This window comes from Citrobacter sp. wls619 (assembly GCF_005281345.1).
GTDB lineage: Bacteria > Pseudomonadota > Gammaproteobacteria > Enterobacterales > Enterobacteriaceae > Citrobacter.
Window position 1 is genome coordinate 337 of the sequence record NZ_SZXJ01000044.1, and the last position, 57,671, is coordinate 58,007.

Sequence of the window (57,671 nt, forward strand, 5' to 3'; positions counted from 1 at the left end):
TGATTCGGTCAGTGCCGCAACAGTCTTTATACCTTCACCTACGCCACCAGGTCGAAACATTGCCCGTACAGCAAAACCTTTGATACTTCACAAGGTGAATCAAAAATCAGGAAATGTTCACCCTGAAAATTATTTAAAACACAGTTTTACTTTAAGTAAAAATAACTTCCTGCGTGTGGTTGTTATTTGTACAATGAATGTTGGGCACGGATAAACTCACAGCAAGTAGAGGGACTTATGAAGCAGTATACCAACGAACTTACTCCAGAGATTTTGGCTTCTTTTGATAAACCCGCTTTCAGTTATGAGCAACTTTCCGGAATGACTGAGGAATCGCAGGAGTTCCTTGCTAAACAGCAAGCTGACTTGAAACAGCATCCAGTTATTGAGATCTACCGCATCGCGGTTGAAGGAAGTCTGACTCGTGACGGCGGCATACTCAAAACCGCAACTGTTACTGCGGAAATAGAGATTAGCAACGGTCAAAAACTGCGAGTAGCTCAAACTCTGGATACTGTTGTTTATCCCGATGGCGCAAAAGCGGCAGTAATCAGTGGCGCAGGAGACGCTGGACATAATGGCACTGGTCAAAGCGTTGCACTTGTTGGCAGTTGCCTCAGTAATGGTGATGAAATAATAAGCACACCACAAGGTAGAGCAATACTGGTACTTCGCCGTGGTATCCCGGCAGCTAAAGGATTTCTTGTTAACCATTTCAAAGTAGAAAAAGTATCTGAAACAGAGCTTACTCATTGAGGGATCAAAGATGGTTACGCAAAGAACGCTTGCAAAGCTGGGGAATAAAACGAGGTACGGGCACATTATTTCCGCCTCATCAACTATTTTTGATGAAGACCACAATCCATTGGTGAGGGCTGGTGATAAAGCATGGTGTGATGTTTGCAAAGGTGCTTTTGAAATCAATGCAACCTATACCGGATTCCTTGAAGCGGGTTTCATCGCGGGTGATGGGGATCTGGTTTTATGCCACTGCAAAGATAACTTTGTGATCGCTATATCTGGTTTTACAGGCGAACGTCATCCGGGAATGATGAGCGCTAAACCAGCAGCCTTTGGTATAGCCCCGGAACAACAAACTCAGCAAGAGCCAGAACAACATGCCCAGACAGCCAAAAAGAAACGCATTGGTGTAGATGCTGGTTTTTGTGTAGTCCCTCGACAATCGACAACCGAATCTTTCGAAAGCATCCTGTTTGCTGGCGGTCAGCCAGAAGGAACCCGAGAACTTTACCGCTCATTGAATGGTGCTGGTAAGGAATACAAAGCGGGATCTATTCTGCTGGTGGTTGACCCTGATATGCAGGACAACGAACAGATCGCCCACATGCAAGCTGCGAAACAGCGTATTGACGCAGCATTAGCGCCGCTCTCAATCCAGCAAGCCAACTTCCTTTTCAAACACAAAGACACCATTGAGATGTTCGCCGCTGCTGCCAGTACGGCGAGCGATACTTATGGATACTCAGGACAAGCAACCGAAGCCGCGAAAGGGTATTTCGAACAGGTAGAAAAAATCCTTGTCGAGATCGAGAAGACCTACAAAAACCAGTACATCACCAGCGGCACACTGATTGGCGAACAATTCTTCGTTGAACGCCGCCGCTTGTTTGGTCAGCTTGATAGCGTTCTTAAGATGTTCATGAAACATCGCTTCATGTTCAACGAGTACGCAGATCTAAAAAGTGCCCTTGGCCTCTCAAGCCGTTCAATCACACACCGCTGGAACGAAACAGGCGTAAGCGATATTGAAGGTTACGCAACCCATATCGAGAAGCTGGCAAAGTACGTCAAGTGGATGGAAACCGCCGGGAAGATCGGCATTGGTCTGTCTGCCTTTGATACTGCCGCAAAAATCACCGAAGCCTGCACCGTGGGCAGGGACTGTGCGAAAACGTCGTTTACTTCCATTGGGGAGTTTTCCGGGAGCCTGATCGGCGGAGCGATAGCTGGAAAAATTGCGGGTACAGTCGCAGCAAATACCGTCTGTGCGATAGTGCTTGGCGCTGCAACCATAGAAGCCGCAGGTGCCGGAGCATTACTTTGTACGCTTGGCGTAAATGGAGCTATTGCATATGGGAGCGATAAAGCCACATCCGCGTTCGGTGGCTTCGTTGGTGAATCGCTATATGAGGTTACAAGCAATGACCATTGATGACCTACTTAGCGCCAAGGCAACAGTAATTATTGGTGCACTTGCTTTCGGCTTCGGTATAGCCAGTATCATAGCCTCAGTTCTGAACAGGGATAGATTTAAAGAGATCTGCATCCTGTACAAAGAAAGATACGGTAGTTTGCCTGATGCTGTATTGCTGTTCGAGAACGTCAACACGCTTTATGTCAAAGTGGCATACAGCACAAAAGTGAGTTTTATATACATGCCGCTGTTGTGGAATAAAAGCTCAATCCTGACCAAAAACGATGATAAGGACTTTATTCGTGGGCTACCAAAACGGCTTATTGGCCCATTCTACGCGGAGATATACCTAGCGGTTGTCAGTCTGTTGTTTTTTGTCGTTGGTGTGTTACAAATGTTAGCAATTAGGCATGGTTGGGTGTGAAAGGAGCTTCACTCGGTGGACTTTGCACTGTAACACAAACTGCGATACAGTCTGCGACACACGACAACCCCAGTGCTGTAGATGCCTGACGTATGGTTGAACGAAGCCGGCTTATCGGTCAGCTTCACTCTTTATAAAACCCCGCTTCGGCGGGGTTTTTGCTTTGTGAGGCGTAGCCCGCAGGAAGTCATCGTTCTATCTGTTGTAACATAAATTATGTTCCCTCTTTTGAATCACACCCTTCTACTTTATCCATATCAGAAATGCCCGTTTTTGGCGTGATAAATAGGTGTCTTTAAATTACTCATAATTGTTAACATTGAAACAACACCATCAACAAAAAAGTACATTATTAATAAACGATCGTCGTGGTTTTTTTCCTGATTATTTTAGTGTCGCCTTTGTTTTATTCAGGTCGAATAAAAGGGGACAGAGTCAATTACCGATAAAATGGTTAAAAAGTGAGCAAAAAAACCGCTCAAAAAAAATTGATCAATTATTATTTTTGATTGTTGTCACAATAATGGACATTTCTATTCATAACAATGGCCCACGAATTCAGTACGAATTTCCACTTATTGCAAAATTTTAAATTAATAGGAAACCATTATGGGAACAGTAAGCTCAGGCTCTGCTCATAAAATGGGAGTCATTGCCCTAACGTTAGTGACCGCATCAAATATGATGGGGTCTGGCGTATTTATGTTGCCAACTAATCTCGCAGGAATAGGCTCCATCTCAATATGGGGATGGGTATTTACCATCATCGGCGTTATTGCACTTGCATTAGTTTTCGCTAAAACCAGTTTAATTACACCTCGTACCGGCGGTATCGTGGCTTATGCCAGTGATGCCTTTGGCCCATTCATTGGGTTTCAGACAACAATGTGCTATTGGATCAGCGCATGGGTAGGTAACGTTGCACTATTGGTCGCAGGTGTCGGCTATCTCAGTTTCTTTTTCCCAGAGCTTAAAAATCCAACTTACGGTTGTATTGCCGCAATTATTATTCTGTGGGCATTTGTTTTCCTTGCTAGTTTTGGTGCCAAAGTTGCGGGGCGGGCACAATCCTTTACCGCAACCTGCGGGTTAATCGTAATATTAGGCGTAGGATTTATTGGGTGGTTCTGGTTTAACCCGTCGCTCTATACTGAAGTTTATAATGGAACGGGTCATAGTGATTCCTCAGCAATTATTTCTGCTGCGTCGATTGCGCTATGGGGCTTCCTTGGTATTGAATCTGCAGTCGTTTCTACCGGTCAGGTCGAAGATCCTGAACGTACGGTTCCTCGGGCTACCGTTATGGGGTTATTAATCGCCTCCGTATGCTATGTCGGTAGCTGCACCGTTATTATGGGGTTAGTACCACATAACGTTCTGGTCGATTCAGCAGCACCTTTTGCTGATGCCGCACGCTATATGTTCGGTAATACGGCAGGGAACATTGCTTCCGCACTGAGCATCATTGCCTGCTTTGGTTCCATTTCGGGTTGGCTGATACTTCAGTCAGAAGGCCCGCGCGCAGGTGCTCAACAAGGACTTTTCCCGAAATTCTTTGAAGAAACCAACAAGCAAGATGTCCCGATGAAAAGCCTCATTTTTACCGGTGTATTAATGAGTATTGTCTTGCTTCTGACGGCCTCTCCGAATCTGGCGAAACAATTCCAGGCTGTCATCTTAATGTCGGTATTTGCTTCACTTCTGCCATATATGTACGCCCTGATTTCGCTTCCAATTATCCTTGTTTCAAAGAAAGCCAATCGTGGAAGATCGTTTATGTTTTACTGCACGTTGGTTGTTATTGGCATGATTTACTGCATTTTTGCTTTGCTTGGTTCTGGCAGCGACTCCATATTCTGGGGCATCTTGATGATGATGGTAACCATTCCATTATTCTCTTTTGTTGCTGCCGGGCGCAGCAAGAAAGGTCAGGATATTCTTTATTTAGATAAACGTATCTAAACGTATCCAACTGTATTAGTTTCATCCACGGGAGTTTAAAATGACATTATCTATTGTCGATCAGAATAAGCTCGATGCTTTTTGGTCATATTGCGTAAAAAATCAGTATTTTAATATAGGTTACCCGGAGTCAGCCGACTTCGATTACACGATACTGGAACGGTTTATGCGTTTCTCTATAAACAATTGTGGCGACTGGGGAGAGTATTGTAATTATTTGCTGAACTCGTTTGATTTTGAAAAAGAGGTAATGGAGTATTTCGCCAGTATTTTTAAAATCCCATTTGAGGAAAGCTGGGGCTACGTTACCAATGGGGGAACTGAAGGTAATATGTTTGGCTGCTATCTGGGGCGTGAACTGTTTCCAGAGGGTACGCTTTATTACTCGAAAGATACTCATTATTCCGTTGCGAAAATTGTTAAGTTGTTGCGCATCAAATCAAGTCTGGTGGAATCACAGCCGAATGGCGAGATGGACTATGATGACTTGATTCGTAAAATTCAACGCGACAACGAAGAACATCCGATTATTTTTGCAAATATCGGCACAACCGTTCGTGGCGCTATTGATAATATTGCTGAGATCCAACAACGGATTGGTCAATTGGGTATCAAACGTGACGATTATTATCTACACGCTGATGCTGCGCTGAGCGGTATGATTTTGCCGTTTGTGAACGATCCGCAACCTTTTAACTTCGCTGATGGTATTGATTCTATTGGCGTTTCCGGCCACAAAATGATTGGCTCGCCTATTCCCTGCGGCATCGTGGTAGCGAAAAGGAAAAACGTTGACCGGATTTCTGTCGAAATTGATTACATCTCTGCACACGATAAAACCATTTCTGGTTCTCGTAACGGCCATACGCCGCTAATGATGTGGGAAGCGATTCGCAGCCACTCCTGGAGCGACTGGCAACGCCGCATTGAACATAGCCTGAATATGGCGCAATACGCAGTCGATCGCTTACAGGCTGCGGGTATTGATGCCTGGCGCAATAAAAACTCTATTACCGTGGTTTTCCCTTGCCCGTCAGAAGCCGTCTGGAAAAAGCACTGTCTGGCCACCTCCGGTGACATCGCTCACCTGATTACCACTGCCCACCACCTTGACTCCAGCAAGATTGATGAGCTGATTGACGATGTCATTGCCGACCTGAACCAACAGGCCGCATGAAGAAAGGGCAGTGATAATCATCACTGCCCTCAGGAGCGCCGCAACCGATGCCGAGACCAATCATTATCGGTTGCGTCTGTCAGGCTCTGTGCTTACAGAGCCTGCAACGAGATTACCGCTTTACCGATGGGTTGTAACGACAAACTTTGGCCCTGAACATGCGCGGGAGAAGTCCCGTTCATCTCACCATGATCTATTAAATGAGGACTGGCATGGATAAATGTTGCGCGAAGACAAACCAAATGGGCCTGCTTGCGCTGACCATGATGACAGCATCAAATATGATGGGTAGCGGTGTGTTTATGCTGCCTGCCACGCTTGCGAGAATAGGTTCAATCTCTGTCTGGGGATGGGGGCTCGCGTTTTTAGCGATTGCTGCCCTGGCACTCATTTTCTGCAAAATGAGTGAGTTATTTCCGCGCAATGGCGGCATCATAGCCAGTATTACTGCCAGCTTTGGCCCCTTTATCGGCCTACAAATGACATTGTTCTATTGGTTGTCAACGTGGATTGGCAACTGTGCGCTGCTGCTAGCCGGCGTGGGATATCTCTCTTTCTTCTTCCCGGTATTACACAACCCACTTTATGGCACGACGGCATGCATTGTGCTGCTTTGGTGCTCTGTTCTTTGGGGATTACGTGGCGCAAAACGGGTTGGCTATATGCAAATGTTCACGGGCAGTTGCATGGTGCTGGTGATCCTCAGCATCGGCGTCATGGGCTGGGGGCATTTTGACGTTGCTCGTTATCAGGCAGCCTGGAATCTGAGTGGCGTCAGTGATCATCAGGCAATCATTAATGCGGCAACCATTTCATTATGGGGTTTTCTGGGGATTGAGTCTGCATCTGTCTCGTTTAGCCAAGTGAAAAATCCACGCCGCACTATACCTCTGGCCACCTTGTTAGGGTTGGGGATCGCTGGGTTATGTTATGCCAGTTCAACCAATGTCATGATGGGGCTGCTCCCCCATGATGTGCTGATGAACTCTTCCTCACCTTTTGCCGACAGTGCAAAAGCAATGTGGGGCAGTACGGCTGGGGCGATTATTTCAGCCATGGTTGTTATCGCTTGCCTCGGTGCGATGCCTGGTTGGCAAATCCTGCAAACGGAAGTCCCCAGGGCTGCGGCGGAAGATAATTTGCTCCCTGCTTTTTTTGCCCGTACTAACCGCCATGGTGTTCCCTGGTGTGGGTTGGTTTTTACTGCAGCGCTGATGACTGCACTCCTGCTATTCACATTGTCGCCAAATCTGCAGAACCAGTTCCAGAGCGTGATTACATTGGCTATCTCTGCCAGCTTACTCCCCTATGCATTTGCTGCAGTCTCACTGCCGGTCATGATGGTTGTTCATCGCCGGGGAGGCGATGCCAGTTTCTGGACTTATTGCTGCCTCAGTCTGGTTGCGTTGAGCTTTATTGCGCTGGCGTTAATGACAGAGAGTGCCTCCACCGTGGTATGGGGAATTATTTTACAGATGATCACCATCCCTCTTTACCTTCTTTATGTTGCCCGGCGCCATCGTCTGAACAAGAGTGTCCCGCAGCACAATTTAACTGAACAATCTTTTTCTTTATTAAGCAAGGAGTTGTCATGAGCAAAATTCAGGCCATACGAGGTATGCGCGATGTGCTGCCTGACGAAACACCAATGTGGCAGTGGCTGGAGCGTAAATTTCATCAAATGGCGTTTCGTTATGGATACCAGGAAATGCGTCTGCCGCTCCTGGAACCCGTTGCGCTCTTTGAACGTGCGGTGGGTGAAGCGACCGATATCGTCTCAAAAGAAATGTACGACTTTACCGATAAAAGCGGTGAGCATATTACCTTGCGCCCGGAAGGGACCAGCGGATGTATGCGGGCGGTCCTGGAAAATAACATGTGTTACAACAAGTCACAGCGTTTGTGGTATCAGGGGCCGATGTTTCGTTACGAGCGTCCGCAAAAAGGGCGGCTACGCCAGTTCACGCAGTTTGGCGTCGAAGCCTTCGGAATGTCCGGTGCCGATGTTGATGCTGAACTGATCTTTATGGTGCGCGATCTATTTGAAGATTTAGGCATATCACAGAACGTCCGGCTGGAAATTAACTCATTAGGGACGCCGGAAGAACGCCAGGCACATCGCAGGGAACTGGTGAGTTGGTTTACTCAACATAGAGACATGTTGGACGAAGACAGCATCAAGCGCCTGGACGTAAACCCACTGCGTATCCTTGATAGTAAAAACCCTGAAATGCAAGAAATGATAGAGAACGCACCTCGCTTACTGGATTTTTTGGAGGATGATTCACAGCGGCATTTCAATACGTTGCGGACTCTGCTCGACAATGCCGATATAACCTATCACATTAACCCACGACTGGTGCGCGGGTTGGATTATTATTCACGCACTGTTTTTGAATGGATTACCGATGACTTAGGTTCTCAGGGGACAGTTTGCGGTGGTGGTCGTTACGATGGTCTGGCTGAGTTATTTAATGGTAAGAAATTGCCCGCCTGTGGGTTTGCCATAGGTATCGAACGATTGTTGCTTCTGCTGCAGACGGTTTATGACGGCCTGAATCCTCAGTGGCAATTCCATCCTGATGTTGTGATTACCAGTGAGCTGGAGGATGGGGGGATACAGGTGCAAGTGCTGGCTTGCGCGCTTCGTCGAGACCTGCCTGGTTTACGTGTCCTCACTGATTGTAGCGGTACCAAACTTAAACGACAGCATCAAAATGCCCTTAAGAGTGGTTGTCGTTTTATTCTGACCATTAATGCTGATCAACAAATTCGTCTTTGGGATTTACAAAATAACCAGCAAAATTTACTAGCGATTCAAGATATTGCATTACGACTTGATGAGCTTAACCAGAAATAAGTGAACTGGGCTATCAAAAGGGCATCTTGTTGTCTTTTGGTAGCTCCTGTAAGATTCTTTAGAAATCGTAATATATTAACAGACGTGGCTTATGCACTAATAAAAAACACTATTTAGCCCACTTAAATATTATTTACACATTATTCCTATGCCACGAAAAAACCGATTATTTATCGATGGAATTCCTCACCTCGTGCAATTGTGCGGGCATAATGATGAAACTATTTTTAAAGGTGAAGAAGATTACCAGTATTTTTATCAATGCGTCGATACCGCAATGAGTATCTATGCGATAAAATTACATGCGTATTCACTTTCATCAAAGAAAATATTTTTATTTCTCTCCGCTCCTGATAAAGAATGCCTCGGGCGTTTTATGCAATATATCGCCAAAGGTTACACCCACTACTTCAACCACCGTCACCAACGCCACGGTACGCTTTGGGATAGCCGGTACAATTGCTGCCCCGTCGAACCCAACGCCTATTTCTTACTGACAAAAAAATACGTTGAATGCCATTGTGTGGATGAAACACCGCATCATAGCTTTGCTGATTCCCCCGAAGTGCGGATTACTCCCCATGAAGAGTACCTGCGCCTCGGAGAAAATGCGGCGCAGCGTTCAGGTGCCTATCAGCGCTTTTGCCTGGGGATGATTGTTCCAGCCGTCATTACGCGTATTGAGTCATCACTGGTGCAAAACTGCCTGCTGGCAACGACGCCTTACTCTCAGTCGCTGGAAGAAAAATATCAGCGAAATCTGCGGCCACGAAAAAGTGGTCGTCCACGTAAGCATTACCAGAACCCCGCCGCGGACTGGGAGTGGCTGGAAAAAAAAGCGGAGTATTTATTGCAGCAGTATTGCTACAAGGAGATCCGCATGCCGCTTCTTGAAAGGCTGGAAGAAAACGCGACGAGGTCTTTTTCCGGTGAAAGTGATGAGCTAATGCTTAATCATCAGGCGTTATTTCGTGGTGATGGAACGATGGGCTGCCTACGGCTTTTATCGCAATATCAGAATTTACAAATCGGCACACGATTATGGTATCTGGGGGCAATGTTCCGCCGTCAGAACCAGCAGAACATCAGCCAATTTCACCAATTAGGCGTGGAAGCGTTTGGCTATCCAGATATTGGCATTGAGATTGAACTCATTTCCTTACAGTACGATTTTTTCAAATCACTACAGCTGTTGCCGTTTGTCGAACTCAAAATCAATGCATTAGGCAATGTCGAGGAGTTCACTCAATTTCGCCGTCACTTGCAGCAATACTATCAGCCGCTGGCATCACTGCTTAATGCCAGGCAGTTAGCTTGCCTGGAGCAACATCCAGAGCGTTTACTGAGTGATAAAGATAATTTGATGCTGCGGCTGGCAGAAAAAGCGCCGCAACTTGAAGCATGCCTGTCATTACAATCCCGTCAGCGTTTTACGCATCTTTGCGACTCACTGACTGCACTGAATATTCCTTTTACCCACGATAAAAATCTCTTCCCCGTAAATGACTATAACGACCAGCTTTTCGAATGGTATGCGGATTCGTTGCATCACAATAAATTACTGTGTCGGGGCGGGCGTTACGACAATAGCGCCAGTCGGCTAATTGGGCATCCTGTCTCTGCATGTGGCTTCGCTTTCATGCTGGAACCGATTATGCAGTTGCTCACCGCGACGAAAAAAAGCAGCGATTACGCTAAGCATGTCGATGTTGTCATCATACCCAGCCAGGAACGGGCACGGGATCAGGCAATACTGCTTGGCCGCCGGCTCAGGCGTAATTTCCCGCATTTGAGCATTGTCAATGATTGCTCCACGCTACGCTTATCGACCCGGCAGAAGAACGCGCAACGGCAGGGGGCGCGTTTTATTTTGCTGATAGACGGTAGCGACAATGAGGTCACTTTTTGTGATGAAGAAAGCCATTGCTGGGTGCAAATCCCCCTTCATGAAGCGACAGCGCATTTAAGTATGGCGTTAATGATGTAACCCGGTGGCTCGCAATGAAAAGTGGCTTTCCCTTTATTGAAGGGGATAACTTTCTTTTTCTGGCAAAAGGTACTGGTGGATATTTCCCGTTTTGTGACAAGCAACACAAAACGCTGTGCGATACGTTTTTCTCGAGAATAAATGAACGCAATCGATCGCCATCACAAAATTACTCGCTGATAAATCGTACAAAAACAGTGTTAATGTAATGTTGCATATGATAATTTTATGTGTTGTTTAATTTAAATATTAATAAATGCAATGTTTCTTTACAAACAAATAAGGCGAAAAAATGTGATGCATGGCGTTATTTATTCATGGTTACAATTAAAATATAATTAAATTTGATAAGTTGCTTATTAAATTTAAGCATCATTTTGCCGGATAATTGCTCTGTAATTGATTGAAATATAGCCTTTCACGATTTTTGGAAATAGCGAAAAAAACAGGTGTGTTATTGCCATAAAATTCCGTTATCCCCCCATCTTTTTTTGATTAAAGTCAGGTTAAAGTGAGATCATGTTTTTGTAATCTATTGATTACAAAGTATTTTATTGTTTCATAATAATCTTACAAAATGTAAGTGAAGGGGATTTGTGAGTGGTCGCACATATCCTCGATTGCCTAATTTGGTACACTTCCTGCCGTCAACAAAGTAATTAACGCAGGTCGATATGAATACTATTACTCTCCCTAAAACACAGCATTTAGTGGTCTTTCAGGAAGTCATTAGAAGTGGTTCTATCGGCTCGGCTGCAAAAGAATTAGGTTTAACTCAACCCGCTGTCAGCAAAATCATTAACGATGTTGAGGCTTATTTTGGCATTGAGTTAGTCGTACGTAAAAATACCGGAGTGACGCTGACCCAGGCAGGTCAGGTGATGCTTTCATGGTCTGAATCCATTACCCGCGAAATGAAAAACATGGTTGATGAGATGAACAGCATGACCAGCAACGCGGTCGTTGATGTGTCGTTTGGCTTTCCTTCACTGATTGCCTTTACCATCATGTCCGGCATGATTAAAAAATTCAAAGAAGTGTTCCCGAAAGCGCAGGTTTCTATGTATGAAGCTCAGCTCTCTTCCTTCTTACCGGCGATTCGTGACGGGCGTCTGGACTTCGCCATCGGTACGCTAAGTGATGAGATGAAACTGCACGATCTGCACGTCGAGCCGCTCTTTGAGTCAGACTTCATCCTGGTTGCCAGCAAGTCCCGAACATGCACCGGCATCACCTCGCTGAGCGCGTTGAAAAACGAACAGTGGGTGTTGCCACAAACGAATATGGGGTACTACAGCGAACTTCTCACCACGTTACAAAATAATGGCATCAGCAGTGAAAACATCGTTAAAACAGACTCTGTCGTTACGATTTATAATCTTGTTCTCAATGCTGATTTCTTAACAGTAATTCCCTGCGATATGACCACACCGTTTGGCTCAAACCAGTTTATTACTATCCCGGTAGAAGAAACCTTACCCGTCGCGCGTTATGCCGCCGTATGGTCGAAAAATTATCGAATTAAAAAAGCAGCATCTATTTTGGTGGAATTAGCCAAAGAATATTCATCATATAATTGTCGGAGACGAAGGCAATTAATTGAAATTGATTAAAGATTGAATTTGTTTTAACACAAAATAAACGCCATCTGTCTATATCTGACAATGGTCACGGCTATCTATTTACTTTAATACCCTAGTAAGAGGTTCTAATGCACATTACATACGATCTCCCAGTTGCAATTGAAGATATCCTCGAAGCGAAAAAAAGACTGGCGGGGAAAATTTATAAAACGGGAATGCCTCGCTCTAACTATTTTAGTGAACGTTGCAAAGGGGAAATTTTCCTCAAATTCGAAAACATGCAGCGTACGGGCTCATTTAAAATCCGTGGTGCTTTTAATAAGCTCAGTTCATTAACCGAAGCCGAAAGACGCAAAGGTGTGGTGGCGTGTTCTGCGGGTAACCATGCGCAGGGCGTTTCTCTCTCCTGCGCTATGCTCGGTATCGACGGCAAAGTGGTGATGCCAAAAGGCGCGCCGAAATCTAAAGTGGCGGCAACCTGCGATTACTCCGCAGAAGTTGTGCTGCACGGCGACAACTTCAACGACACCATCGCTAAGGTCAGCGAGATTGTGGAAACTGAAGGCCGTATCTTTATTCCGCCATATGATGACCCGAAAGTGATTGCTGGTCAGGGCACTATTGGTCTGGAAATTCTGGAAGATCTGTACGATGTCGATAACGTGATTGTGCCAATCGGCGGGGGCGGACTGATTGCGGGTATTGCCGTAGCAATTAAATCTATCAACCCAACAATTAGAATTATTGGTGTGCAGTCTGAAAACGTTCACGGCATGGCGGCATCTTTCCACGCTGGAGAAATAACCACGCACCGAACGACCGGCACCCTGGCGGATGGTTGTGACGTCTCTCGCCCGGGTACTTTAACGTATGAAATCGTTCGTGAGTTGGTAGATGACATTGTCCTGGTCAGCGAAGATGAAATTCGCAACAGCATGGTGGCATTAATTCAGCGAAATAAAGTTGTGACTGAAGGTGCCGGCGCGCTGGCATGCGCAGCATTATTAAGCGGGAAATTAGATAGCTATATCCAGAACAGAAAAACAGTCAGCATTATTTCTGGCGGTAATATCGATCTTTCTCGTGTATCCCAAATTACTGGTTTAGTTGACGCTTAATATACTTCGTTGAGGATAGGATATGAGTACTACTGATAGCATTGTATCCAGCCAGACAAAACAATCGTCCTGGCGCAAATCAGACACCACCTGGACACTGGGTTTATTTGGTACAGCCATCGGCGCCGGGGTGTTGTTCTTCCCTATCCGCGCAGGTTTTGGCGGCTTGATCCCCATTCTGTTGATGCTGGTGTTAGCATACCCCATCGCTTTCTACTGCCACCGTGCGCTGGCACGCCTGTGTCTTTCCGGTTCTAATCCTTCCGGCAACATCACAGAAACGGTTGAAGAGCACTTTGGTAAAACGGGCGGCGTGGTTATCACGTTCCTCTACTTCTTTGCGATTTGTCCGCTGCTGTGGATTTACGGCGTCACCATTACCAACACCTTTATGACCTTCTGGGAAAACCAGTTACAGATGCCTGCGCTGAACCGTGGCTTTGTCGCCCTGTTCCTGCTGCTGCTGATGGCATTCGTCATCTGGTTTGGTAAGGACCTGATGGTTAAAGTGATGAGCTACCTGGTATGGCCGTTTATTGCCAGCCTGGTGCTTATCTCTCTGTCATTGATTCCTTACTGGAACTCTGCGGTTATCCAGCAGGTTGATCTCAGCAATATCGCGCTGACGGGTCATGACGGTATTCTGGTCACTGTGTGGCTGGGTATTTCCATCATGGTGTTCTCTTTCAACTTCTCGCCGATTGTTTCTTCCTTCGTGGTCTCTAAACGTGAAGAGTATGAGAAAGATTTTGGTCGTGAATTTACCGAGCAGAAATGTTCTAAAATCATCTCCCGCGCCAGTATGCTGATGGTTGCGGTGGTAATGTTCTTCGCCTTTAGCTGCCTGTTCACACTCTCTCCGGCCAACATGGCTGAAGCGAAAGCGCAGAACATTCCAGTACTGTCTTACCTGGCGAACCACTTCGCGTCACTGTCCGGTACGAAGTCCACCTTCGCCACCGTTCTGGAATACGGTGCTTCTATCATCGCACTGGTTGCTATCTTCAAATCTTTCTTCGGCCACTATCTGGGCACGCTGGAAGGTCTGAACGGTCTGGTGCTGAAGTTTGGTTACAAAGGCGATAAAACCAAAGTTTCCGCCGGCAAACTCAACACTATCAGCATGATCTTCATCATGGGTTCCACCTGGGTTGTAGCTTACGCCAACCCGAACATCCTGGACCTGATTGAAGCAATGGGTGCGCCAATTATCGCCTCACTGCTCTGCTTGCTGCCGATGTATGCCATCCGTAAAGCGCCATCACTGGCGAAATACCGTGGCCGTCTGGATAACGTGTTTGTTACCGTGATTGGTCTGCTGACCATCCTGAACATCGTTTACAAACTGTTTTAATCCATAAGCTCAGGATGAGCGGAGTAGTGAAATGAATGAGTTTCCGGTAGTACTGGTTATTAACTGCGGTTCATCTTCCATTAAATTCTCAGTGCTGGATGCAGCAAACTGTGAAGTTTTAATGGCGGGAATTGCAGACGGTATTAACTCTGAAAATGCGTTCATAGCCATTAATGGAGGTGAGCCAGCTAAGCTGGCTCACCACAGCTACGAAGATGCATTAAAGGCTATTGCCGTTGAACTGGAGAACCGTAATTTAATGGACAGCGTGGCCTTAATTGGCCACCGTATTGCCCACGGCGGAAATATCTTTACCGAATCAGCAATTATTACTGACGAAGTTATCGAGAATATTCGCCGGGTCTCTCCTTTAGCACCGTTACATAATTATGCGAACCTGAGTGGGATCGAGTCCGCTCAGCACCTTTTCCCAGGCGTGCAGCAGGTCGCGGTATTTGATACCAGCTTCCACCAGACAATGGCGCCTGAAGCGTATATGTACGGTTTACCGTGGAAATATTTTGAGGAGCTGGGTGTTCGTCGTTATGGCTTCCACGGCACGTCGCACCGTTATGTTTCTCAACGTGCGCATGAGCTGCTTGAGCTACCGCATGACGATTCTGGCCTGGTTGTGGCTCACCTCGGGAACGGCGCGTCTATCTGTGCGGTTCGTAATGGACAGAGCGTGGATACCTCGATGGGGATGACGCCGCTGGAAGGCCTGATGATGGGGACTCGCAGCGGTGATGTGGACTTCGGTGCGATGGCGTGGATCGCCAGTGAAACCAACCAGACGCTAAGCGACCTTGAACGCGTAGTGAATAAGGAATCTGGCCTGTTGGGTATTTCCGGTTTGTCGTCCGACTTACGTACGCTGGAAAAAGCCTGGCACGAAGGACACGAACGCGCACAACTGGCGATTAAAACGTTTGTGCATCGTATTGCACGCCATATCGCCGGACATGCCGCATCACTGCATCGTCTTGATGGGATTATTTTCACCGGTGGAATAGGTGAGAACTCGGTATTAATTCGTCGTCTGGTGATTGAGCATCTTGCCGTTTTAGGTGTGAATATCGACAGCGAGATGAATAGTCTGCCAAATTCTCACGGCGAAAGAATTATCTCTAATAAAGATTCTCATGTTATTTGTGCGGTAATTCCCACAAATGAAGAGAAAATGATTGCTCGTGATGCCATTGCGTTAGGCAAAATTAATACACCAGTAGAATTTGCATAATTAATTTTCAGCAGAGAGATTATTTTTCATGAAGGTAAATATCGATACCAGCGATATGCTGTATGCCGAAGCCTGGAATGGCTTTAAAGGTACGGACTGGAAAGAAGAAATTAATGTCCGTGATTTTATTCAGCACAACTACACGCCTTATGAAGGGGATGAATCTTTCCTCGCCGAAGCAACGCCTGCGACCACTGCACTGTGGGAAAAGGTGATGGCGGGTATTCGTATTGAAAACTCGACGCACGCGCCGGTTGATTTCGATACCAATATTGCAACGACAATTACCGCACACGATGCGGGTTATATTGAACAAGAACTGGAAAAAATCGTCGGTCTGCAAACGGATAAGCCGCTCAAGCGCGCTCTGCATCCGTTTGGCGGCATCAACATGATCAAAAGCTCTTTTGATGCTTATGGTCGTGAGATGGACGCTGATTTTGAATATCAGTTTACAGAACTGCGTAAAACCCATAACCAGGGCGTATTCGACGCCTACTCTCCGGATATGCTGCGCTGCCGTAAATCCGGCGTACTGACGGGCCTGCCGGATGGCTATGGTCGTGGCCGCATTATCGGTGATTATCGCCGCGTGGCGCTGTACGGTATCCGCTACCTGGTGCGTGAGCGTGAACTGCAATTTGCCGATCTCCAGTCGAACCTGGAGTGGGGGCAGAATCTTGAAGCCACAATTCGCCTGCGTGAAGAACTGTCTGAACACCGTCGCGCCCTGCTGCAAATGCAGGAAATGGCGGCGAAGTATGGTTGCGATATCTCCCGCCCGGCGCGTAATGCGCAGGAAGCGGTACAGTGGGTGTACTTTGCTTACCTGGCTGCGGTGAAATCGCAAAACGGCGGCGCGATGTCGCTGGGTCGTACCGCATCGTTCCTCGACATCTACATTGAGCGCGATTTCAAAGCGGGTATCTTAAACGAGCAGCAGGCGCAGGAGCTGATCGACCACTTCATTATGAAGATCCGTATGGTGCGCTTCCTGCGTACGCCGGAATTCGACACGTTGTTCTCAGGCGACCCTATCTGGGCGACCGAAGTTATCGGCGGCATGGGGCTGGATGGCCGCACGCTGGTGACGAAAAACTCGTTCCGCTACCTGCATACGCTGCACACCATGGGCCCGGCGCCTGAGCCGAACCTGACGGTGCTGTGGTCTGAGCAGCTACCGATTGCTTTCAAAAAATATGCCGCCCAGGTGTCTATCGTCACGTCATCTTTACAGTATGAAAACGACGACCTGATGCGTGCAGACTTTGACAGCGATGACTATGCCATTGCCTGCTGCGTCAGCCCGATGGTTATCGGCAAACAAATGCAGTTCTTCGGCGCACGCGCCAACCTCGCCAAAACGTTGCTGTACGCAATCAACGGCGGTGTGGATGAGAAACTGAAAATCCAGGTCGGACCGAAAACCGCACCGTTGATGGATGACGTGCTGGATTACGACACGGTGATGGAGAGCCTGGACCACTTTATGGACTGGCTGGCCGTGCAGTACATCAGCGCGCTGAACATCATCCACTACATGCACGACAAGTACAGCTACGAAGCGTCGCTGATGGCGCTGCACGATCGTGACGTCTATCGCACGATGGCGTGTGGTATGGCGGGCCTCTCCGTAGCGGCGGATTCTCTGTCAGCGATTAAGTACGCCCGCGTGAAACCAATTCGTGATGAAAATGGCCTGGCTGTCGATTTCGAAATTGAAGGCGACTATCCGCAATACGGTAACAACGACGAGCGCGTAGACAGCATTGCCTGCGACCTGGTTGAACGCTTTATGAAGAAAATTAAAGTGTTGCCAACCTATCGTAACGCGGTGCCGACGCAGTCCATTCTGACCATCACCTCCAACGTGGTGTATGGACAGAAAACCGGTAATACGCCGGATGGACGTCGCGCGGGCACGCCATTCGCGCCAGGGGCGAACCCGATGCACGGCCGCGATCGTAAAGGGGCTGTCGCGTCATTAACGTCTGTTGCCAAACTGCCATTTACCTATGCCAAAGATGGTATCTCGTACACCTTCTCCATTGTGCCGGCTGCGCTGGGCAAAGAGGACAGCGTACGTAAAACCAACCTGGTCGGTCTGCTGGACGGATATTTCCATCACGAAGCGCATGTGGAAGGTGGGCAGCATCTGAACGTTAACGTCATGAACCGTGAAATGTTGATGGATGCCATTGAGCACCCGGAAAACTATCCGAACCTGACGATCCGCGTGTCTGGGTATGCGGTGCGCTTCAATGCGTTGACCCGTGAACAGCAGCAGGATGTTATTTCCCGTACTTTCACCCAGGCGCTTTAACGCCGGAGGGGCTATGAGAAAAGTTATTGCAACTGAATGTGCGCCAGGGGCCATTGGTCCTTACGTACAGGGCGTGGATCTGGGCAGCATGGTGTTCACGTCGGGTCAAATCCCGGTGTGCCCACAGACCGGTGATGTGGCTGACAACGTGGTCGATCAGGCACGTCAGAGTCTGGAAAACGTGAAAGCGATTGTCGAGTCCGCCGGTTTGAAAGTGAGCGACATCGTGAAAACCACCGTTTTCGTGGCCGACCTGAATGACTTCGCCACCATTAACCAGGTGTACCAGCAGTTCTTTGATGAGCACAAGGCTATCTACCCCACGCGCAGTTGCGTGCAGGTCGCCCGCTTACCGAAGGATGTAAAGCTGGAGATTGAAGCCATCGCCGTACGTGGCGACACGGTGTAATCCCCTGCGGGGCGATCGTGCGGATCGCCCCGATCCTTTAATGAGTGTGAAACCTGGTCTTCACTGAACGGCAATCCGAGGGTGTGGATATGATTAGCGCATTCGATATTTTTAAGATTGGCATTGGACCTTCCAGCTCCCATACCGTGGGGCCAATGAACGCAGGTAAAAGCTTTATCGATCTGTTGGTCAGCAGCGGGGAACTCTCCAAGGCTACGCATATTGTGGTCGATCTTTATGGATCACTTTCCTTAACCGGAAAAGGTCATGCGACAGATGTCGCCATCATGATGGGGCTGGCCGGTAACAGTCCGCAAAACGTTAATATAGATTCAATCGCTGGTTTTACTCAGGAAGTGGCCCGTACCGGACGTTTACCGGTTGCTGAGGGCACACATGTTGTCGATTTCTCTCCAGATGAAAATATTCTCTTCCATAGCGAAACGCTGCCGCGCCATGAAAATGGCATGCGTATCACCGCGTGGAATGGCACCGAAACGCTATTAAGCAAAACCTATTACTCTGTCGGCGGTGGTTTTATCGTTGAAGAGGAGCAATTTGGTCAGGCACATGACGTTGAAGCACACGTGCCCTACAACTTTCATTCCGCCAGCGAACTGCTGAAACTGTGTGAGCGCAACGGGCTGTCTGTTTCCGGCCTGATGATGCAAAACGAATTGGCGATGCGCAGCAAAGAAGAGATTGATGCTGGCTTTGCCGCCATCTGGGATGTCATGCACGCTGGTATTGAACGCGGCATGAACACCGAAGGCGTTCTGCCTGGTCCACTCAACGTTCCGCGTCGCGCCGTGGCACTGCGTCGGCTGCTGGTCTCCAGTGATAACTTGTCCAGCGATCCGATGAACGTCATTGACTGGATCAACATGTTCGCGCTGGCCGTGAGCGAAGAAAACGCCGCCGGGTGTCGGGTTGTGACCGCACCGACCAATGGCGCATGCGGGATTATTCCTGCCGTGCTGGCTTATTACGACAAGTTCCGCCGTCCGGTGAATGCCAACTCCATCGCCCGTTATTTGCTGGCTGCCGGGGCGATAGGCGCGCTGTATAAGATGAACGCCTCGATTTCTGGTGCCGAAGTCGGCTGCCAGGGCGAGATTGGCGTAGCCTGTTCCATGGCGGCAGCCGGGCTGACAGAATTGCTGGGTGGTAGCCCTGCGCAGGTCTGTATTGCAGCGGAAATCGCGATGGAGCATAACCTGGGGCTGACCTGCGATCCGGTCGCCGGACAGGTGCAGATACCGTGTATTGAGCGTAATGCGATCAACGCAGTAAAAGCCGTCAACGCCGCACGAATGGCGTTACGCCGGACGTCCGAGCCACGCGTGTCACTCGATAAAGTGATCGAGACCATGTACGAGACGGGCAAAGACATGAACGACAAATACCGTGAAACCTCACGTGGCGGCCTGGCAATTAAAGTGGTTTGTACCTGAGGTTAAAAGCCGAGCCTAATGGCGCCCAGCTTTCAGGCCTACGGTTTGTGCGCGTTTGTAGGCCGGATAAGGCGCAAGCGCCGCCATCCGGCAATGAATGAATTAATCAACATAGCAGAACAAAAAAGGTGCACTTTAGTGCACCTTTTTTGTTGTGATCGGCTTCAAAATTAGAAATTACATTCTTTATTTGAGTTTAAAAGAGAAAATATTTCTTAACTTTTAGAAATTACAGGGGTTTGTTTGTGAAGTTTTTCTCTGACCCTGCGCGTATGATTTCTTCATTACTCCAATAGCTCGCCTGCACCTAAGTACTGCGTATCGCCTTGAAGCAGTGCGATAAAATAAAAAAAACCTCTACCTACACATTAAGCGGGAAATTATGGAAACGGCAACGAATAGTAGCGTAATACTCGACGCATCAGCGCCTGCGCGTCGGGCGGGAATGACCGAAAGTGAATGGCGGGAAGCCATTAAGTTCGACAGCACGGACACGGGCTGGGTCATTATGAGTATTGGTATGGCAATTGGTGCGGGGATTGTTTTCCTTCCCGTCCAGGTAGGGCTGATGGGGCTGTGGGTTTTCTTGCTCTCCTCCATTATCGGCTATCCTGCGATGTATTTATTCCAGCGCCTGTTTATCAACACGCTGGCGGAATCCCCGGAATGCAAAGACTACCCGAGCGTAATCAGCGGCTATTTGGGTAAAAACTGGGGCATCCTGTTAGGCGCATTATATTTTGTGATGCTGGTTATCTGGATGTTCGTGTACTCCACGGCTATCACTAACGATAGCGCCTCTTATCTGCACACGTTTGGCGTCACTGAAGGGTTGCTGTCTGACAGCCCGTTCTATGGCCTGGTGCTGATTTGCATCCTCGTTGCCATCTCGTCACGCGGAGAAAAACTGCTGTTTAAAATCTCTACCGGTATGGTACTGACCAAGCTGCTGGTGGTCGCGGCGCTCGGTGTATCGATGGTCGGGATGTGGCATTTATATAACGCAGGTTCGCTGCCGCCGATGGCGCTGCTGATCAAAAATGCAATTATCACGCTGCCGTTTACCCTGACTTCAATTCTGTTTATTCAGACGCTAAGCCCGATGGTTATTTCGTACCGCTCTCGTGAGAAATCGATTGAAGTGGCACGCCATAAAGCTCTGCGTGCCATGAACATCGCGTTCGGTATTCTGTTTGTCACCGTCTTTTTCTACGCCGTTTCCTTCACGCTGGCGATGGGCCACGACGAAGCGGTTAAAGCCTATGAGCAGAACATCTCCGCTCTGGCGATTGCCGCGCAGTTTATCAGTGGTGATGGTGCAGGTTGGGTAAAAATCGTCAGCGTTATCCTGAACATTTTCGCCGTGATGACCGCCTTCTTCGGCGTTTACCTGGGCTTTCGTGAAGCCACTCAGGGGATCGTGATGAATGTGCTGCGCCGCAAAATGCCAGCCGAGAAGATCAACGAAACGCTGGTTCAACGCGGCATCATGGTCTTCGCTATCTTACTGGCCTGGAGTGCAATTGTGCTCAATGCGCCGGTACTGAGCTTCACCTCTATTTGTAGCCCAATCTTCGGCATGGTGGGTTGTCTGATCCCGGCCTGGCTGGTCTACAAAGTTCCTGCATTGCACAAATACAAAGGCGCCTCTCTGTACCTGATTATCGTCACCGGCCTGTTGTTGTGCGTTTCTCCGTTCCTGGCATTTTCCTGAGTTATCTGAGCAAGGGTTGTTGTTATGTTTGAGACTACATTGAATCCATTATGGGATAGTTTTATTCGCGCTGTGCAGGAAGAAGTGAAACCTGCGCTGGGTTGTACTGAACCTATCTCTCTGGCTCTGGCGGCGGCCGCCGCTTCTGCTGAGCTGGACGGCGCGGTGGAACGCATTGATGCGTGGGTCTCACCAAACCTGATGAAAAACGGCATGGGCGTTACCGTGCCGGGTACCGGAATGGTCGGGTTACCTGTCGCGGCGGCGCTGGGTGCGCTGGGGGGAAATGCCGGGGCTGGGTTAGAAGTATTGAAAGACGCGTCGCCACAAGCGATTGCCGATGCCAAAGCGATGCTGAGCGCCGGGAAGGTGGCGGTGATGCTGCAGGAGCCTTGCGAGGACATCCTCTTTTCCCGCGCGAAGGTTTACAGCGCTGAAGGATGGGCGTGCGTGACGATTGTCGGCGGGCATACCAACATTGTGCATATCGAGACCAATAACGGCGTGGTGTTTACTCAGCCTGAGCAGGTTCAGGCTGATGAGCAGGAATCCCCGCTGGCAGTGCTATCCCACACGTCGCTGGAAGAGATCGTGGCATTTGTGAATGCTGTGCCGTTTGACGCTATTCGCTTTATTCTTGATGCGGCAAAACTGAACGGCGCGTTGTCTCAGGAAGGACTAAGCGGTAGCTGGGGCTTGCATATCGGCACCACGCTTGAGAAACAGTGTGCACGTGGTCTGCTGGCTAACGATCTCTCCACCTCTATTCTGATCCGTACAAGTGCGGCATCGGATGCGCGAATGGGCGGGGCGACTCTGCCGGCCATGAGCAATTCCGGTTCCGGCAATCAGGGTATTACTGCCACTGTTCCGGTGATGGTGGTGGCTGAACACTTTGGGGCCGATGAAGAGAAACTGGCACGTGCGCTGATGTTATCTCACCTGAGTGCTATCTACATCCATCATCAGCTTCCGCGTTTGTCTGCGCTGTGTGCGGCAACGACCGCAGCAATGGGCGCCGCGGCAGGTATGGCATGGATCGTAGATGGTCACTACAACACCATCGCGATGGCGATCAGCAGCATGATTGGCGACGTGAGCGGAATGATATGTGATGGCGCTTCAAACAGCTGCGCGATGAAAGTCTCAACCAGCGCATCTGCGGCATGGAAAGCGGTACTCATGGCGCTGGATGATACTGCCGTAACCGGCAACGAAGGGATTGTGGCGCATAACGTGGAACAATCTATCGCTAACCTGTGTGCGCTGGCGTGTCGTTCAATGCAGGAAACCGACAAGCAGATCATTGAGATTATGGCCAGCAAGGCACATTAATCTGGCGACTGACTGCCTGATGGCGCGCAGATTTCCGGCCTGCGGGGGCGCATCGTTACAAAACCGTAGGCCGGATAAGACGCATTAGCGTCGCCATCCGGCATAACGCTAAGCCGCCTTTTCAGGCGGCTTCTTCTTCTTCCAGACGCAGCTCGGCATCTGCAACGATTGCTTCCAGTTCCGTTAGCATCTCCTCGTAGCCAAAGACGACGCTTTCCTGTTTTTTGGCCTCAACTCGTGGCTGGCGTTTTTTTGATGACTTCTTGCTCAATAGTCGTACTCCCTTGATTCCAATGACTATACGGGCAAATCTATCAGCAAAGCGCGCAATGGGGTATCGGCAACTAACGTTATGTTAGTTTCATCACGAATAAATGCGCCATCACCGCAGGTAAGCGCTTCTTTTTCGGCACCTGAAGTGACCGCGTGGAACGTGCCATGGATCGACTGCAAATATGCGCGAGGTCCATGCAATTGAAAACTCAGCGATTCACCTTGCTGCAGCTCAACGTGGTGCACCCATACCTGTTGGCGCAGATGCAGGCTGCCTTGTTCACCGTCAGGTGAAGCAAGCAGTTGATGCTTGCCGGCATTCAGCGTCGCTTTTTGCACGCAGGTGTTTTCTCGCTGCGGGCAGGCGTCCAGCCAGAGCTGCATTCTGGTCAGGGGCTTGTCTTTGCTGATATTGTGCTCGCTGTAGCTGATCCCAGGTTGCGTAGCGAGCAGTAACACCTCTCCGGCTTTGGCCTGAATATGGTTACCTTCGCTGTCGCGATACTCTGCTTCCCCTTCGAGGATCAGATTGACGATATCAACCTTTGGATAGGTACGTGGCTGGAAAGAGGCCCCCGGTGCCAGAACTTCCTGGTTCAGAACACGCAGCGAGGCATAACCCAGCAATTTAGGATCAAAATAGTGTCCAAAGGAGAAGGTATAACGGGCCTGCAGCCAGCCGTAGTCTGCTTGCCCGCATTGTTTGGCTGTACGGGTAGTAATCATAGTTCTTGACCTCTCTTTACTTCCTTTTATGTTAAATGGCTAGACGCTGCATTGTTAGCCAGATATTCTGCCCGGTATGTTCAAATTTCCTGAATGAGAACGAGATGGCCAAAGAACGGGCTTTAACGCTTGAAGCGTTACGCGTCATGGACGCAATAGACAGGCGCGGCAGCTTTGCCGCGGCGGCGGATGAACTGGGACGCGTACCTTCCGCCCTCAGCTACACCATGCAGAAACTGGAAGAAGAGCTGGATGTTGTGCTGTTTGACCGCTCAGGTCACCGCACAAAATTTACCAACGTCGGGCGTATGCTGCTTGAACGCGGCCGCGTGTTGCTGGAGGCTGCTGATAAGCTGACGACCGATGCTGAAGCGCTGGCCCGTGGTTGGGAAACGCATCTGACCATCGTCACCGAAGCGTTGGTGCCAACGGCGGCATTCTTCCCGCTTATTGACCGCCTCGCTGGAAAGGCAAACACGCAGCTTTCCGTTATCACTGAAGTGCTGGCCGGGGCGTGGGAGCGTCTGGAGCAGGGCAGAGCGGACATCGTGATCGCGCCGGATATGCATTTCCGCTCATCATCAGAAATTAACTCGCGCAAGCTGTACTCGCTGATGAACGTTTATGTGGCGGCACCGAATCACCCGATCCACCAGGAGCCGGAACCGTTGTCAGAAGTCACTCGTGTGAAATATCGGGGCATAGCGGTGGCGGATACGGCCCGTGAACGCCCGGTGCTGACCGTTCAGCTTCTCGATAAACAACCGCGTCTGACCGTCAGCACTATTGAAGATAAGCGTCAGGCGCTGTTAGCCGGGCTGGGTGTAGCGACCATGCCGTATCCGTTGGTCGAAGAGGATATTGCCGCAGGCCGGCTGCGTGTGGTTAGCCCGGAATCGACAAATGAAATAGATATCATCATGGCCTGGCGTCGGGACAGTATGGGCGAAGCGAAGTCCTGGTGTTTGCGGGAAATCCCGAAACTGTTTGCGGGTAAATAGCCTGACTGTTACGCCGGATGCGGTGCAATTGCACCTTATCCGGCCTACAAAAGGTGTATGACGTCAGGACAGCTGTTTAGGGTCAGCGCCGAAGCGGTTGCTACCCGGCGTGCCGTTTTGACAGTTGAAAAGGATGATGACCAACCAGCCAATGATGGGGATCAGCAATACTAACAGCCACCATGCTGAACGGTCGGTGTCATGCAAACGCCGAAACTGAACGGCCCACCACGGTATAAAAACCAGAATTGCATAAATCGTTGTTAATACGCCTTCTCCCCCGGCGCGTTGCCAGCCAAACATCCTGTCTAACACGCTCAGCACGAACGTAAAGATGATGTTGACCAAAATAAACATCCAGTACTCTTTGCGCCGTGCACGACCACCAAAACCAAAGTAGTTCTTTAATACGTTTAAATACCAATCCATTTTCGCCTCGTTCTGCGTTCAATTACTTGTTTTTAAAGCAATCAAAATAAGAATAGCTGCGAATATAATGATGGTAAATATTTATGGTGTGAATTATTTGGCCCCCAAAAGGGGACCCGTGTAAATTACGCGAAACGCTCGTCACGCCCGTGGGGTTCGCTGAGGTCCTGCCACGGCCCAACAGAAATAATGCCGGTCGGGTTAATGGTTTTGTGGCTACGGAAGTAGTGATTGCGGATGTGATCGAAATTGACGGTGTCCGCAATGCCTGGCATCTGGTAGATATCACGCAGAAAACCGTACAGATTCAGATAGTCACTGATCCGATGCTTGTCGCATTTGAAGTGGGTGACATACACCGGATCAAAACGTACCAGCGTAGTCCATAGGCGAATGTCAGCCTCTGTTAACTGGTCGCCAGTCAGGTAGCGATGCTGGCCGAGAATCTGCTCCAGTCGCGCCAGTGATTCAAAGACTTTTTCTACTGCGCTGTCATACGCTTCCTGGCTGGTAGCAAAACCGGCTTTATACACACCGTTATTGACGTTGTCATAAATCCAACTGTTCAGATCGTCAATTTTGCTTTGCAGGGCCGGTGGATAGTAATCCCCGGCTTTTGCGCCCAGCGCATCAAACGCGGTGTTAAACATGCGGATGATTTCAGCCGATTCGTTGCTGACGATGGTGTGATTTTTTTTATCCCACAGCACCGGAACCGTTACCCGGCCGCTGTAGTGCGGATCGGCGTGTAAATACAGTTGATAGAGAAACTCGTGCTGGTAAAGCGTATCGCCGGTTGCTGCCGGGAAGTTGTTATCAAACGTCCAGCCGTTTTCCAGCATCAGCGGATGCACTACGGAAACGGAAATGAAGGGTTCCAGACCTTTGAGTTTACGCATAATCAGCGTGCGATGTGCCCACGGGCAGGCCAGAGAAACGTACAGATGATAGCGGTCTTTTTCGGCGGCAAAACCACCTTCGCCAGTTGGGCCAGGCGTGCCATCCGCGGTGAGCCAGCTACGGAAAGCCGATGCAGAACGTTGAAATTTACCACCGGTTGATTTGGTATCGTACCAGGTGTCATGCCAGACGCCGTCAATCAGTTGTCCCATTATCTCTCTCCCGGAATGCAAAACGAGGAGTTAATCCCCTCGTCTTTTAATAAGTATATACCCTAAATAATTCGAGTTGCAGGAAGGCGGCAAGGGAAAGACAAATTCGTCTGGAACGAATTTGAACAGCCAAAGGTTGCCTTCGGTGAGGGACATGGATGTCCCTCATTAAACGCCCAGGAGCATAGATAACTATGTGACTGGGGTTTCTGAGTGAAGCCAACACACCTGCAACTTGAAGAATGACGGGTATAGTTTGATTACCACTTTTTATTCAGTACACGGTCGATACTGAATGCGCCCGGACCAGTGATAGCCAGCAGCAGGAAGCCGCCTGCGATGGTCAGGTTTTTCATGAACATCAGAGAGTTCATCCCTTCCGCAAAGTTGCTGTGGAAGATGAACGCGGTCAGCAGGGTGAAGCCTGCGGTGAACAGCGCGGTAGTACGGGTCAGGAAACCAAACAGGATTGCCAGACCGCCGCCGAACTCAAGCAGAATAACCAGCGGCAACATAAAACCAGGGACGCCCATGGCTTCCATATACTGTTGGGTACCCGCATATCCGGTGATCTTTCCCCAACCTGCAGTAATAAACAGGATTGGCATCAGAATGCGCGCTACCAGTACACCAACATCTTCTAATTTTTTCATCGTACTCTCCAGGAAACCACTCAGGCGGATTGTTTTGTTTTTTGTGCATTAACGCTGCAGAGCGCGTCGTTGCTGTCGATGGAGAGAATCATAGACGTACAGAATGACAATTGTTAGCAAGGAAAACTGTCAGTAATTTTCAAAAAATTTGAGGAACCCGCAAAATAGGGGATCGGCAGGGGTTAACCGCGCAATTGTTGCTGTCTGATTGTCGATTTAATCAAACGCCATGCGCTCCAGACGCTAAAGCCGCGTTTGGCCCAGCGGACCAGCAGATTAGGATTACGAATGGTCCGTACAGCCATAATACTGCTGCCGACCAGCACCCAGGCGCGCAGGTTCAGCAGCGTTTTCCAGCCACGATCGTATACGTCAGTCGCCTCCAGCCAGTCGCGGCGGGTGGCAGACAGATCCAGCCGTTGCTGCTGGATCTGACCAAGCAGTTGTGCCTTACGTTTTTGGCGCTCGACTTTACTGCTCATTAGACATCATCCTCCAGGGCCTGCCTGTCATTAGCGAGTTCGTGGCGTGTATGGCGTAACAGTGTTGATTTACGGGCTTTACGTAATGTCCATATCCCGCCAACGAGCGCCAAAAGCAACAGCACAACGGTGGTGGCAATCATCGCGTTCAGGCGGTACTGAGGGTCAATGGCCCAGATGATAAGCACCATCAGACTCATCAGCCCAAATGCCGCAAAGAGCATAGTCAGTCCCAGCATCAGTACGATCTGGACAAGGTTAGCTTTTTCCTCTTCCAGTTCAACGACGGCCAGCCGTAGTCGGGTCTCTACGATCTCAACGAGAATCGTGAGGACCCGTTGTCCAATCCCCAGGACGCTTTTGCCTGGACCTTGTGCGTGTTGAGAGTCAGCCATTGTTAGCGGCGCGACAGCAGTACACCAAGCACCACACCAACCGCAGCGCCAATACCAACGCCTGTCCATGGGTTTTCGCGCACATAGTTATCGGCTTTGGCGGCCGCTTCACGGGTTTGCTTAGCAATCACATCGCTGGTCTCGCTCAGACGATGGCGGCTCTCGCGCAGCGCATGTTCGGCTTTGCTGCGAATTTTACTCATCTCTTCCTTCGACTTATCGCCAGAGGAGCTCAGTACTTCTTCGAGCGTATCCGCAAGGGATTTCAGCTCAGCGCGCAGATTTTCCGTAGCGTTATCTTTCGACATAGTTTTCTCCAGGTGAGTGGGTAGTTACCGTACTTAGTAATCGCGGGTCTCAAGTTCCTTCAGCTCTTTCTGAGCCTCTGCAAGCTTACGTTCGCGTTTTGCGATTTTATCCGCATCGCCTTTTTGTTTCGCTTCGGCTAAATCACGCTGACGTTCGGCTATCTCATTTTTCTGCTCTGCGATTTTTTTCTGGTGATTCGCACGCAGTTTGCTGTCTGTACAGTTTGCCCGAACCTCACTAAGCGCTTTGTTTAACCCATTGATGCGGCTATGATTGTTGTGTTTTTCGGCATAGCTAATTTCCCGCTGAATATCTTGTTCTTTTTCCTGACAGAGGGAGTTAGCGTAGCTGCCGGCACTGAGAGCGAAAAGACTCATTGCCAAAGCGATGCGGTATTTCATTCTTGAACCTTCCATTGTGATGCGACCCGATGTTTTGTAGTCGATGCTCCAGAATAATAAAGCTGTAGGTCATAACTTCAGTTTATTAATCATAGGCACTAAACGGTGAAATCACCAAAGTGAGTGATCTAATTCAGATTCCTGGAGATTAACCAAAGCGGTGCGGCGTATCCCGTAAACGAGATAACCACTGCACTGCCTGATTGTCATCATCCTGTTGAGCAATAACGAAGCCGTGTGGCAACGTTCTGTCCAGTACAGCTTTTGCGGCTGCGCTCTGCGCGCTGGAATCAAAGGTGATCAGCAGCGCGTCATTTTGCGGAGTAATACTTTTAAAACGAATGCCGTTGGCATCCAGATGATGCCAGATAGAGAAGCCGTCTGGCATGCTGGCACCCTGGTTTATGGCGCGAATGGCAAGCGTCGATTCCTGCTGGCGAATGACCGACCAGGTCAGGATTAACGCGCCCAAAAACAGCATAAAGGAGGTGGTCCAGGCCAGTCGTCGGAGCGTTATGCGTGATTTCAGCATAATTTACCCTCGGTTCCCGTATTTCTTTTTCCAGAGTACAACCAGTGAGCCGGCCAGGCCAACCACCAGTAATACGACAGGAAGCAGCATCAGGCAGGACATGAGCTGATCTTCATACTTTAGAAAAACCGGTGTTTTGCCCAGTAGATAGCCCAGCGTGGTCAGAATCAGTACCCACAATAGCCCGCTCATCCAGTTGAAGAACTGAAAACGCGCATTATTCAGGCCTGACAGCCCGGCAATGGTCGGCAGTAATGTTCTGACAAACGCAATGAAGCGACCGACCAACAGCGCGGATAAGCCATGCTTGTGGAAAAGATGATGCGCGCGTTGGTGATAATGAGCCGGAAGATGTGAAAGCCAGTTCTGCACGGTGCGGGTATTACCCAACCATCGGCCCTGAATATAGCTGAGCCAACAACCGAGGCTGGCTGCGGTGGTGAGTAGCAGTACCGTTTGCGGAAAACCCATTGCGCCTTTGGCAATAAGTACGCCGACCAGTACCAGCAAACTGTCGCCAGGTAAAAAGGCCGCGGGTAGCAACCCATTTTCCAGAAACAAAATTGTAAACAGTACAAAATACAGCATACCAATCATGGAAGGATTGGCCAGAGTTTCAAAATCCTGAGCCCATAAAGCATTCAGTAATTGAGTCAGTAGTTCCATTCAGTATTCCTGGAGAATCGGTTATGGTCACGCCGTTGTTCTTGAGTTTGTAATGCCACGATTTTATTGGTGTTTTTTGCATGGATCGCGGTCTGCACAAATTCACGGCCTGAACTGTTCCCTGTTAAGTTGTGAAGTAAGCAAGCACTAACACATAAAAAATTCAAAACGCTTTTAATTGTAACAAAGGTCAACGTAGTCCGTTATATAAATTACGGTGGTTGAGCTCTGATTTTGCTTATCGCAAGGGAGTGAGGCGAGAGGATTTACACAGGCTGACACTTTATACCTAATGCTTACCGAGCGTCAGAAACAGGCGCTGTTATCACGCCTGTGAAAGTCAGAACGTTTATTTTGTGCTGTTTGCAGCGGTATCCAGATGAACGACCGGATTTTCCGTGAAAAGGTAACGGTCCGCGTTGAACTCGAAATCATCGCTGGTTTCGTTAAACAGCATCTGTTTCGTGTTCTCAAGGTGCTGCCACATCGCCAGTTTGGCTGCATGCGGATCTTTGCGAATTAATGCCCGCAGGATCTGGTCATGGTCATCACACCAGTTGTCTACCGTGCGCAGATCAATGTGATCGTGCAATTTCTTCCAGTAGGGGTTGTGAACACGCTGAGTCCACATTTTTTCAACAATGGCGGCCAGAGCTGAGTTTTGTGTCGCCAGTGCGACCTGAACATGGAACTGCAGGTCCCATTCGGAGTCACGAAAGCTTTTTTCGTTGCGCGACTTCTCCTGGATTTCCATCAGTTTCATGATGTCCTGCTTGGTCACCTGGGTGGCGGCAAACTCGGCGATGTTGCTCTCAATAAGCTGACGCGCTTGCAGCAATTCAAAAGGACCGTAGCTGGCGAATTCCAGACCTTCGTCGGGCGCAACATAATGTTTGGGTTGGTTAGAGATGACGTGGATACCTGATCCTTTACGCACCTCAACGTAGCCTTCAACCTCGAGCATGATAATCGCTTCACGAACCACGGTACGACTGACGTTCTTTTCATCGGCAATAAAGCGCTCGGCGGGAAGTTTATCGCCCACCAGATAGACGCCTTGCTCGATGCGTTCTTTTAGATCGGCAGCAAGTTGTTGGTACAAACGTCGTGGTTCAGTGATTTCCATATGCACTCCAGGCATGATACGGCAGACTATATTTGTTATACCACTTTTGCGATGGCGGCTCTACTCGCACCGACAAAAAAGCCGCCAGTCAACTGGCGGCTCTGCATTATATACCTATGACGACTCGCGTCAGGTTAATTTTGCGTAGCGGGAGAGCCGGTTTGCGGGCCCGAATCAATCTCGCTTGCCGACTTGTTCTGCAGTACCGTCCAGATGACTAACGCACCAAGCAGGTCGAATACTGCCAGTACGGCGAACAGTGGGCTAAAGCCGATGGTGTCAGCCAGGGCACCAACGACCAGGGCAAACAGAGTACTCGCCAGCCAGGCAGACATCCCCGTCAGGCCGTTAGCGGTCGCGACTTCATTGCGGCCAAATACGTCAGAAGAGAGCGTAATCAGCGCGCCAGACAGTGCCTGGTGAGCAAAACCACCGACGCACAGCAGGGCGATAGCAATATACGGGCTGGTGAACAGACCAATCATCCCTGGGCCAATCATCAGCAGTGCGCCCATGGTGACGACCATTTTACGGGACACGATCAGGTTTACGCCGAACCAACGCTGGAACAGTGGCGGTAAGTAACCCCCGATGATACAGCCGAGGTCAGCGAACAGCATTGGCATCCACGCGAACATCGCAATCTCTTTCAGGTTAAAGCCGTAGACTTTAAACATGAACAGCGGGATCCAGGCGTTGAATGTACCCCAGGCCGGCTCTGCCAGGAAACGCGGCAGCGCGATACCCCAGAACTGGCGGTTACGCAGGATCTGGCCAAGCGACATTTTCTTCGCGGTACTGTTTTTATGCTGTGATTCCTGACCGTTAAGGATGTAATCACGCTCTTCGTCAGACAGTTTTTTCTGGTCGCGTGGGTGTTTGTAGAAAACAAGCCAGGACATCGCCCAGATGAAGCTCAGGGCACCAGAAATAATGAACGCCATCTGCCAGCTGTGCATGACGATAGCCCACACGACCAGCGGCGGAGCAATCATCGCGCCGATAGAAGAACCAACGTTAAAGTAACCGACAGCAATAGAACGCTCTTTTGCCGGGAACCATTCAGAACTGGCTTTCAGACCCGCTGGGATCATCGCGGCTTCTGCGGCACCGACTGCACCTCGTGCCAGTGCCAGTCCACCCCAGCTACCAGCCAGCGCCGTGGCACCACAGAAGACGGCCCACAGAACGGCGAACATCGCGTAACCTACTTTGGTGCCGAGCACATCCAGCACGTAGCCAGCAACGGGTTGCATTACGGTGTAAGCAGCAGAATACGCTGCGATGATATAGGAGTACTGTTGAGTGGAGATGTGTAACTCTTCCATCAGAGTTGGCGCAGCTGCCGCCACAGTGTTACGTGTCAGGTAACCCAGCACGGTGCCAAGCGTCACCAGTGCGATCATGTACCAACGTAACCCTTTAATTTTACGCATGTAAAACCTCATCGTTTTGTTATGTCCGCTAACGAGCGGTCATCTTCCAGTCCAGGGCGGAGGATGTTCTTTTACGAAGGGCGTGACCGAAAAAAAACCGGCACTGCCCCGAACTTTGCCATGTCAATGATTGTGCTAATTCGGTTTCCGTACCGGTCAATCCGATGGTGGACCATCGGTAATTTGCATTCCGTCGGCTTATGTATCGCGACGGCAAAAAGATAACTTGTCATACAGCTTTAAAAGGTGAGTGCCATCACAAAAGTGTGAATCTTCGTGTGGTCATTAATTCGATTCAGCAAAGCCAGTGCTGGCGCGGCTTGCCATGAGTTTTACCTCTTTGAGAGTAATTTTTTTGTCATCATTTGTTGATCTAACTCACGAAAATATCTTCAGTGTATGGAAATTGGTGTGATAACTTTGACAACATCAAAACATAAGCAATCTGACGCACTCGCTGAGAGGAAGACGATAATGACCCCGTTTATGACTGAAGATTTCCTGCTGGATACCGAATTTGCCCGCCGTCTGTATCATGATTACGCCAAAGACCAGCCAATCTTCGACTACCACTGCCATTTGCCGCCGCAACAAATCGCTGATAACTACCGTTTTAACAACCTGTATGACATCTGGCTGAAGGGTGATCACTACAAGTGGCGCGCCATGCGCACTAACGGTGTCGCTGAACGCCTGTGTACCGGTGATGCGTCCGATCGCGAGAAGTTTGACGCCTGGGCCGCGACGGTCCCGCACACCATCGGTAACCCGCTCTACCACTGGACGCATCTTGAACTGCGTCGCCCATTTGGTATTACAGGTAAGCTGTTGTCTCCTGTGACTGCCGATGAAATCTGGAACCAGTGCAACGAATTGCTGGCGCAGGATCAGTTTTCCGCGCGTGGAATCATGCAGCAGATGAATGTAAAAATGGTCGGCACCACTGATGATCCGATCGATTCTCTGGAGCATCACGCTGCGGTCGCGAAAGACAGCACCTTTGCTATCAAAGTGCTGCCAAGCTGGCGTCCGGATAAAGCCTTTAACATTGAACTGGCGACCTTTAACGATTACATGGCGAAGCTGGGTGAAGTTTCTGACACCGAGATCCGCCGCTTTACCGACCTGCAAACCGCGCTAACTAAACGTCTTGATCACTTTGCGGCTCACGGCTGTAAAGTCTCTGACCACGCGCTGGATGTGGTGCTGTTTGCTGAATCTAGCGAAGCTGAACTGGATAGCATCCTGGCGCGTCGTCTGGCGGGTGAAACCCTGAGCGAGCACGAAGTTGCCCAGTTCAAAACTGCCGTACTGGTGTTCCTGGGCGCTGAATACGCACGTCGCGAATGGGTGCAGCAGTACCACATTGGCGCATTGCGTAATAACAACCTGCGCCAGTTCAAACTGCTGGGCGCGGATGTCGGTTTCGACTCCATTAACGACCGCCCGATGGCTGAAGAACTGTCCAAACTGTTAAGCAAGCAGAATGAACAGAACCTGCTGCCGAAAACCATCCTGTACTGCCTGAACCCGCGTGATAACGAAGTGCTGGGCACCATGATCGGTAACTTCCAGGGTGAAGGCATGCCGGGCAAAATGCAGTTCGGTTCCGGCTGGTGGTTTAACGACCAGAAAGATGGGATGGAACGTCAGATGACACAACTGGCACAGCTCGGTCTGCTGAGCCGTTTTGTGGGTATGCTGACCGATAGCCGTAGCTTCCTGTCATACACGCGCCATGAATATTTCCGTCGCATCCTGTGCCAGATGATTGGCCGTTGGGTTGCCGCGGGTGAAGCACCTGCAGATATTCAACTGCTGGGTGAAATGGTCAGAAATATTTGCTTCAACAATGCGCGTGATTACTTCGCCATTGAACTGAACTAAGGCCCGGGTGAAGGTATGCAATACATCAAGATCCATGCGCTGGATAACGTCGCGGTAGCGCTCGCTGATTTGGCTGAAGGAACCGAAGTCACCGTTGATGGGCAGGCGGTAACCCTGCGTCAGGCGGTAACACGTGGCCATAAATTCGCTTTACGCGATATAGCGCAAGGCGAAAACGTCATTAAATACGGTTTGCCAATTGGCCATACGCTGGTGGACGTTGCGGCGGGTGAGCATATTCATGCTCACAACACGCGCACCAATCTGAGCGACCTGGACACGTATAGCTACCACCCTGATTTTCAGGCGGAAGTTGCACAACCGGCGGATCGCGATGTGCAGATCTACCGTCGTGCCAACGGCGATGTTGGCGTGCGCAACGAACTGTGGATCCTGCCGACCGTCGGCTGCGTCAATGCGATGGCGCGTCAGATGCAAACCCGTTTCCTGAAAGAGACTAACGACGCCGAAGGAATCGACGGCGTGCATCTCTTCAGCCACACCTACGGCTGTTCACAGCTCGGCGACGACCACATTAACACCCGCACCATGCTGCAAAATATGGTGCGTCACCCGAATGCGGGGGCGGTGCTGGTGGTTGGCCTCGGTTGTGAAAACAACCAGGTTGATGCTTTCCGTGAAACGTTAGGGGAGTATGATCCTGAACGCGTTCACTTTATGGTCTGCCAGCACCAGGAAGACGAAGTGGAAGCGGGGATCGAACATCTCCATCAGCTGTACAGCGTGATGCGTAACGATAAGCGTGAGCCGGGTAAACTCGGCGAGCTGAAGTTCGGTCTGGAATGTGGCGGATCTGACGGCTTGTCTGGGATCACCGCTAACCCGATGCTGGGGCGTTTCTCTGACTACGTGATCGCGAACGGCGGGACTACCGTGCTGACTGAAGTCCCGGAGATGTTCGGTGCCGAGCAGCTATTAATGGACCACTGCCGCGACGAAGAAACTTTCGGTAAGCTGGTGACCATGGTCAATGACTTCAAGCAATACTTCATTGCCCACGACCAGCCGATCTACGAGAACCCATCGCCGGGGAACAAAGCGGGTGGCATCACCACGCTGGAAGATAAATCGCTGGGATGTACACAGAAAGCGGGTTCCAGCAAAGTTGTCGATGTACTGCGCTACGGCGAACGCCTGAAAACGCCAGGTCTGAATCTGTTAAGTGCTCCGGGCAATGACGCCGTTGCGACCAGTGCGCTGGCGGGGGCCGGCTGTCATATGGTGTTGTTCAGCACCGGTCGCGGAACGCCGTACGGCGGTTTCGTACCGACGGTGAAAATTGCCACCAACAGCGAACTGGCCGCGAAGAAAAAGCATTGGATCGATTTTGACGCCGGACAGCTGATCCACGGCAAAGCGATGCCTCAGTTGCTGAACGAGTTTGTCGATACCATCGTTGAGTTTGCCAACGGCAAACCGACCTGTAACGAACGCAATGATTTCCGGGAACTGGCTATCTTTAAAAGTGGTGTAACGTTGTAATTACCCTTCATCTTTTGCCCCACTGCGGTGTTGGCTGCGTTCGCCCACCCCGGTCACTTACTCATGTAAGCTCCCGGGGATGTGCGAACTTGCCGCCTTGCTGTGGCACAAAATCTTTTGGGTAAGATTGTTTATGGTGGAATCTAAAAACGGCGTTTCATAATATGGAGCGCCGTTTGTTTTCGCATTACCTGACAAGGATCATTCATGACCGCGTATTGGCTGGCCCAGGGCGTAGGTGTCATCGCCTTTCTGATCGGGATTACCACTTTTTTTAATCGCGACGAGCGCCGGTTCCGGCTACAGCTCGCCGTCTATAGCGCCACCATTGGCGTGCATTTTTTCCTGATGGGCGCCTGGCCCGCGGGAATGAGCGCCGAGCTCAACACTATCCGCACAATCGTTTCGATGCATACCCGCAAGCTGTGGGTCATGACGGTTTTTATTGTCCTCACCCTGGTTCTTGGCTTGGCAAAATTGCAGCATGCTATGGAGCTACTGCCTATTATCGGCACGCTGGCCAGCACCTGGGCACTGTTTCGTTGCAAAGGGTTAACCGTGCGCTGCGTGATGTGGTGTGCAACGGGCTGCTGGGTCATTCACAATTTCTGGCTGGGATCGATTGGCGGGACGATGATCGAAGGTAGCTTTCTGGTGATGAACGGCCTGAACATTATTCGCTTCCGGCGCATGCAAAAACGCGGCATTGATCCGTTCAAAATTGAAAAAAGCGTACAAGAAGAGAACCCCTCCGCCCGATGACGGAGGGGCACAGAGATTAGCCGCGCAGGGCGTTATTTGCCAGACGCTCGTCTTCTGCCTGGCAGGCTGCAGCGGTAAACAGGACGTCTGTCGAAGAGTTCAGCGCCGTTTCACAGGAATCCTGCAATACGCCGATGATAAAGCCAACGGCGACCACCTGCATGGCGATGTCATTCGGGATACCGAACATGTTGCACGCCAGTGGGATCAGTAGCAGAGAGCCCCCCGCGACGCCCGATGCGCCGCAAGCACACAGCGATGCCACCACACTCAGCAACAGCGCCGTCGGTAAATCGACCGGAATACCCAGCGTATTCACCGCCGCCAGCGTCAGAACCGTGATGGTAATCGCCGCGCCTGCCATATTGATGGTGGCGCCCAGCGGGATAGATACCGAATAGGTATCACGATCCAGGTTCAGCTTCTCACACAGCGCCATATTCACCGGAATATTGGCAGCAGAGCTGCGGGTAAAGAAGGCGTACACGCCGCTTTCGCGCAGGCATGCCAATACCAGTGGGTACGGGTTACGGCGAATTTTCCAGAACACCAGCAGCGGGTTGACCACCAGCGCAACCAGCAGCATACAGCCAACCAGTACGGCCAGCAGTTGCGCGTAGCCCCAGAGGGTGGCAAAACCCGTCGTCGCCAGTGTGGAAGAGACCAGACCGAAGATACCTATCGGTGCAAAGCGGATAACCAGTCTCACCATAAACGTGACGGCATCGGACATATCATTGACCAGATTCTTGGTCGTCTCATTACCATGGCGTAGCGCAAAGCCAAGGCCGACTGCCCATACCAGAATACCGATATAGTTAGCATTCAGCAGCGCATCAATGGGGTTAGAAACCATGCTCATCAGCAGGCTGCGCATCACCTCAATAATGCCGGATGGCGGCACGATATCGCTGGCGCTGCTGGAAAGATGCAGCGTCGAAGGGAAGGCAAAGCTGAACACCACGGCGGCTAATGCCGCTGAAAATGTTCCCAGCAGGTAAAGGAACAGAATGGGACGGATATTGGTTTTTTGCCCGTGCTGGTGGTTGGCGATAGAGGCCATTACCAGCATCAGCACGAGGATTGGGGCAACGGCTTTTAATGCGCCGACGAACAGTGTCCCCAACAGGCCGACGGCTTCTGCCGCAGGTTTTGAAACCAGTGCCAGCAAAATCCCCAGTACCAAACCGACCAAAATTTGTTTAACCAGGCCCCCCTGCGCCAAACGCGAGATCAGCCCCGATGAACGTAGCGTAGTCATGTAGTCATCCTTTGAATTGTGTTGTTGTTCACCCGTTGTGCGTTCTCATGACGCATCTTTCTGGATGTAACAAAGTGTTTGCATGGCTGAGTATAAGGAAAGATGCCGGTTCTGGAAGATAAATATCCTGGTTTCCGCGCTCAGATCATATTTTATAACTTTAAATTAACATTGTTTTGACATGTCCAGCAAAAAGCCCGACGCACGCAATGTGCGGTCGGGCTTTATCAACTAGCTAAGTAAAAGTTACTGTATTTGCTGCTTTTTATCGTGCTGGTGGTTGACCCACGCATTCACAACCAGCGTCACAAACAGAATACCGAAGACCACACCTAACGAGATAGCGATTGGGATATGGTAGAAATCGACGATCAGCATCTTGATACCGATAAACACAAGGATTATCGACAAACCATATTTCAGCATCGAGAAACGCTCCGCCACACCTGCCAACAGGAAGTACATCGCACGCAGACCCAGGATAGCAAACAGGTTAGAGGTCAGTACGATGAACGGGTCGGTGGTGACGGCAAAGATTGCCGGAATACTGTCGACGGCAAAAATCACATCGCTCAGTTCAACCAGGATCAATACCAGCATCAGTGGCGTTGCAAACAGCAGACCGTTTTTACGCACGAAGAATTTTTCGTCTTCAATGGTATCGGTCATACGTAAATGGCCGCGCAGCCAACGCACTAACGGTTTGTCGCCAATACCGGAAGCGTCTTCTTTCGCCAGCGCCATCTTCACGCCGGTAAACAGCAGGAATGCGCCGAACACGTACAGCAGCCATTCGAACTGGGCGATAAGCCAACTGCCCGTGAAGATCATGATCGTACGTAATACAATCGCGCCCAGTACGCCATACACCAGTACCCGACGTTGCAGTGCCGCAGGTACGGAGAAGTAACTGAACAGCATCAACCAGACAAAGACGTTATCTACCGCCAGCGATTTCTCGATCAGATAGCCGGTCAGGAACGCCAGCGCCTGCGGGTCGGCAACGGCACGGCCCTGAGTCTCAGCCAGGTACCACCAGAATGCCGCGTTAAACAGCAACGACAACGTTACCCAGACGATTGACCAGGCCGCGGCCTGCTTCATCGACATCGTATGTGCGCCACGACGACCCTGTAGCAGCAGATCGATGGCCAGCATAATGACCACCACGACAGCGAAGCCACCCCATAACAACGGTGTGCCAACAGTATTCATTTTATTTCCCCATGCATAAAAAAAACGGCCAACGCCGAATGACGTTAGCCGCTGCTTTTTATGCATAGACCTTGCCATTCGGCAAGGTCTCACTTACAACAACAAAGGAATACGACAGCGTATTCCTTTGTTATCGCCCGGTGACCGGATGTGGTTTTTCACACATCGTAATGACGATCAACCGACAACGAAGTTACTCCCCTTTGCGGGTTACAAAATATTACAGGCCATGCCTTCAGTCAATGGCCTGCAACATTCGTTTTACACACTTTTACGCAGTCAGCGGTATCTCAGCATCATCTGCGGGGAAAATAACGCCGGTCTGGCGGCGAATCTCCGTTTGCAGTTTGGCGGTAATGCGGCTGACGGCCAGTGCCGGATGATCCACTTCGCCGGATTCAACCAGATGAGCAAAAGCCTCTGCCTCATAAAGCATAGTATTGATGTGCTGAGGCACCGTAAGATCCTGCGTTTTGCCACCGCGCGGAATAAAGCACACTTTCTGACACTCGGAAATTTTCTCGACAACCAGCGACCCTGATTCGCCCTGAATTTCGCTGGCCAGCACGGAATCACTGACTTTCGAGTGCTGCAACGTGACGCTAAAATCGCCGTAATTGAGTACGACCACGCCGTGGGCATCGACGCCGCTTTCCAGCAGGCTGGCACTTGCCTGAACGCTCAGTGGTTCACCCCAGAGCGCAACCGCAGCGGCCAGACAGTAAAAGCCGATATCCATAATCGAACCGTTAGAAAACGCCGGATTAAACGTATTGGGATTTTCACCGTCCAGATAACGCTGATAACGTGAAGAGTACTGGCAGTAATTGATCAGCGCTTTCCTGACTCGCCCGATTTTGGGGAGCGATTGCTGTAATAGCAGGAAATTAGGCAGGCTGGCGGTCTTAAACGCTTCAAACAGCACCACCTGATTTTCGCGCGCACAGGCGATAGCGGCTTCGACTTGTGCCAGGTTCGAGGCCAGCGGTTTCTCGCAAATGACATGCTTTTTGTGTTGTAGAAACAGCGTTGTCTGCGGGAAGTGCAGAGAGTTCGGGCTGGCAATGTAAACGGCATCAATGGCGTCACTTTGCGCCATTGCCTCCAGCGAGGTAAACAGATGCTCGACGGGATAATCATTGGCGAAGGTCTGTGCCTGTTCAAGGCTACGGGAATACACTGCGGTTAACTTATATTTGCCGGTTTCATGGGCGGCATCCACAAACTGGCGGGTGATCCAGTTTGTGCCAATCACTGCGAAACGTATCATAAATGCCTTCAGGCTGCGAAAAGGGATCCTTGCGTCAATTTAGCATGCCCTGAAGACAAAGCCAGTGCGCGACTACGCAGTTTGCTTCAGCGATTGTTGCGTGAGCCACAGGCGGGTATCAAACTCCAACTGGTGGTACTGCGGTTCCATATGACAGCACAGCTGGTAAAACGCTTTGTCGTGCTCTTTTTCTTTCAGATGCGCCAGTTCATGCACCACGATCATGCGTAAAAAAGGTTCCGGGGCATTGCGAAAGACGGTCGCAACGCGGATCTCCGCTTTGGCTTTGAGCTTGCCACCCTGCACGCGGGAGACGGCAGTATGCAGTCCCAGCGCATTTTTCAGCACGTGTATCTTACTGTCATACATGACTTTATTCAGCGGTGGGACGTTGCGCAGGAACTGATTTTTCAGCGCCTGGGTATATTGCCAGAGCGCTTTGTCAGTCGCGAAGTCATGTGTACCGGGATAACGCTTTTCCAGCACCGTTCCCAGACGCTGTTCAGCAATCAGCGTTCTCACCTGAGAAAGCAAATGTTCTGGGTAGCCCTGGAGGTAAGTTAGTTGGTTCATTCATGTCCACGCAAATCATAAAAGTGTATACTCACGCACCCTTTTCAGGGATACGCCGAAATTTTACCATTCAGGAGGGCCGATGAGCCACATAGACAACGGTTTCCGTTCGCTGTCACTTAAACGTTTCCCGGAAACGGATGACGTTAACCCGCTGCTGGCGTGGGAAGCTGCAGATGAATATCTGTTGCAACAGCTGGACGATACCGAGATTAGCGGCCCGGTGCTTCTCCTGAATGATACTTTCGGCGCGCTGGGCTGTGCACTGGCGGAACATACACCATACAGCATTGGCGACTCCTATTTAAGCGAGCTGGGGACGCGTGAAAACCTGCGCCATAACGATATCGAGGAATCCAGCGTCAAGTTTCTCGACAGCACCGCTGAATACCCGCCGGCACCAGGCATTGTACTGATTAAAATTCCCAAAACGATGGCGCTGCTGGAACAACAGCTCCGTGCGCTGCGTCAGGTTGTCACGCCGCAAACGCGCATCATTGCGGGGGCGAAGGCGCGTGATATTCATACCTCAACGCTTGAGTTGTTTGAAAAGGTGCTAGGCCCAACCACCACCACGCTGGCGTGGAAAAAAGCCCGTCTGATTAACTGCACCTTCAGTAATCCAGAACTGGCTGATGCCTCGCAGACGCTGAGCTGGAAACTGGAAGGCACCGACTGGACTATCCATAACCATGCCAACGTCTTCTCCCGTACCGGGCTGGATATCGGCGCACGTTTCTTTATTGAGCACCTGCCGGAAAATCTGGAAGGGGAGATTGTCGATCTCGGTTGTGGCAACGGTGTGATTGGCCTGACGTTGCTGGAGAAGAACCCGCAAGCCAGCGTGGTGTTTGTGGATGAATCACCGATGGCGGTGGCATCAAGTCGCCTGAACGTCGAAAGCAACATGCCTGAAGCGTTGGATCGCTGTGAATTTATGATCAACAACGCGCTGTCTGGCGTGGAGCCTTTCCGCTTTAACGCCGTGCTGTGTAACCCGCCGTTCCATCAGAAGCATGCGCTGACGGATAACATTGCCTGGGAAATGTTCCACCACGCCCGCCGCTGCCTGAAAATCAACGGTGAGCTGTACATTGTGGCTAACCGTCACCTCGACTACTTCCACAAGTTGAAGAAGATTTTCGGCAACTGTGAAACCATCGCTACCAATAATAAATTCGTGGTGCTGAAGGCGGTTAAAACCGGTCGTCGTCGCTAATTGCGTGTGCCGGATGGTGGCGTGGCCGCCTTATCCGGCCTACGAAAGACATGACGTTAAATTTCCAGCGCCAGCCTTGTCCCTTGTGCAATTGCGCGTCGGGCATCCAGCTCCATCGCCACATCACATCCCCCGATCAGATGTACTGTTTTACCCGCAGCATGCAGCGGATCAAGCAGCTCCCGGCGTGGTTCCTGGCCGGCGCAAATCACCACGTGATCCACATTCAGGATCTGTAGCGCGCCGTTGATCATCACGTGTAGCCCGTCATCATCGATCTTCTGATAGCTCACCGCCGGGATCATTTTTACGCCGCGTGAAAGCAGGGTGGTGCGGTGGATCCATCCCGTTGTTTTACCTAAACCTTGCCCCGGTTTGCTGGCTTTACGCTGCAACATCACTATCTGGCGCGGGCTGCGGGATAAGTGCGGACCTTCCGGGCGTAAGCCGCCAGGCTGTTGCAGGCTGGTGTCGATACCCCATTCCACGCAGAACTCGGCAATATTCTGGCTGGTGGGATCGCCGGGCTGACTCAGATACATGGCGGTATCGAAACCGATCCCTCCGCAGCCAACGATCGCCACGCGTTTCCCTACCGGCGTTTTATCACGCAGGACATCGAGATAGCTCAGCACTTTAGGGTGTTCAATACCGTCGATCGGCGGCATGCGCGGTTCGATCCCGCTGGCGAGGATCACTTCATCAAAGGCTTGCAGTTCGTGGGCGCTAACAAACTGATTGAGTTTCAGCGTGACACCCGTTACGTCGATCATCCGACGGTAATAGCGCAGTGTTTCATAGAATTCTTCTTTGCCGGGGATCTGCTTGGCGATATTAAACTGCCCGCCAATCTCACCATGCGCGTCAAACAGCGTTACGTGATGCCCGCGTGCGGCGGCGTTAATGGCAAAAGCGAGACCTGCAGGACCCGCACCGACAACCGCCAGATTCTTCAGGTGAGTGGCTGCAACAATGGGCATTTTGGTTTCATGACAGGCGCGTGGGTTCACCAGACAGGAGGTAACTTTTCCCACGAAAATCTGATCCAGGCAAGCCTGGTTGCAGCCGATACAGGTATTGATCTCATCGGATCGTCCGCTTTGCGCTTTTGACAGCAGCTCTGCGTCGGCCAGGAACGGCCGGGCCATCGATACCATATCGGCATCGCCGCGTGCCAGAATGTCATCCGCAACGGTCGGATCGTTAATGCGGTTAGTGGTGACCAGTGGGATCGTCACATGACCTTTCAGCTTGCGTGTTACCCAGCTAAACGCACCCCGGGGGACCGGTGTGGCGATGGTGGGGATACGTGCCTCATGCCAGCCAATACCGGTGTTTATAATGGTGGCTCCGGCGGCTTCTATCGCCTGCGCCAACTGAACGGTTTCGTCAAAGGTTCCGCCTTGCTCCACCAGGTCGAGCATCGACAGGCGGAAGATAATAATAAAGTCACTGCCGGCACGCTGGCGCACCGCCCGCACGACTTCCACGGCAAAACGCATACGGTTGGCATAGTCACCGCCCCAGTCATCATTACGCTGGTTGGTGCGCAGGGTCAGGAATTCGTTGATCAGATAGCCTTCCGAGCCCATCACTTCCACGCCATCGTAACCTGCCTCCCGCGCCAGCTGTGCACAATGGGCGAAATCTTCAATCAGTTGCAGCACTTCATCGTGCGTCAGTTCATGCGGCGTAAAGCGGCTAATAGGGGCCTGAATGGCTGAAGGCGCAACCAGATGCGGTTGATAGCTGTAGCGACCGGTGTGCAGGATTTGCAGGGCGATTTTGCCGCCTTCATCGTGAACCGCATCGGTAATGATACGGTGGTGCGCCAGCTGGCTGGTGTCGTTCAGCATCGCGCCGCCTTCCATCCCCACGCCCGATAGCGCGGGCGCAATTCCTCCAGTCACAATCAGGGCTACGCCGTGACGAGCGCGTTCAGCATAGAACGCAGCCAGCCGTTCTGCACCGTCGGGATACTCTTCCAGACCGGTATGCATTGAACCCATCAGCACGCGGTTTTTAAGCGTGGTGAATCCCAAATCGAGCGGGGCGAACAGCGACGGATAGCTCATAAAGGTGTCCAGTATGTAAAATTATTGTTATGTGGTCGGATGAGTTACTAATTTAGCCGTCGCCGCGCAAAAGGGAAAAGGGGAATGCCGTGATTGTGATGGGATTCAAAAAAGGAGCGGGGCCAGAGAACGATTTTGCCGGATGTCAGTGCCAGCACCTTATCCGGCCGGTGAAAATGTGGCTTTGTCGGCCGGATAAGCAAAGCGTCATCCGGCAAAATGCCACCGATTACTGTTTTTTAAGAAAATCGTTATACAGCATGTAGAGATGCGCAGCGCTCCAGGAGAAGTTCGGTGCGCCCTGCTGTGCGCCGGTCAGTGGGTTGTAGTTTTCCTGAATTGGACCTTCTGCCGTCAGCCCTTTGGCATGCTGGAAGAACGTATCGGCCAGTTTTAGCGCTTCATCGCGATAGCCATAACGCTCCATCCCTTTTAGCCCGAACCAGAACTGATCCACCCACACGCGCCCGCGCCAGTATATGTCCGCGCCGAAGGCCGGATTGGTCAGTGCTGCGGTGCCAAGTGGAACATATGTGTTGAACTCTTTCGGATCGAGCATCACGCTAACTACCGCATCCGCGTGGGATTGTGTAGCCGCGCCGTTAAACAGCGGTGACCAGCCTTCCGGTCCTTTGCCACGCTCAACAATCGGTTTTCCTGCGCAGCCGTTTGCCAACGGCTGGTCTTCGATCCTGATGTCGTAGAAGAACTGTGTGGTTGAATCAAACATGCAGGTATTGATGTAATCCGCCAGCTTCTTCGCTAACGTTTGATAGTGCTTCGCGTCTGCTGGTTTACCGAGGATCGTTGCCATCTCTGCCAGATAATGGTTATCACTGTACATGTAGCTGGTCTGATCGACAGACTCCTGAAGCAATGAGTAACCGACCAGATTGCCATTTTCATCCCGGTTTTCAGCAAAATTGACCGTCCAGTCACTGCGTTTCCCCCCGTTGGAAATGTACTTATCCAGCTGATCTTTATCGATAAAACCAAATACGGCGGCATCATCACGTCCGGATTCCCAGCCAGCGGCTTCCTGTGCCGGGATCGTCAGACTGTCATACTGACCCTTACCGATGACAGCTGCGTAGTGACTCAACCCGGAGAGCGTCTCTTCCTTATCGCCCTGTTTCACCGTGAACAGCATTTCACCGCTGTCGGTGTTGTGAGCCTTATCCCGTGTGGCGCCGTACTCAGGGATACCGTTCCCATTGTGATCGCGGTTACGTAACCACCAGTCGTGGTACGCGACCAGCTTCGGGTACATCTCTTCGAGCCAGGCCTTATCTTTGGTGACGTTGTAGACTTCCATCACCGACCATGCCGCCAGGCTGGGCTTGGTGTTGCGTTCGTTCCAGTTGCCGCCGTCACCACCGCGCTCAGGGATCGTGTTCCAGGTCACTAAGTCGAGGATCATCCCGGCATCTTGCGGGCGTATCGGATCGCTGAACTGGATTTGCCAGTCAAAGAGCGCACGAATGCTGTCTTTGGCAATCTCTGGGTTGAAGTGCACCATTGCCGAGGCAATTTTCCAGCTATCCCAGGCATAGGTCTGGTTACCGGAGAACCAACGGGCCGTCACCGACGGCGTTACGGTATTGTGTTTTACTGCGCCTTCCGGGACACGCCAGTTGCCGGTTAAGGTTTCAATCGCTTTTACTGCGACGCGAGTTTGTTCCACCGTGGCATCCGGGTTGGTTAATCCTTTCTGGAGATAACCTTCCCAGCGCTTTTGCGATGACGCAAGATAGTAGCCTGGGCGCGCAAGGATATCGCGGATCTGCGGTTGCTCTTTTGCAACATCCAGGGCGGTAAGCAGGTGAGAATAGGTGGTGTAAAGGGTCGTAGAACCGTTGATATGCGCTGTGCTGGTAAAATGGTAGCCGTTGACGGTCGTTTGCATGGCCAGAGATTTGTGTACCTGATACTCCGAACTGCCAGAAGTCAGCAAATCCCAGGTTGAACGCACTTTCCCGAAAGTGACTTTCAGGCCATCATGCGTTGTGAGGATCTTCCGTTGATAATTTGGGTATTCCTCATCAATCGTTTTATCTGACGTCGCTTTTCCATCTTTCGCTTCCAGCTTATTCAGTAATTCCCCATCCCACACCAGAGCCAGCGGGGTATTGCTGGTAATTTTGGTTTCTAATAGCGAGGTATGTGCGCTGGCAAAACGCAACGTCATATCAATCCGAATGCCTGGCGCGGTAAGCTTTTGTATTAATGCACCAGGGATGCTGTAAGCCTGCATGGCAAAATCAACTTTCTTCCCTTTTTGGTACACCGTCAGGCGATCAAAGTTAGTCGCCATAAAATTGATGTACTCTTCAGTTAGCAGAGCGATACCGGGGAAGCCCCCCATGGTATTTGGGCCGTCTGGCAGCAAGTGCCCATGCCATGAACCCAGATCGAAGAAAGGATTAAAGCGCTGATGGCTGTCGTTATTGGTATCACGCATAAATTCAGGTGCGCCGTGGCGATCGATAACATCTTTAAAATCGGTGGCGGTTGCTGCATGCGCTGACATGCTAAATAGTAACGCGCAGGCTAGCGGGGTTAACGAATATATTTTTTTCATAATGACGAAGCTCCTTTTCACATTTAGCGAAATAAACCGAGAAATTAATGACCCCAGTAGTAATACTGCATCAGGAATATTTTGTTATCTGAATCGTCAGTACTGTTACCCAGGTTGAATCGGCTATCAAAAGCCGTGGCGAATTTACCGCTGCCATATTCGTACCAGATGCCGAATTGCGCATAGGATGTGGTTGTGTCGGGATCGTTATCCAGGTTGTGTTGCGCGTAGCTGTAGGCCGTAGAGAGGTAAACACCTTTGAAGGCTTCATACATGGCGCTTATCATCGCGCCGGTTTCTGTTCCCGGATTGTCGAGGCCATCGCCACGCCCGGTATGGTGCCAGGCACGTGCACCGAAGTTCGGCGTCAGAATACCGGTGACAAAAAGCTGGCCGGTGCCATCGGTAATTTCTGTCCCGCCCATCCAGGTGACATCTTTCATAAAGTCATACTGGATATAGCCGTTTGCCATTGCAGGGTAGATATATTTATCGGAGTAGCGATCGTATTTACCGAAATGCAACCAGGCCTTACTTTCATCATGGTGACCGGCGGGGGTTGCGGTCACGCTATAGCGCAGAGGACCGGTCAGGTTCTGTACCTTAATGGCGGTCATGATGTCGCGAGTATTGGGAATGACATAGCCGAGGTCAGGCGTGAAGTCGCCCCACCATTGCAGGTCATCAAGTGATGAGTCCTGGCGTAAACTGAGCATCATTTCTGTACCATTATCGCTACGATAGCCGCCGTAAAATCGGTTGAGCCCGCCTTCGAATCCGCCCCAACTATGGTCGGGAACCCAGGCGTTACCGTTATGATCGGCTTGCACGGTCCAGCCTTCACCGTAAATAAGACCAAACCAGTGACCATATTTCCCTTCAAGACCGCCTTCGATATAGGTGCCGTCGCTGTATTTGTGTTTATCTTCACCTTCCAGATCCATATAACCCCCCATTCCCATCTCGCCATAAAAACGATATGAAGGTTCGGTATTCGTGATTTCTGGCGTTTTGGTGTCGTCATGTTCGGCCGGAATGCTTTCTGCTGCGACAACCAGAGGCAAGTAACAACAAAAGGAAAAGGCGAACAGTGCCCTGGCGGCATTAAAATTAAATGTCATTTTTCTATTCCATCAGAAGAAATTATTATATTTTTATATTGGTCACGCCGTTATATTATTCATAAGCCCACCACGCTGTCATGTTATTGATAGCGCGGTGGGCTTTAAACGATAAATCTATAACGGGAATTACAATTAAACTTTATTAAAGAGTGAGTTGTCGTGAGGGTTTTTGATCCTCCAGCGGTTATACATAATACTGCAATAATAGAACACGGCAATGATACTAACCGGTCCAAGAATGACCTGAATTAATGAACCCATAAAGTTTGCACTCCAGTCTTCTGGTCCTGGAATTAATGCCGCAACCGTAGAGGCAGTAAAAATAATAACTATTGGTGCAACGGATAACAGTGCCCAAAAACGCCCTTTTCCCAGGAAGTGGAAACCCCGGACGTAGTCATGGTGGTTGGGCTTCATACGTAGCTTGATATAGCCTGCAACCATAAACAGCACAGGAATTGTTGCCGCCCCGCCATCAAGATTTTTAACGGCTACGAGGATGGTGTTCATTTCAGAGTTAAACTGACCCAGCATAAACAGGATAATGATAATTGTGACCACGACACCCTGCATCTTCAGGGCATTGACTGGCGTACCCTCACTGTTTACCTCAGAGAGTTTATGGCCAAAGATACCTTTGGGCGCATCAACAAACAGCATTTTAACCGGTGCGGCGGTCCATAACATCAGCGAGCCACACAGGGTGGTGATCATCAGGAATAAGGCGATGACGTTGGTCCACCAGTCGGGGAAGCCTAACTGTTGGAAGGCCACGTAAATAGCGGATAACAAGCCAAGGTTGGCGGCCTGATCTGCAGGTAAAATAAAATTCATCAGGATAGATGAAATAACAATAATACCTGAGAAGATAAATACGTTAAGAATTAACCCGGTTCTGAAATTACGATCGCCACCCCGAATGTTACGTTTGTATGCCGCTAATGCTTCCAGCCCACCTAACGATTGCAAGGCCCATGACATTGAGGCTATTTTTGACCAGGATAAATCAATGTGCTGTAAATACTCTGGCGCAATCGGCGTTCCGTTAAATGTGACCGTACCGGAAGATAGCTTCCAGGTTGCCGCGATGATGAACAACATCGTCAGTGCAAATCCGGCGTATCCAGAGAACGACAGCGCACGCGATAGCCATTTTGGCCCCTTCATCGATACCCATGTTGCCAGCCAGAACAGCGCGATTGAAGTGATACTGATCACCGGCTTAAACCAGGTTTGATTGGTTAATGCGGTAACAAAGGCAACATCGCTGGTACAGGTGTAGATAAAATAGGTAATGATGTTAGGTAACAGGTCAACGAAATAAAAAATGTTAACGTAGAAATAGAAAAAACCGGCAATAAATCCCAGTTTTCGACCCAAAATCAGGTTCAACCATGTCTGATATCCACTCTCAGATTCACGTAGCTTTTTAATCGATGACAGCTCAATGATCATGAAGGTGTAAGGAATTGCATAAAATAATGAAGCGAAAGCATATAATAACCAGGAGTTATACCCCCAGTCAGTGTATTGGCTTACAACGCCTTTAAGAACAAATCCTCCTCCGGCAATGGAGAAAAACAGGAATGTTATTAATGACATCTGATATCTTGCATCGGATTTTTCAGACATACCATTTCCCTTTACTTATGTATCAATATAGTTCTATTTAGAAGCGAATTTCGAATGCCCGGTAGCGGACATTCGAAAAGGGGAGAAATAAAAATCACCTTACGTATTGCGACGTACCGGGCGTAAATAAAAATCATAGTGATAAGGTTGGGCCGGTAGTTGATAATCCTTGGGTGGCAAAGAACCCCATGAATTTTGACCACCTGTGCCCATCTGCGCTAAATCGATGTTCCATGTGGTGATATCTCCTGGCTGAACATCAACGCCATGTTTGCGTGATAATGGTGTTAACCCGGATGCGCTACTGCCGTTATTGTCTGCGACAAAATCGAGCTCACTGGCGGCGAAAGGCCAGGCACTGGTATTTAATAATTGCGAGTCGGCAATGGCCTCCAGACCAAGCCCATCGTGATTGACAATACGCACCCAGCGAACATCCGTTTTATTGCCGCTTTCCTGTGGTCGCGGGTAAGCATGAAATTGCGCCCAGGTCGTTCCGCCGTAGATACCGGCTTTGGCGCCTTTTCTGTCCGCATAGGTTTCCACCGGACCACGGCCAAACCACTGGATATAGTTAAATTCGCTGGGCAATGTCAGCTGAGTACCCATTCGCAGTAAAAGAGGAAGCTCGCGAGTGCCCGGTATAAAATCAACGCTGACACGCATCTCACCGGTCGAATAGATGGTGTAGGTCAGCACATATTTGCAGTCCACGGTGGGGAGCGAGAATTCACTGGTCACGATCGCTTCGTGGCTGGCGGTCTGCGATACGTTGAGGTCGGATAATACGCGCTGCTTAGCAGCATCTTTCCAGACTGCAGACTTTTCGAAAAGTCTGGCGCCCAGATCGTTATCTGTGAGCCCACGCCAGAAATTTGGTTCGATACCGTTAAGGAGAAGATCTTTTCCGCTAACGGTAAAGCGATCCATACGACCACTGAGGCGATCAAACGCAAGAGAGAAATAAGATCCAGTGATCTCAATAGCAGAAGACGTTTCTTGTACCGAGAGAGCAAGGGAATGGGCTTCAGGGGAGATATGAAACGTAGCGGGAGGCGTGATGCTGAACTGCTCCCAGGCAATTTCATAGCCACTGCCAATAAGCGGTGTTTCGTTTTTAGTGACGGCACTGAGTGTCACCAGATACTCTTTATTCTCCTGACGCGCCAGGTTTGCTACGGGAACATTAACTGAATGGCGCAGGCCAGGGGCAAGGGAAAGGGAACCCAGACTGCCGTTGGCGATTTGCTGCCCGTCTTCAGAGAGGCTGTACTGAATATCGAGGTGGCGCAGGTCGATAAAATCGTATCGGTTTTCTATTTCAAACAGGCCTGATGCCGGATTTATTGCATGGAAATAGACAGGCTGATAGACCTTTTTCACTTCCGCCATATGAGGATGTGGAACCCGGTCAGCGGCGACCAGACCATCGTTCAAAAAATTGCCGTCACTGGGTTTATCCGGGTGATAATCTTTACCGTATCCCCAATATTTTTGGCCACGCTCGTTGGTTAATGCCAGCGCGTGATCCATCCACTCCCAAATAAAGCCCCCCTGCAGATTGTCGTGGCTGTCGATTATGTTCCAGTAATCGCGCAGAATACCGACGGAATTACCCATGGCATGGGCATACTCAATCATAATCATCGGGCGATCGTTACCTTGCCGGGCAAACTGTTCCAGGCGTTCAAGGGTCGGGTACATCGGGCACACAATGTCGCTATAGTGTGCTTCACCGGCAGGTTCGTACTGGACTGGGCGGCTATCGTCCTTCTCTTTTATCCATTGATATAGCGCTTCAAAGACACGTCCGGTTCCGGCCTCATTGCCCATCGACCAAACGATAACGCAGGCATGGTTTTTGTCGCGTTCAACCATAGCCTGTACACGATCTAAGTGTGCGGGTATCCAGGATTCGGTATCGCCAATTTGCGTTTCTGGCTTTAGCGCCAACGGGTGCGATTCGATATTGGCTTCATCAACAATGTAGATGCCATATTCATCACATAGCTGATACCAGCGTGAATGGCAGGGGAAATGGCTGGTGCGTACCGCATTGATATTGTGCTCTTTCATAAGCCGAATATCGGTCAGCATGTTTTCTTCCGTAGGCACATGCCCTAGCGTCGGGTGCAGTTCGTGGCGGTTAACCCCTTTTATTTTGATCGCTTTACCGTTTACCGTAAGCTGGCTGTTGATGATTTGTACTTTGCGAAAACCTATTTTATGGCTGGTCGCTTCGATGGTTTCACCGTGCTGATCGGTGAGTGTCAGTAATAATGTATAGAGGTTAGGTGTTTCTGCGCTCCACAAACGAGGGTTCTGCAGGCGATCGCTAAAGCTAAACTGTTGTGTTGTTCCGCTACGTGTAAATGGCTGATTGTACTCTATTAATACAGACAGATTATTTGCGTCGTCCAGCAGTTTGATATTCAGTGACAGATTATCTGGATGGCTATCGTAGTGAGTCAGGCTCACGCTAACGCTAACTATTCCCTGGGTAAAATCATCGTTCAATTCTGGCTTGCAATACACATCATAAATACGTGTTTTCGCCGTCGAGTAGATAAAAACTTCCCGTTCAAGGCCAGACATATCCAGCATGTCTTGTTTTTCTACATAACTGGCATTAGACCAACGATAAATTTGCAGCGAAATCGTGTTTTCACCCACCCGAATATAGGGAGTGATATTAAATTCAGCCGGGTTTTTCGCATTCTGGGTATAGCCTACGCGCTGACCGTTAATCCAGATAAACGATGCGGTTCTGGCTCCGGCCAGTTGCAGGAAAATTTCACGTCCAGACCAGCGTTGGTCGAGGTAAAATGTACGGCGGTAAGACCCCACCGGGTTGTAGTCGCGTGGTATCTCTGGCCAGTTGGTGGTGAATGGAAAACGCTCGTCAATATAAATCGCTTTATCAAACCCTTGTGCTTCCCAATTGCCTGGAACCTGAATGGTATCCCAGGTCGAAACATCATAATCTTCTTCATAAAACGTTTTGGGTCTGGACTGTGGATTGCTCGCGCAGTTAAATTTCCAGATCCCATTCAGAGACAGAAAATTACTGGCCTCGGCGGGGATATTCTTGATTGCCAGATATTGGCTGGTAAAGGGAAACAGGTATGGTCGTGGCAGCTCTTTGTTAATTCCATTGATACGATGGTCTTCCAATACAGCAGGAACATGATCGTGTTCTGTATATAAAGAAATAATCTGTTGCTTGTCAGAGACAACGACGCTCATAATACATCTCCAGATATTATTTATGGCATTATTAATTTTGAAACTATCAATGATATGAATTAGTTATGCGATTTATTTATGTAATTCAGATGAAATATAAATAAATGCGTTTGCCATGCACTGGCGTAATAATCTGTTTATACCAGTCTGGTGTTCTCTTCCGTGATGATTTTAATAACCAATTTTTTCACGATAGCGTGGGTAATGAATCGATATGCCTCGTCAGTATCACAGATGAATACTTGTCCAGCACTGACCTGTACGGTTTGCCCTAAACCTTTCAGGTATTCACGGTCGGTGTCTTGCCGGTAGTAGTCAATTTCCTGTAGCTGGGTTTTCGGCGCGTATTCGATTTTTTGTGTGCCCTGTAAAAAGTAATGCACCTCAATGCAACGGCGATGGCCGATAAACAGGGCATCCGTTGTGCTGTCGATTCTGACGTCGTAGTTCAGCGTCTCTCCCTGCGAGTAAACCACACCGGGAGAGAGACTATCGAGCTTTCCTATCACCTCTGCGCAACGCTGCCAGTGATTTTTCGTATGCGCATGTTGTTGGAGCTGTTCTACGTTATCGATAATCCCCATTTTCTTTCCTTACGCATGAATCGACCGTTAACAGCCTGTGCTCAACGACATCATAGGTAATTATTTTAGTAAACTTTTTACTAAATAAAATAGAGGAATTCGATTTACTTTAACTCGATCACGAAATAGAGAAAATTGACGGGATGTGAGGAGGGGAGGATTTGCCCGACGACACTATCGGGCAGAGCGAACGCTAGCGGGTTGTACCGCGCAGTTTCAGCTGGCTGGGGACATAGACCTGAAGCGGCAACACGCGGCCATCGCGCGCTTTTTCAATCAGCAGGTTAACACCCTGAATGCCCATCATCTCAGAGTGGATACGCACGGTGGAGAGTGGGGGAAAGGTGAAACGCGCGGTAGGGATATCATTGACGCTGATGAGCGAAATTTGCTCCGGAATCCGGACCCCATTTTCATGAATGGCCCGTAATACGCCGATAGCGATGGAGTCAGAAGCAACAAACAAGGCTGACGGATAGTCCTGTTTTGCCAGCATTTTTTTGGCTAGCTCATAGCCAGATGCGCTGGAGAAACCGCCCCGGTAGATATCCATTTCTGAAACGACACCTTTCTGCTGTCCGTATCTCACAAAGGCAACTTCGCGGATATCCGCTTCCCCTGGCACGTCCTGACCACCAATAAAACCGATGCGTGTCGCACCCTGTTTGATGAAAAAGTCGATGATCTCCTGGCTAATGCGTACCAGATCGGTATCAACGAAATCGTAACCGCCACCCGGAGGTTGAAAATCAATAAAACAGATATTGTCCGTTAACGCCGTGGCGGTCTGGCGTATTGCATCGCTGGCCTTCCCAACCACAAGGACACCCGTCAGTTTTTTGATACTGGGGGGCACATGATGTTCATAGCAGTTAGTGAGCTCAATACCCAGCTTTTCACACTGCGTTTCAATACCGTGGCGGATAGACAGATAATAGGGATCGTTGATCTCCAGCTTCTGCTGGTAACTGTAAAGCGCAAGAATGTGGTGCTGACTGGCAACACTCACCTGCATTTTGTGGGAAGAACTGCTCCTGTACTCCAGTTTTTCTGCAATCTCCAGAATACGATGCCGGGTTTCCTCTTTCACATTCAGGTTTGGATCGTCATTCAGGACGCGGGATACCGTTGCCAGAGAAACGCCTGCTTCCGCAGCTATATCTTTAAGTGTTGCCATATTTGCCTTTCATTCCACCATTCGACCGCATGGGCTGTTTATTGTAAATGAAGCCCCATGAGATGCATCTGTTTTTAGTAAATTCTTCGCGCTTTATCTTCCACGAAAAATCGACTATTTTTTAGTAAAAGTTTACTAAGGAGAGAGATATGGATACCGTAGCCTTTGCCGATTTTGCCCGGATGGAAATACGTGTTGGAAAAGTAGCGCAAGTGAAGCGCCACGCGAATGCCGATAAGCTCTATATCGTGCAGGTTGATGTCGGCGATAGAACGCTGCAAACGGTAACCAGTCTGGTGCCGTATTATCGCGAAGAGCAGCTAATGGGGAAAACGGTAGTGGTGCTGTGTAACCTGCAAAAGGCCAAAATGCGCGGTGAAACCTCTGAATGCATGTTGCTGTGCGCCGAAACTGATGATGGCAGTGAAAGCGTGCTGTTGACGCCTGAACGCATCATGCCGGCGGGGGTACGGATTGTTTAAGTTTAGGCTAATTGCCGGATGGCGGCTACGCCTTATCCGGCCTACAAAAGGGTGTCTTTTATAGGCCGGGTAAGGTTGTTACACCTGCTCCACGCTCACCCGTAATGCGGCCAGGGCTTTGCGGGTTGATCGCAATACCAGTTCGCATTGCTCGATCGTTAATGTTAACGGCGGTTCGATACGGATCGTCTTCGCGTTATTCAGCGTTCCGGCGACCAGCACTCGTTGACGGAACATTTCACTGGCAAAGCTGTAGCCAATCTCATTATCGACAAACTCAATCGCCATCAGCATGCCTTTACCGCGAACGTCGTGTACCAGATCCGGATATTCACGCGCCAGATGACGGAAACCATCCAGCAACATATCGCCTTTCTGCTCTGCCTGAGCGGGTAAATTTTGCTCCAGCAGGACGTTAATGGTTGCCAGCGCCGCCGCGCATGAGAGCGGGTTGCCACCGAACGTGGTGGTATGCAGGAAAGGATTGTCGAACAGGACGGAGAACACTTCTTCGGTGGCAATGGTCGCGCCAATTGGCATCACGCCACCCCCAAGCGCCTTGGCCAGACACAGAATGTCAGGTTGCACGTTTTCATGTTCGCAGGCGAACATCTTGCCGGTGCGCCCCATGCCGGTTTGCACTTCGTCGAGGATCATCAGCGCGCCAAACTCATCGCAAAGTTTACGTACCGCGGTTAAATACCCTTGCGGCGGCAGGATCACGCCTCCTTCCCCCTGGATTGGCTCCAGAATCACGGCGGCAACATCGTCGCCGGTCTTTTTGCATTCGCTCAGGACGGTGCGCATGGCATCAATATCGCCAAAAGGAACATGGCGGAAGCCCGGCAGCAGCGGCATAAACGGTTTGCGGAAGGTTGATTTAGCGGTGGCGGATAGCGACCCCAGCGATTTACCGTGGAAGGCTCCGCTGGTGGCAATAAATGTGAATTTACCGCGCGGCGATTGATACGCTTTCGCCAGTTTTAGCGCCGCTTCAACCGACTCGGTCCCGCTGTTACTGAAGAAACTGTATTTCAGCTTTCCGGGAGCCAGTGCAGCAAGCGTTTTTGCCAGCATGGCCCGTAATGGGTCCAGTAATTCCTGGCTGTGCAGAGGTTGTTTCGCGAGTTGATTCTGTACGGCGGAGACCACTACTGGATTACGGTGCCCCACGTTGAAAATTCCAAAACCTCCCAGGCAATCGACAAACTCCTGTCCCTGGGTGTCGACAAGCGTATTCAGGCTTCCCGCTTGCCACTCTACGGCTCCGTAATCCCCGCCGGCAGTTACAGATTTTCGATACTCTAAGAACCCCGGATTGACATGCTCTTTGAAGTAATCAATCACCTCTCGGTTTAGTGCTTTCATTTCCTCATGATCAAGCGTTCGCTTCTCGATGAGATTCAGTGCGTGTGCGCTGCAGGCCAGAGCCGATGCGCTGGAAGGTAACCTGTTCAAAATATGCTCCCGGAGCTCGCGTATCACATGATACTGAATTAAGTATTGCAGGGATTGCGCCATCCCGACGCGCTTAACGAAAATCGGGATAAACACCAGGGAAGATCTTGCTTGTGCAACATTTAATCTCAAACATTAACATTTGCTGGCATTTTGCCCAGGTTTACGTGCGTAAAACCGACGGGAAAAACGCGTTATTGCGCTAAAAGTGGGCGAAAATTGCACTATTGCGGTGCGCAGAGTGAAGGCGTGTTGAATAGTTACGTAATGAAAGTATTTTAAATCAATGAATTAGAAAACATACAAATTTTGAGGTTTAATCGCAAATTGCGATCTAAATCAAATTTAACAACTAAAGTTAAAAAGATTAGCGCCGAAATAACATAAGCCGAAAGAGTTAACAACCAGATAACCTGCACAGGACGCAACCATGTCTTCTCATCCCTACGTTAGTCAGCAAAATACACCGCTGGATGATGATATCACCCTCATGTCGACCACCGATTTACAAAGCTATATCACCCATGCGAACGATACCTTTGTCCAGGTCAGCGGCTATCAGCTGAATGAATTGCTTGCTCAGCCGCATAACCTGGTTCGTCACCCGGACATGCCGAAAGCGGCGTTTGCGGATATGTGGTACACCCTGAAACAGGGGGAACCGTGGAGCGGTATTGTGAAAAACCGACGGAAGAATGGCGATCACTACTGGGTGAGGGCCAATGCGGTGCCGATGGTGCGGGAAGGGCGCGTAACCGGGTATATGTCGATCCGTACCCGGGCGACGGAAGCGGAAATTGCGGCGGTCGAACCTTTATATAAAGCACTCAATGAAGGCCGTTGTCATCGGCGTGTCCATAAGGGGCTGGTGGTACGTAAAGGCTGGTTGGGTAAACTCCCGTCGCTTCCGGTTCGCTGGCGGGTGCGCAGTGTCATGGCTTTCATGTTTGTCATCCTGGCAACTGCGCTACAGCAGATGGGTGCTG

Annotated in this window: 50 protein-coding genes (1 of these 50 running past the window's edge); 25 read left to right on the forward strand and 25 right to left on the reverse strand. The window is 50.1% G+C overall.

The genetic code is table 11. The annotated features are described in order from the left end of the window. The 18 genes from FDX19_RS25295 to FDX19_RS09390 form a co-directional block, all read left to right on the forward strand. On the forward strand, positions 1-214 hold a 214-nt coding region (locus FDX19_RS25295), incomplete at its 5' end, for a hypothetical protein (protein WP_212734707.1). Between the two features lie 23 nt (positions 215-237). Then, positions 238-756, forward strand: coding sequence for a hypothetical protein (locus FDX19_RS09310; RefSeq protein ID WP_137382482.1), 519 nt, complete (start codon positions 238-240; stop codon positions 754-756). Between the two features lie 10 nt (positions 757-766). Continuing rightward, positions 767-2,173, forward strand: a complete 1,407-nt coding sequence (locus FDX19_RS09315; RefSeq protein ID WP_137382483.1) for a PAAR domain-containing protein — start codon at positions 767-769, stop codon at positions 2,171-2,173. Continuing rightward, positions 2,163-2,579, forward strand: a complete 417-nt coding sequence (locus FDX19_RS09320) for a hypothetical protein (RefSeq protein ID WP_249357543.1) — start codon at positions 2,163-2,165, stop codon at positions 2,577-2,579. Before FDX19_RS09315 ends, FDX19_RS09320 begins: the two co-directional genes overlap by 11 nt. A gap of 609 nt (positions 2,580-3,188) precedes the next feature. Further along, positions 3,189-4,541 carry a histidine-histamine antiporter gene (gene hdcC, locus FDX19_RS09325; protein WP_005131726.1) on the forward strand — a complete coding sequence of 451 codons (1,353 nt, stop codon included), beginning with the start codon at positions 3,189-3,191 and terminating at the stop codon, positions 4,539-4,541. Positions 4,542-4,581: 40 nt separating this feature from the next. Next, a complete protein-coding gene (locus FDX19_RS09330; RefSeq protein ID WP_048213363.1) occupies positions 4,582-5,718 on the forward strand; it encodes a histidine decarboxylase in 1,137 nt (378 codons plus the stop codon). A 212-nt stretch (positions 5,719-5,930) separates the two neighbouring features. Beyond that, entirely contained in the window at positions 5,931-7,313 is a 1,383-nt protein-coding gene (locus FDX19_RS09335; protein WP_249357544.1) for an amino acid permease, read from the forward strand. Next, entirely contained in the window at positions 7,310-8,578 is a 1,269-nt protein-coding gene (hisS, locus tag FDX19_RS09340) for a histidine--tRNA ligase (RefSeq protein WP_137382484.1), read from the forward strand. Before FDX19_RS09335 ends, hisS begins: the two co-directional genes overlap by 4 nt. A 148-nt stretch (positions 8,579-8,726) precedes the next feature. Then, positions 8,727-10,565, forward strand: a complete 1,839-nt coding sequence (locus FDX19_RS09345) for an ATP phosphoribosyltransferase regulatory subunit (protein ID WP_137382485.1) — start codon at positions 8,727-8,729, stop codon at positions 10,563-10,565. Between the two features lie 674 nt (positions 10,566-11,239). Next, positions 11,240-12,178 carry a transcriptional regulator TdcA gene (tdcA, locus tag FDX19_RS09350; RefSeq protein WP_003828596.1) on the forward strand — a complete coding sequence of 313 codons (939 nt, stop codon included), beginning with the start codon at positions 11,240-11,242 and terminating at the stop codon, positions 12,176-12,178. Between the two features lie 98 nt (positions 12,179-12,276). Continuing rightward, a complete protein-coding gene (tdcB, locus tag FDX19_RS09355; protein ID WP_137382486.1) occupies positions 12,277-13,266 on the forward strand; it encodes a bifunctional threonine ammonia-lyase/L-serine ammonia-lyase TdcB in 990 nt (329 codons plus the stop codon). Between the two features lie 22 nt (positions 13,267-13,288). Next, a complete protein-coding gene (gene tdcC, locus FDX19_RS09360) occupies positions 13,289-14,620 on the forward strand; it encodes a threonine/serine transporter TdcC (protein ID WP_137382487.1) in 1,332 nt (443 codons plus the stop codon). A 31-nt stretch (positions 14,621-14,651) separates the two neighbouring features. Continuing rightward, the gene (tdcD, locus tag FDX19_RS09365) at positions 14,652-15,860 is read left to right on the forward strand and encodes a propionate kinase (protein WP_137382488.1); all 1,209 of its coding nucleotides are present in this window, start codon (positions 14,652-14,654) and stop codon (positions 15,858-15,860) included. Positions 15,861-15,888: 28 nt separating this feature from the next. Beyond that, positions 15,889-18,183, forward strand: a complete 2,295-nt coding sequence (tdcE, locus tag FDX19_RS09370) for a 2-ketobutyrate formate-lyase/pyruvate formate-lyase (RefSeq protein WP_137382489.1) — start codon at positions 15,889-15,891, stop codon at positions 18,181-18,183. Between the two features lie 13 nt (positions 18,184-18,196). Continuing rightward, complete coding sequence (locus FDX19_RS09375; RefSeq protein ID WP_137382490.1) at positions 18,197-18,592, forward strand: enamine/imine deaminase; 396 nt, start codon at positions 18,197-18,199, stop codon at positions 18,590-18,592. Between the two features lie 89 nt (positions 18,593-18,681). After that, entirely contained in the window at positions 18,682-20,046 is a 1,365-nt protein-coding gene (gene tdcG / locus FDX19_RS09380) for an L-serine ammonia-lyase (RefSeq protein ID WP_137382491.1), read from the forward strand. 382 nt (positions 20,047-20,428) lie between these two features. Continuing rightward, positions 20,429-21,760, forward strand: a complete 1,332-nt coding sequence (locus FDX19_RS09385) for an amino acid permease (protein WP_040230536.1) — start codon at positions 20,429-20,431, stop codon at positions 21,758-21,760. Between the two features lie 24 nt (positions 21,761-21,784). Further along, on the forward strand, positions 21,785-23,095 hold the full coding sequence (locus tag FDX19_RS09390) for a serine dehydratase subunit alpha family protein (RefSeq protein ID WP_137382492.1): 1,311 nt from the start codon (positions 21,785-21,787) through the stop codon (positions 23,093-23,095). A gap of 121 nt (positions 23,096-23,216) precedes the next feature. On the opposite strand, the gene FDX19_RS09395 is transcribed toward FDX19_RS09390, so the two are convergent. Further along, a complete protein-coding gene (locus FDX19_RS09395; protein WP_137382493.1) occupies positions 23,217-23,366 on the reverse strand; it encodes a hypothetical protein in 150 nt (49 codons plus the stop codon). A gap of 26 nt (positions 23,367-23,392) precedes the next feature. Next, positions 23,393-24,094 carry a pirin family protein gene (locus tag FDX19_RS09400; protein ID WP_137382494.1) on the reverse strand — a complete coding sequence of 234 codons (702 nt, stop codon included), beginning with the start codon at positions 24,092-24,094 and terminating at the stop codon, positions 23,393-23,395. Positions 24,095-24,198: 104 nt separating this feature from the next. Here FDX19_RS09400 and yhaJ point away from each other — a divergent pair, with 104 nt between their 5' ends. Continuing rightward, a complete protein-coding gene (gene yhaJ / locus FDX19_RS09405) occupies positions 24,199-25,095 on the forward strand; it encodes a DNA-binding transcriptional regulator YhaJ (protein WP_137382495.1) in 897 nt (298 codons plus the stop codon). 63 nt (positions 25,096-25,158) lie between these two features. On the opposite strand, the gene FDX19_RS09410 is transcribed toward yhaJ, so the two are convergent. The 11 genes from FDX19_RS09410 to exuT all read right to left on the reverse strand — a co-directional run bounded on the left by FDX19_RS09410 (position 25,159) and on the right by exuT (position 32,636). Next, complete coding sequence (locus FDX19_RS09410; RefSeq protein WP_137382496.1) at positions 25,159-25,524, reverse strand: DUF805 domain-containing protein; 366 nt, start codon at positions 25,522-25,524, stop codon at positions 25,159-25,161. Between the two features lie 125 nt (positions 25,525-25,649). Next, positions 25,650-26,636, reverse strand: coding sequence for a glutathione S-transferase family protein (locus FDX19_RS09415; protein ID WP_137382497.1), 987 nt, complete (start codon positions 26,634-26,636; stop codon positions 25,650-25,652). Between the two features lie 260 nt (positions 26,637-26,896). After that, positions 26,897-27,289 (reverse strand): DoxX family protein, encoded by a 393-nt coding sequence (locus FDX19_RS09420; RefSeq protein WP_137382498.1) that lies wholly within the window; start codon positions 27,287-27,289, stop codon positions 26,897-26,899. Positions 27,290-27,471: 182 nt separating this feature from the next. Next, positions 27,472-27,771 (reverse strand): YqjK-like family protein, encoded by a 300-nt coding sequence (locus tag FDX19_RS09425; RefSeq protein ID WP_137382499.1) that lies wholly within the window; start codon positions 27,769-27,771, stop codon positions 27,472-27,474. Then, positions 27,771-28,166, reverse strand: a complete 396-nt coding sequence (locus FDX19_RS09430) for a phage holin family protein (RefSeq protein ID WP_137382500.1) — start codon at positions 28,164-28,166, stop codon at positions 27,771-27,773. Before FDX19_RS09430 ends, FDX19_RS09425 begins: the two co-directional genes overlap by 1 nt. Before the next feature lie 2 nt (positions 28,167-28,168). Then, positions 28,169-28,474 (reverse strand): YqjD family protein, encoded by a 306-nt coding sequence (locus FDX19_RS09435; protein ID WP_003024832.1) that lies wholly within the window; start codon positions 28,472-28,474, stop codon positions 28,169-28,171. A gap of 33 nt (positions 28,475-28,507) precedes the next feature. After that, positions 28,508-28,876, reverse strand: a complete 369-nt coding sequence (locus FDX19_RS09440) for a DUF1090 domain-containing protein (RefSeq protein WP_137382501.1) — start codon at positions 28,874-28,876, stop codon at positions 28,508-28,510. Positions 28,877-29,024: 148 nt separating this feature from the next. Beyond that, positions 29,025-29,408, reverse strand: a complete 384-nt coding sequence (gene mzrA / locus FDX19_RS09445) for an EnvZ/OmpR regulon moderator MzrA (protein ID WP_137382502.1) — start codon at positions 29,406-29,408, stop codon at positions 29,025-29,027. A gap of 3 nt (positions 29,409-29,411) precedes the next feature. Next, complete coding sequence (gene yqjA, locus FDX19_RS09450; RefSeq protein ID WP_005131462.1) at positions 29,412-30,074, reverse strand: DedA family general envelope maintenance protein YqjA; 663 nt, start codon at positions 30,072-30,074, stop codon at positions 29,412-29,414. Positions 30,075-30,423: 349 nt separating this feature from the next. Next, positions 30,424-31,200, reverse strand: a complete 777-nt coding sequence (gene exuR, locus FDX19_RS09455; protein WP_005131459.1) for a transcriptional regulator ExuR — start codon at positions 31,198-31,200, stop codon at positions 30,424-30,426. Between the two features lie 134 nt (positions 31,201-31,334). Beyond that, complete coding sequence (gene exuT / locus FDX19_RS09460) at positions 31,335-32,636, reverse strand: hexuronate transporter ExuT (RefSeq protein WP_048213342.1); 1,302 nt, start codon at positions 32,634-32,636, stop codon at positions 31,335-31,337. A 474-nt stretch (positions 32,637-33,110) separates the two neighbouring features. Between exuT and uxaC the strand changes: the two genes are divergently transcribed. The 3 genes from uxaC to FDX19_RS09475 all read left to right on the forward strand — a co-directional run bounded on the left by uxaC (position 33,111) and on the right by FDX19_RS09475 (position 36,788). Beyond that, positions 33,111-34,523, forward strand: a complete 1,413-nt coding sequence (gene uxaC, locus FDX19_RS09465; RefSeq protein WP_137382503.1) for a glucuronate isomerase — start codon at positions 33,111-33,113, stop codon at positions 34,521-34,523. Positions 34,524-34,538: 15 nt separating this feature from the next. Then, positions 34,539-36,026: a UxaA family hydrolase gene (locus tag FDX19_RS09470; protein ID WP_137382504.1), complete on the forward strand. Its 1,488-nt coding sequence runs from the start codon at positions 34,539-34,541 to the stop codon at positions 36,024-36,026. A 207-nt stretch (positions 36,027-36,233) separates the two neighbouring features. After that, a complete protein-coding gene (locus tag FDX19_RS09475) occupies positions 36,234-36,788 on the forward strand; it encodes a YgjV family protein (protein WP_137382505.1) in 555 nt (184 codons plus the stop codon). Positions 36,789-36,804: 16 nt separating this feature from the next. Here the strand turns inward: FDX19_RS09475 and sstT are convergent, their stop codons facing one another. The 4 genes from sstT to FDX19_RS09495 all read right to left on the reverse strand — a co-directional run bounded on the left by sstT (position 36,805) and on the right by FDX19_RS09495 (position 41,107). Then, positions 36,805-38,049, reverse strand: a complete 1,245-nt coding sequence (gene sstT, locus FDX19_RS09480) for a serine/threonine transporter SstT (RefSeq protein ID WP_137382506.1) — start codon at positions 38,047-38,049, stop codon at positions 36,805-36,807. A gap of 246 nt (positions 38,050-38,295) precedes the next feature. Beyond that, positions 38,296-39,264, reverse strand: coding sequence for a TerC family protein (locus FDX19_RS09485; protein ID WP_137382507.1), 969 nt, complete (start codon positions 39,262-39,264; stop codon positions 38,296-38,298). 271 nt (positions 39,265-39,535) lie between these two features. Then, on the reverse strand, positions 39,536-40,534 hold the full coding sequence (locus FDX19_RS09490) for a Gfo/Idh/MocA family protein (RefSeq protein ID WP_137382508.1): 999 nt from the start codon (positions 40,532-40,534) through the stop codon (positions 39,536-39,538). A 72-nt stretch (positions 40,535-40,606) separates the two neighbouring features. After that, positions 40,607-41,107: a M48 family metallopeptidase gene (locus FDX19_RS09495; protein ID WP_137382509.1), complete on the reverse strand. Its 501-nt coding sequence runs from the start codon at positions 41,105-41,107 to the stop codon at positions 40,607-40,609. 82 nt (positions 41,108-41,189) lie between these two features. On the opposite strand from FDX19_RS09495, the gene rlmG reads away from it, so the two are divergent. Further along, positions 41,190-42,326, forward strand: coding sequence for a 23S rRNA (guanine(1835)-N(2))-methyltransferase RlmG (gene rlmG / locus FDX19_RS09500; RefSeq protein WP_137382510.1), 1,137 nt, complete (start codon positions 41,190-41,192; stop codon positions 42,324-42,326). 56 nt (positions 42,327-42,382) lie between these two features. On the opposite strand, the gene FDX19_RS09505 is transcribed toward rlmG, so the two are convergent. The 7 genes from FDX19_RS09505 to ebgR all read right to left on the reverse strand — a co-directional run bounded on the left by FDX19_RS09505 (position 42,383) and on the right by ebgR (position 54,745). Further along, a complete protein-coding gene (locus FDX19_RS09505) occupies positions 42,383-44,401 on the reverse strand; it encodes an NADPH-dependent 2,4-dienoyl-CoA reductase (protein WP_137382511.1) in 2,019 nt (672 codons plus the stop codon). 229 nt (positions 44,402-44,630) lie between these two features. Continuing rightward, positions 44,631-46,982 (reverse strand): alpha-glucosidase, encoded by a 2,352-nt coding sequence (gene ygjK, locus FDX19_RS09510; RefSeq protein ID WP_137382512.1) that lies wholly within the window; start codon positions 46,980-46,982, stop codon positions 44,631-44,633. A 44-nt stretch (positions 46,983-47,026) separates the two neighbouring features. Continuing rightward, the gene (gene ygjJ, locus FDX19_RS09515) at positions 47,027-48,103 is read right to left on the reverse strand and encodes a protein YgjJ (protein ID WP_137382513.1); all 1,077 of its coding nucleotides are present in this window, start codon (positions 48,101-48,103) and stop codon (positions 47,027-47,029) included. A 135-nt stretch (positions 48,104-48,238) separates the two neighbouring features. Continuing rightward, a complete protein-coding gene (locus FDX19_RS09520; protein WP_249357545.1) occupies positions 48,239-49,708 on the reverse strand; it encodes an APC family permease in 1,470 nt (489 codons plus the stop codon). A 129-nt stretch (positions 49,709-49,837) separates the two neighbouring features. After that, complete coding sequence (locus tag FDX19_RS09525) at positions 49,838-52,984, reverse strand: glycoside hydrolase family 2 TIM barrel-domain containing protein (RefSeq protein WP_137382515.1); 3,147 nt, start codon at positions 52,982-52,984, stop codon at positions 49,838-49,840. 137 nt (positions 52,985-53,121) lie between these two features. After that, positions 53,122-53,568, reverse strand: coding sequence for a beta-galactosidase subunit beta (locus tag FDX19_RS09530; RefSeq protein ID WP_137382516.1), 447 nt, complete (start codon positions 53,566-53,568; stop codon positions 53,122-53,124). A 193-nt stretch (positions 53,569-53,761) separates the two neighbouring features. Next, the gene (gene ebgR, locus FDX19_RS09535; RefSeq protein WP_137382517.1) at positions 53,762-54,745 is read right to left on the reverse strand and encodes a transcriptional regulator EbgR; all 984 of its coding nucleotides are present in this window, start codon (positions 54,743-54,745) and stop codon (positions 53,762-53,764) included. 149 nt (positions 54,746-54,894) lie between these two features. Here ebgR and FDX19_RS09540 point away from each other — a divergent pair, with 149 nt between their 5' ends. Continuing rightward, positions 54,895-55,227, forward strand: coding sequence for a tRNA-binding protein (locus tag FDX19_RS09540; protein WP_137382518.1), 333 nt, complete (start codon positions 54,895-54,897; stop codon positions 55,225-55,227). 78 nt (positions 55,228-55,305) lie between these two features. Here the strand turns inward: FDX19_RS09540 and ygjG are convergent, their stop codons facing one another. Further along, positions 55,306-56,685 carry a putrescine aminotransferase gene (gene ygjG, locus FDX19_RS09545; protein WP_167335587.1) on the reverse strand — a complete coding sequence of 460 codons (1,380 nt, stop codon included), beginning with the start codon at positions 56,683-56,685 and terminating at the stop codon, positions 55,306-55,308. A gap of 430 nt (positions 56,686-57,115) precedes the next feature. Between ygjG and FDX19_RS09550 the strand changes: the two genes are divergently transcribed. Continuing rightward, positions 57,116-57,671 carry the 5' portion of a PAS domain-containing methyl-accepting chemotaxis protein gene (locus FDX19_RS09550; protein ID WP_048213331.1) on the forward strand. It continues 965 nt past the right edge of the window, so 556 of the gene's 1,521 nt are visible here — the first part of the coding sequence; the start codon lies at positions 57,116-57,118; its stop codon lies off the right edge, out of view.

Excerpts from the sequence above, each read along its gene's own strand:
- tdcC (WP_137382487.1), top strand. The coding sequence starts at position 13,289 with ATGAGTACTACTGATAGCATTGTATCCAGCCAGACAAAACAATCGTCC.
- ebgR (WP_137382517.1), bottom strand. The coding sequence starts at position 54,745 with ATGGCAACACTTAAAGATATAGCTGCGGAAGCAGGCGTTTCTCTGGCA.
- FDX19_RS09385 (WP_040230536.1), top strand. The coding sequence starts at position 20,429 with ATGGAAACGGCAACGAATAGTAGCGTAATACTCGACGCATCAGCGCCT.
- FDX19_RS09320 (WP_249357543.1), top strand. The coding sequence starts at position 2,163 with ATGACCATTGATGACCTACTTAGCGCCAAGGCAACAGTAATTATTGGT.
- mzrA (WP_137382502.1), bottom strand. The coding sequence starts at position 29,408 with ATGCTGAAATCACGCATAACGCTCCGACGACTGGCCTGGACCACCTCC.
- FDX19_RS09410 (WP_137382496.1), bottom strand. The coding sequence starts at position 25,524 with ATGGATTGGTATTTAAACGTATTAAAGAACTACTTTGGTTTTGGTGGT.
- FDX19_RS09520 (WP_249357545.1), bottom strand. The coding sequence starts at position 49,708 with ATGTCATTAATAACATTCCTGTTTTTCTCCATTGCCGGAGGAGGATTT.
- FDX19_RS09470 (WP_137382504.1), top strand. The coding sequence starts at position 34,539 with ATGCAATACATCAAGATCCATGCGCTGGATAACGTCGCGGTAGCGCTC.
- tdcD (WP_137382488.1), top strand. The coding sequence starts at position 14,652 with ATGAATGAGTTTCCGGTAGTACTGGTTATTAACTGCGGTTCATCTTCC.
- FDX19_RS09345 (WP_137382485.1), top strand. The coding sequence starts at position 8,727 with ATGCCACGAAAAAACCGATTATTTATCGATGGAATTCCTCACCTCGTG.
- FDX19_RS09400 (WP_137382494.1), bottom strand. The coding sequence starts at position 24,094 with ATGATTACTACCCGTACAGCCAAACAATGCGGGCAAGCAGACTACGGC.
- FDX19_RS09505 (WP_137382511.1), bottom strand. The coding sequence starts at position 44,401 with ATGAGCTATCCGTCGCTGTTCGCCCCGCTCGATTTGGGATTCACCACG.
- tdcE (WP_137382489.1), top strand. The coding sequence starts at position 15,889 with ATGAAGGTAAATATCGATACCAGCGATATGCTGTATGCCGAAGCCTGG.
- FDX19_RS09420 (WP_137382498.1), bottom strand. The coding sequence starts at position 27,289 with ATGAAAAAATTAGAAGATGTTGGTGTACTGGTAGCGCGCATTCTGATG.
- sstT (WP_137382506.1), bottom strand. The coding sequence starts at position 38,049 with ATGACTACGCTACGTTCATCGGGGCTGATCTCGCGTTTGGCGCAGGGG.
- FDX19_RS09490 (WP_137382508.1), bottom strand. The coding sequence starts at position 40,534 with ATGATACGTTTCGCAGTGATTGGCACAAACTGGATCACCCGCCAGTTT.
- FDX19_RS09475 (WP_137382505.1), top strand. The coding sequence starts at position 36,234 with ATGACCGCGTATTGGCTGGCCCAGGGCGTAGGTGTCATCGCCTTTCTG.
- uxaC (WP_137382503.1), top strand. The coding sequence starts at position 33,111 with ATGACCCCGTTTATGACTGAAGATTTCCTGCTGGATACCGAATTTGCC.
- FDX19_RS09530 (WP_137382516.1), bottom strand. The coding sequence starts at position 53,568 with ATGGGGATTATCGATAACGTAGAACAGCTCCAACAACATGCGCATACG.
- FDX19_RS09495 (WP_137382509.1), bottom strand. The coding sequence starts at position 41,107 with ATGAACCAACTAACTTACCTCCAGGGCTACCCAGAACATTTGCTTTCT.
- FDX19_RS09390 (WP_137382492.1), top strand. The coding sequence starts at position 21,785 with ATGTTTGAGACTACATTGAATCCATTATGGGATAGTTTTATTCGCGCT.
- FDX19_RS09430 (WP_137382500.1), bottom strand. The coding sequence starts at position 28,166 with ATGGCTGACTCTCAACACGCACAAGGTCCAGGCAAAAGCGTCCTGGGG.
- hdcC (WP_005131726.1), top strand. The coding sequence starts at position 3,189 with ATGGGAACAGTAAGCTCAGGCTCTGCTCATAAAATGGGAGTCATTGCC.
- yhaJ (WP_137382495.1), top strand. The coding sequence starts at position 24,199 with ATGGCCAAAGAACGGGCTTTAACGCTTGAAGCGTTACGCGTCATGGAC.
- yqjA (WP_005131462.1), bottom strand. The coding sequence starts at position 30,074 with ATGGAACTACTGACTCAATTACTGAATGCTTTATGGGCTCAGGATTTT.
- hisS (WP_137382484.1), top strand. The coding sequence starts at position 7,310 with ATGAGCAAAATTCAGGCCATACGAGGTATGCGCGATGTGCTGCCTGAC.
- ygjJ (WP_137382513.1), bottom strand. The coding sequence starts at position 48,103 with ATGACATTTAATTTTAATGCCGCCAGGGCACTGTTCGCCTTTTCCTTT.
- FDX19_RS09335 (WP_249357544.1), top strand. The coding sequence starts at position 5,931 with ATGGATAAATGTTGCGCGAAGACAAACCAAATGGGCCTGCTTGCGCTG.
- FDX19_RS09310 (WP_137382482.1), top strand. The coding sequence starts at position 238 with ATGAAGCAGTATACCAACGAACTTACTCCAGAGATTTTGGCTTCTTTT.
- tdcG (WP_137382491.1), top strand. The coding sequence starts at position 18,682 with ATGATTAGCGCATTCGATATTTTTAAGATTGGCATTGGACCTTCCAGC.
- tdcB (WP_137382486.1), top strand. The coding sequence starts at position 12,277 with ATGCACATTACATACGATCTCCCAGTTGCAATTGAAGATATCCTCGAA.
- FDX19_RS09525 (WP_137382515.1), bottom strand. The coding sequence starts at position 52,984 with ATGAGCGTCGTTGTCTCTGACAAGCAACAGATTATTTCTTTATATACA.
- tdcA (WP_003828596.1), top strand. The coding sequence starts at position 11,240 with ATGAATACTATTACTCTCCCTAAAACACAGCATTTAGTGGTCTTTCAG.
- FDX19_RS09540 (WP_137382518.1), top strand. The coding sequence starts at position 54,895 with ATGGATACCGTAGCCTTTGCCGATTTTGCCCGGATGGAAATACGTGTT.
- ygjK (WP_137382512.1), bottom strand. The coding sequence starts at position 46,982 with ATGAAAAAAATATATTCGTTAACCCCGCTAGCCTGCGCGTTACTATTT.
- rlmG (WP_137382510.1), top strand. The coding sequence starts at position 41,190 with ATGAGCCACATAGACAACGGTTTCCGTTCGCTGTCACTTAAACGTTTC.
- FDX19_RS09435 (WP_003024832.1), bottom strand. The coding sequence starts at position 28,474 with ATGTCGAAAGATAACGCTACGGAAAATCTGCGCGCTGAGCTGAAATCC.
- FDX19_RS09330 (WP_048213363.1), top strand. The coding sequence starts at position 4,582 with ATGACATTATCTATTGTCGATCAGAATAAGCTCGATGCTTTTTGGTCA.
- exuT (WP_048213342.1), bottom strand. The coding sequence starts at position 32,636 with ATGCGTAAAATTAAAGGGTTACGTTGGTACATGATCGCACTGGTGACG.
- FDX19_RS09375 (WP_137382490.1), top strand. The coding sequence starts at position 18,197 with ATGAGAAAAGTTATTGCAACTGAATGTGCGCCAGGGGCCATTGGTCCT.
- FDX19_RS09315 (WP_137382483.1), top strand. The coding sequence starts at position 767 with ATGGTTACGCAAAGAACGCTTGCAAAGCTGGGGAATAAAACGAGGTAC.
- exuR (WP_005131459.1), bottom strand. The coding sequence starts at position 31,200 with ATGGAAATCACTGAACCACGACGTTTGTACCAACAACTTGCTGCCGAT.
- FDX19_RS09425 (WP_137382499.1), bottom strand. The coding sequence starts at position 27,771 with ATGAGCAGTAAAGTCGAGCGCCAAAAACGTAAGGCACAACTGCTTGGT.
- FDX19_RS09440 (WP_137382501.1), bottom strand. The coding sequence starts at position 28,876 with ATGAAATACCGCATCGCTTTGGCAATGAGTCTTTTCGCTCTCAGTGCC.
- FDX19_RS09415 (WP_137382497.1), bottom strand. The coding sequence starts at position 26,636 with ATGGGACAACTGATTGACGGCGTCTGGCATGACACCTGGTACGATACC.
- FDX19_RS09485 (WP_137382507.1), bottom strand. The coding sequence starts at position 39,264 with ATGAATACTGTTGGCACACCGTTGTTATGGGGTGGCTTCGCTGTCGTG.